Raw genomic sequence first — 57,671 nt, 5'->3', positions numbered from 1 at the left:
GGATTTGCTTGCACGATATCCGACCCCAACCAGCTCCAGAGATTTCGAGAAACCTTCAGTCACACCACTAACCATGTTGTTGACAACGGAGCGGGTTGTGCCGTGAAGTGAACGATGCAATTTGTTGTCCGACGGGCGAACAACGGTGATTTCGTTATTTTCAACTGTAACCTTCATGTCTTTATGAAGCTCACGAGTCAAAGTGCCTTTAGGACCTTTTACTGTAATAACGGTGTTGTCCAAAGTGACATCTACACCGCTAGGTACTGCGATTGGTTTGCGACCAATACGAGACATGTGTTGCACCTCCTTATCTTGTGACGTTTATTACCAAATGTAGCAGACAACTTCTCCGCCAGATTTAGATTGACGAGCTTCTTTGTCGGTCATAACTCCCTTAGATGTGGAGATAATCGCGATTCCAAGGCCGCCGAGTACACGAGGCACTTCATTGCTCTTCGTGTAAACGCGAAGGCCTGGTTTACTGATTCTTTTTAGACCGGAGATAACGCGCTCCTGGTTCGGGCCGTATTTCAAGAAGATACGGATAATCCCTTGTTTGCTGTCTTCAACGAATTCAGCGTCACGGATGAAACCTTCACGCTTCAGAATGTCCGCGATTTGTTTTTTCATTGTCGAAGCAGGCATTTCTACTGTCTCGTGACGCACAGTGTTGGCGTTACGAATACGAGTAAGCATATCTGCGATAGGATCAGACATAGTCATGTGTGTAAACCTCCTTCCCGTTTATAAACTTCTTACCAACTTGCTTTTTTCACGCCAGGAATCTGGCCTTTATAAGCTAACTCACGGAAACAAATTCTGCAAATTTTGAACTTTTGCAGTACCGAATGTGGACGACCGCAACGCTCGCAACGTGTGTATGCACGTACTTTGAACTTGGGCTCGCGTTGTTGTTTAACTTTCATTGAAGTTTTTGCCACTTAGCCTGACACCTCCTAAACATTTTCGGAGAAATGGATGAACCGTCCTTATTTTGTGAAAGGCATTCCCAGCTGAGTCAGAAGCTCACGGGATTCCTCATCCGTCTTAGCAGTCGTTACAATAACGATGTCCATACCGCGCGCTTTATCTACTTTATCATATTCGATTTCGGGGAAAATCAATTGATCCTTAAGACCAAGTGTATAGTTACCGCGACCGTCAAATGATTTAGTCGAAACCCCACGGAAGTCACGTACGCGTGGAAGTGTTACGTTAAGCAATTTGTCCAGGAAGTAATACATGCGATCTCCGCGCAATGTTACTTTAACCCCGATCGGCATGTTTTCGCGCAGTTTGAAACCGGCGATAGATTTCTTTGCTTTGGTGATTACCGGCTTTTGACCAGCGATCAGTTGCATATCGTTAACTGCAGCATCAAGTACTTTGGAGTTTTGAACAGCGTCACCCACACCCATGTTGATGACGATCTTCTCGATCTTAGGTACTTGCATAACAGTCGTATAGTTGAACTTCTGCATCAAAGCAGGTGTAATTTCATTCAGAAAACGTTCTTTCATTCTTGCCGCCATGAAGATTTACCTCCTTTCTTTAGGACTGTATTAGTCGATAATCTCTCCGGATCTTTTAGCTACCCGAACCTTCTTACCGTTATCGAGCACTTTATAACCAATACGGGTAACTTTACCGCTCTTCGGATCAATGTGCATTACGTTGGACACATGAATCGAAGCTTCTTGCTCAATGATTCCACCTTGTGGATTCAACTGGTTCGGCTTCTGGTGTTTTTTCACCATGTTCACGCCTTCTACCAGGACGCGGTTTTCACGAGGATAAGCAGCGATGACACGGCCTTTTTTACCTTTGTCTTTCCCGCTGATCACAAGTACCACATCATCTTTTTTCACGTGCAGTTTATTGTTATGGGATTCCAGAACTTTTTTCACTCTAGGCATTTATTACACCTCCTATGACACTTTTTGGGACATTTCCTTTAGATTACTTCCGGTGCCAAGGAAACGATCTTCATGTAGTCTTTATCGCGAAGTTCGCGAGCAACTGGTCCGAAGATACGTGTTCCGCGCGGGCTTCTGTCGTCTTTTACAACAACAGCTGCATTTTCGTCGAATGCGATGTAAGATCCATCTTTACGGCGAACGGAACGTTTGGTACGTACAACTACCGCTTTAACAACATCACCCTTTTTGACAACGCCGCCTGGTGTTGCTTGTTTAACGGAACAAACGATCAAATCACCGATTGCTGCTGTACGGCGTCCAGTACCACCCAGTACGCGGATACACATCAGTTCCTTCGCACCAGAGTTATCAGCCACATGCAAACGTGTAAATGGTTGAATCATTATTAATTTCCTCCTTCCGATCAAGCTTCATAGGTCGTCTTAAATGATAACCGCTGCTTCTACCACTTCAACAAGTCTCCAGCGTTTGTCCTTAGACAACGGACGAGTTTCCATGACTTTAACGATATCACCGATTTTTGCAACATTCTCTTCATCATGTGCCTTGAATTTCTTCGTGGACTTGATGCGTTTGTGATACAGATTGTGCTTTTTATAGGTTTCAACAGCAATTACGATGGTTTTATCCATTTTGTCGCTGACTACTTTACCGATCAGCACTTTACGTGCATTACGTTCTTCGCTCATAGTTAGCCTCCTTCCTGATTACGGATTAAGAATCCGCCGTCACTTAACTGATCCCAAGTACTCTTTGATGGATAACGGTTTTAGCACGAGCTATTTCCTTGCGCACATCACGAATCCGAGTCGGGTTATCCAGTTGGCCAGTTGCCAATTGAAAACGGAGATTGAAGAGTTCTTCTTTGAAACCAGCGATCTTCTGTTCAATCTCGGCAGTGGTTAAGTTGCGAAGTTCATTAGCTTTCATTTGCTTCACCACCCAATTCTTCACGTTTCACAAACTTAGTCTTTACAGGCAGCTTGTGAGCGGCAAGACGCATCGCTTCACGAGCGATTTCTTCCGACACGCCTCCGAGTTCGAACATAATCTTACCCGGTTTAACTACGGCTACCCATTTTTCAACGTTACCTTTACCACTACCCATACGAACCTCAAGAGGCTTTTGAGTAATAGGCTTATCTGGGAAAATTTTGATCCAAACCTGACCACCACGTTTGATGTAACGTGTCATTGCAATACGGGCAGCTTCGATCTGACGGTTAGTGATCCAAGATGGTTCCAGAGCTTGCAGGCCGAATTCGCCGAAGTTAAGTTCCGTACCGCCTTTTGCCATACCCTTCATGTGACCACGTTGTTGCTTGCGGTGTTTAACGCGTTTTGGTACCAACATGATTAGTTGCCTCCTTCCTGAGCAGCTTGTTTCTTAGCTGGGGGAAGAACTTCTCCACGGTAGATCCATACTTTCACGCCGATACGGCCGTAAGTAGTATGTGCTTCAGCCGTTCCGTAATCGATATCGGCACGAAGCGTATGAAGTGGAACTGTTCCTTCGCTATAACCTTCTGAACGGGCAATCTCAGCGCCGCCAAGACGTCCGCCAACTTGAGTTTTGATTCCTTTTGCGCCGGAACGCATAGTTCTTTGAATCGCTTGTTTCAGAGCACGACGGAACGATACACGACGCTCCAATTGTTGTGCAATGCTTTCAGCAACAAGAATAGCATCCAATTCAGGGTGCTTAATTTCGTTGATGTTGATGTGAACCTTTTTGCCGCCAGCAATTGCTGTAACTGCGCTGCGAAGTACTTCTACTTCTGCTCCGCCTTTACCAATTACCATACCTGGCTTAGCAGTGTGAATTGTAACGTTCACTCGGCTTGCCGCTCTTTCGATCTCGATGCGGGAAACAGAGGAATCCTTCAACTTGCCTTTAAGGTATTCCCGGATTTTGACGTCTTCCATTAAAAGAGTACCGAAATCTTTGCCTGCATACCATTTTGATTCCCAATCGCGAATAATACCGATTCGGAGTCCGACTGGATTTACCTTTTGACCCACGTGTTATCCCTCCTTATTTCTCAGATACCACCAAAGTAATGTGGCTGGTACGTTTATTGATCCGGCTTGCGCGGCCCATGGCGCGCGGACGGAAACGTTTCATAGTAGGACCCTGGTTAACGAAAACTTCGCTAACGAACAAACTGTTCACGTCCATAGAGTAGTTGTGCTCAGCATTGGCGATCGCCGAGTTAAGCAGTTTCTCAACTACCGGAGAAGCGGATTTTGGAGTGTGGCGAAGAATTGCAATTGCTTCCCCCACTTGCTTGCCGCGAATCAAGTCAATAACCAGTTTCGCTTTGCGAGCGGAAATCCGCACCGATCTAGCATGTGCTTTTGCTTCCATTGTTTTCCCTCCTCTCAAACGAAGACGTTAATTATCTTCTGGTTTTCTTATCGTCACCCGCGTGGCCTTTGTAAGTACGTGTTGGCGCGAACTCGCCCAACTTGTGACCTACCATATCTTCCGTTACGTATACAGGCACGTGTTTGCGGCCGTCATATACACCAAACGTATGTCCGATAAACTGAGGGAAAATGGTTGAGCGACGGGACCAGGTTTTAACTACTACTTTTTTATCAGCCTCGTTCAAATCCTCAACTTTTTTCAGCAGGTAGCCATCAATAAACGGCCCCTTCTTTAAACTGCGACCCATGTGTGAATCCTCCCTTCATCCGGTTCTTCAAACCGCGAATCGACGCTTCGCGTTAAGCTAACTTATCAGAAGCGTCTTATTTTGTGCGGCGGCGAACGATATATTTATCAGATGCCTTGTTTTTCTTACGCGTTTTGTAGCCGAGGGTTGGTTTACCCCAAGGAGACATAGGCGATTTCCGTCCGATAGGAGCGCGGCCTTCACCACCACCGTGTGGGTGATCGTTCGGGTTCATTACAACACCGCGTACTTCTGGACGTTGGCCAAGCCAGCGACTGCGTCCGGCTTTACCGATTTTGATCAGTTCGTGATCTTCGTTACCCACGGAACCAATCGTTGCGCGGCATACGCTGAGGATTCTGCGTACTTCACCGGAGTTCAAACGAACGGATACGTATTTTTCTTCCTTACCCAGCAACTGAGCTTCAGTACCAGCAGCACGAACCAATTGTCCGCCTTTGCCTGGTTTCAACTCAATGTTGTGGATAATTGTACCTACCGGAATGTTTTCCAGAGGAAGGCTGTTACCAACTTTGATGTCGGCTGCAGGGCCGGACTCAACTTTATCCCCAACTTTCAGACCTTTAGGAGCGATAATGTAACGTTTCTCTCCATCTGCATAGTGGATCAAAGCAATGTTGGAAGTACGGTTCGGGTCATACTCGATCGTAGCAACGCTACCTGGTATGCCGTCTTTAGTCCGTTTGAAATCGATGATACGATATTTACGTTTGTGTCCGCCGCCATGGTGACGAACCGTAATTTTACCTTGGTTGTTACGTCCCGCTTTTTTGCTCAGCGGCGCAAGCAACGATTTCTCTGGCTGGTTTGTTGTGATTTCTTCAAACGTAGACACGGACATGCCGCGTCTTGCCGGAGAGGTCGGTTTGTACTTTTTGATTGGCACTATAGTTCCCTCCTTACTTCACAGAGTTTTATTCTACCGCTTCAAAGAATTCAAGCGGTTTGCTGTCCGGGCTAAGCTTAACGATGGCTTTTTTCCACTCTGGAGTATAACCAGAATATTTGCCGTAACGTTTCAGTTTACCAGGCACACGCATTGTGTTCACACTAACAACTTTAACTTTAAAAATAGCTTCAACAGCTTTTTTGATTTCGGTCTTGTTAGAACGGATATCCACTTCAAAAGCGTATTTCAATTCGCTCATGTATTCGGATGTGCGTTCCGTAATCACCGGACGCTTGATAATATCACGCGGATCTTTCATTACGCGAACACCTCCTCTACCTTCAGAACTGCTTCTTTAGTGATGATCAGTTTGTCGTACGTCAGTACGTCAAGAACATTGATGCCGTCAGCCGCTACGAATTTCACCCCAGGGATGTTACGAGCGGAAAGTGCTACATTGTCATCATAGCTAGGAGCTACGATCAGAGCTTTGCTGCCCACTTTAAGGTTATTCAGAATCGCTGCGAATTCTTTCGTCTTTGGAGCATTCATAGTCAAGCTATCCAATACGATGATGTCGTTCTCGAGCACTTTCGAGGACAACGCGGATTTGATGGCCAAGCGACGAACCTTCTTAGGCAATTTCCAGGAATAGCTGCGTGGTGTCGGTCCGAAGACTACGCCGCCGCCTTTCCATTGTGGTGAACGAATGGAGCCTTGACGAGCACGACCTGTACCTTTTTGTTTCCAAGGCTTACGTCCGCCGCCACGCACTTCAGAACGTCCTTTTACTTTGTGTGTACCACGACGAAGGGAAGCTCTTTGCATAAGTGCAGCTTCATGCAGCACATGTACGTTCGGTTCGATACCGAAAACTGAATCACTCAGTTCAACTTCGCCAACTTCGTTACCACTAATATTAAAAAGTGTTACTTTTGGCATTTCATGTTCCTCCTTTCTTCAGAAATTATTTCTTAACGGTTTGTTTAACTTTCACGAAGCTGTTTTTAGGGCCCGGAATCGCGCCTTTAACCAGCAATACATTACGTTCTACGTCAACTCGGATGATCTCAAGCTTTTGAACCGTCACAGTCGTGTGACCCATATGTCCTGGCAGGCGTTTACCCTTAGGAACACGGTTAGCTTGAATGGAACCCATGGAGCCCGGTCTTCTGTGGTAGCGCGATCCGTGTGCCATTGGTCCGCGGCTTTGTCCCCAGCGTTTGATGTTACCCTGGAAACCCTTACCCTTCGAAGTACCTGTTACGTCAACAAATTCGCCTTCTGCGAAGATGTCAGCCTTAAGCTCTTGTCCAACCTCGAGTGACCCGAGGTCAACACCGCGAATTTCGCGAACGTAGCGCTTAGGTGTTGCATTTGCCTTTTTGGCGTGACCCTGTTCAGGCTTGTTAGAGCGACTTTCCTTCTTATCGGAAAAGCCCAACTGCACTGCTTCATATCCGTCGATATTCAGGTCTTTCTTTTGCAGTACCACACAAGGTCCAGCTTCGATTACCGAAACGGCAATTACATTACCTTCTGGAGTAAACACTTGAGTCATACCGAGTTTTTTTCCTAAGATACCTTTCAATGTTGACACCTCTTTTCTTTTCTTAATTACTCAATGATAGTATTACAATTTGATTTCGATATCTACACCGGACGGTAGATCCAAGCGCATCAAGGCATCCACAGTTTGTGGTGTTGGGTTCACAATATCGATCAAACGTTTGTGAGTCCGTTGTTCAAACTGTTCACGGGAATCCTTGTACTTGTGTACCGCACGGAGAATAGTAATGATTTGCTTCTCAGTTGGCAACGGAATCGGCCCGGATACACCAGCACCCGAACGTTTTGCTGTTTCAACGATTTTCTCTGCGGATTGATCAAGAATTCTGTGGTCGTATGCTTTCAAGCGGATACGAATTTTTTGCTTTGCCATTTTAGTCCCTCCTTCTATCGCCCAATTTATTATCGGACATACTCCGTGAAAATTTTCTGACGTCGACCTCATGGCAAAGGGGCCGGGTGTGTCAGTAACCTCTCACATCATCGCAACGTCTCAGAACAACATTTATTATTATATATAATAGACGGAAAGATTGCAAGTGAAAATCAAAAATAGTTCATGATTTTTTCATCCACTGTTTCTTTCTATAATATAGGCATTTCGATGTTCCAAATCTATATTTTAATCTCTTTTACGGTCACAATTTCCTGCATCTAACCTACCTGGATTCTGCTCTCATAAAACAGATTGATCCGATCTAAAGCTATGTAAGTGTACATGTCCTTCATTGTCATTCCCTGAGACTCTGGAGCAGACGGAACAGTACTATGGCATGGTATTGTCTACTTCATCGCTACACTCCACCAGCAGCTCTACAGCCGCATTAGTATCGATGCTCATAGCTTTGTGCCCAAAAGCTAAATTCAGTAATCTAGCAGCTTGGGTACGGTTTGAATAACTAATTGTGTTAATAATCTGGAAAAGACACTATTTCGGTTTCAATCTCTCATATATTATTCAACAATAATGAAATCCGACTCAGCTTTATTTATATCCCCCGATCCGTAAAAGTGAGTCCATATCAATGATCTCCACTCTTCTGTTTCGTAAGGTAATTATATTAACGCCTATTAATTTGCGCAGTTTTCGGCTTAATGTTTCCGCAGTTGTTCCAATCATAGCTGCGATTTCTTTTTTTGCTGAGGGTAAATGTATGACTTGACTCTGGACTGTGTTGACTTCCCCCGATTTATTTCCATGTGCAAGCTTTACTAGAAGTCTCGCAAGCCTTTTCTCCACCTCAAACATATGCATAACTCCTGCCGTCTCTTCCGCCTGCTGCAGTTGCTCGCTCATTGACATAAGAAAACTGAATGCCAGTGAAGCGTTCTGTTCTAACAGGGGCAGGAAATCCTTGCGCCGCATCCGACATATACTCCCACTCTCAACAATTTCTGCAGTGAAATTATTCTGTTTATGATGCAGTAAAGCAAACTGTCCGAAATAATCTCCCGGGAAAAGATATCGCACTACATGCTGTTTTCCTTCTGCATTACATTGAGTTAATTTGATCAGGCCGCTTTTAACCACGAACAATGCATCTGATTCCTCACCTTCTCTGAATACCTGGTACCCTTTATTGTAGTAATTGGATTCGATTATGGATTGAATTACAGATAATTCCCCATCTGAAAGAGCTTGAAATACTGGCACTCCCCGGACACAGGAAAGCGATTCACAAATATCACATTTCATTGTTCACACATCCTATTCCTTCACTTTCTCTCAACATATCAAGAATGCTAAGGGAACCGAGTGACCACCCGCACAAATTTCAAAAAACTTGATCCAGATCAAGGAATATTCTCTTCACATCCCTCAGAATAAAAGTATAGAGAGAGAACAATAAGAAGGAGATGAAATGAATGAAGCTTCAATACACCTTCGATGATATGAAAAAGATGGATCGATCACACCTGGGGAATATGGTTCCCCTGGAGCTATTTCGAACGATTCGTCTCATTGGCTTAAATCAAGGCTTACCGCTTGGCGGTAAAGGAACCACACTAATTATAGGAAGGAAGATTGGCGAGAGCCTGCCTGCTACCTCTATAGAGGAACTGATTCTGCTATTCGAAGATCTTAAGATTGGAATCCCCCGAATAGTTCATTCAGATGAACACAAAATAAACATTGCAGTCGAGGATTGTTTCTGCAAAGGTCTACCCACCCTTGCGGAGGAGAAAATGATTTGCGATTTGGAAGGAGCTATTCTGGAGGGAGCTCTCTCTAAAATACTAGGAAGAAAAATCTCAGTAAAAGAGATCAAATGTAATGCAACCGGCCATGAGCACTGTGAATATGAGGTTAAACTGTAATTACAACAAATCAAATAATTGAAAGCAGGGAATACCATGGAGAAAAAAATCATAGCAGATGCAATTCAATATCAGGAAGAACGTTTTACAAAGAGAATTCTTTTTCAAAAAGGGGATAGCTTAGTCTTCGTGCTTAATTTCATGCCAGGTCAGCAGTTACCTGTCCATAAGCACCCGGGATCCGAAGTTTATATTCTAGCAATAAAAGGAGAAGGGACCATTCAAGTGAATGACGTTGAATATCCTTTTGCTGATGGAGAGATCCTGCATATTGCAGGTGATGAATCATTTGCCTATAAAAACAATAGTGACCAGCCCGCAAGTCTGCACGTAGTATTAAGTAAAACTCCTAGTTCAATGTACTCTAAGGAGATATAACAGATCGTTCCGGCTCTACTTTCAATCAATTTGGGGGTAGAGTTTTTTTGCGCAAAAAAACAGGGACTCTTCGTTAGAAGAATCCCTGCTCTTGTAGTTCAGTTCTATCCTTACGGATAGAGCTGAATTATTTTTGGATAGAAGCTACGGAACCGGCACCAACTGTACGTCCGCCTTCGCGAATGGAGAATTTAGTACCTTCTTCAATAGCGATTGGGGAGATCAGGGAAACAGTTACAGTGATGTTGTCACCAGGCATAACCATTTCAGTACCTTCTGGCAGGTTGATAATGCCAGTTACGTCAGTTGTACGGAAGTAGAACTGTGGACGGTAACCAGTGAAGAATGGTTTGTGACGTCCGCCTTCTTCTTTTGTCAGAACGTAGATCTGAGCAGTGAACTCAGTGTGTGGGTTAACGGAGTTCGGCTTAGCCAATACTTGGCCACGCTCGATCATGTTACGGTCTACACCACGCAGCAATGCGCCGATGTTGTCGCCCGCTTGAGCGGAATCGAGCAATTTACGGAACATTTCAACGCCTGTAACAACGGATTTTTTCTTTTCTTCGTGAATACCAACGATTTCGATTTCTTCTCCGACTTTAACTGTTCCACGTTCTACGCGACCAGTTGCCACAGTACCGCGGCCAGTGATGGAGAATACATCTTCGACAGGCATCAAGAAAGGCTTGTCAGTTTGACGTTCTGGAAGCGGGATGTACGTGTCAATCGTTTCGAACATTTCAACGATCTTCTGTGCATATTCGCCTTCAGGGTTCTGCAGAGCTTCACGAGCAGATCCACGGATGATTGGAGTATCATCACCTGGGAAGTCGTATTCGCTCAGCAAGTCACGAACTTCCATTTCAACCAGTTCAAGCAACTCTTCGTCTTCAACCATGTCGCATTTGTTCAGGAACACGACGATGTAAGGAACACCTACTTGACGGGACAGAAGGATGTGTTCACGAGTCTGTGGCATAGGGCCGTCAGCTGCGGATACAACCAGGATAGCTCCGTCCATTTGCGCTGCGCCAGTGATCATGTTTTTAACATAGTCGGCGTGTCCAGGGCAGTCTACGTGAGCGTAGTGACGGTTAGGAGTTTCATATTCAACGTGAGCTGTGGAAATAGTGATACCACGTTCGCGTTCTTCAGGAGCTTTGTCGATTTGGTCGAATGCTACAGCAGCGCCACCGTATTTTTTGGACAATACAGTAGTGATTGCAGCAGTCAGAGTCGTTTTACCATGGTCGACGTGACCAATGGTACCGATGTTAACGTGTGGTTTGTTACGTTCAAACTTTGCCTTTGCCATTTGAACAGTTCCTCCTTAATGTGGGGTTCCTTATATTTGAGCCGCCCGCTAACATGTAATTCTAGATGACTGAGTGTTGATATCCGGACGGCAAGTTAAAAATGGAGATTATTCTCCGCCTTTATTCTTGGATACGATTTCTTCTGCAATGGATTTAGGAACTTCTTCATAGTGAGAAAGCTCCATTGAGAATACACCGCGTCCTTGAGTACCGGAACGGAGAGTTGTGGAGTATCCGAACATTTCGGAAAGAGGTACCTTTGCACGAATAATTTGCGCTCCACCACGGGAATCCATACCTTCGATTCTACCGCGACGGGAGTTCAGCATACCCATAACATCGCCCATGTATTCCTCAGGGACAGTTACTTCCACTTTCATGATTGGCTCGAGCAGTACAGGTTTGCACTTCTCTTTAGCCGCTTTGAGTGCCATCGAGCCGGCAATTTTAAACGCCATTTCGTTGGAGTCAACATCATGATAAGAACCATCTACGATGGTTGCCTTAACGTCTACAAGCGGGAAGCCTGCAAGAACGCCGTTTTTCATTTGCTCTTCAATACCGGCAAGTGCAGGAGCGATGTATTCTCTAGGTACAGAACCACCGACAACTTTACTTTCGAATTTGCTGCCTGTACCTGGCTCGAGGGGTTCAAACTCAACCCATACGTGACCGTACTGACCGCGACCGCCGGACTGGCGAACGAATTTACCTTCAACGCGTGCTGGTGCTTTGAATGTTTCGCGGTAAGCAACCTGTGGTTTACCCACGTTGGTTTCTACTTTGAATTCGCGGCGCATACGGTCGATGATAATATCAAGGTGAAGCTCACCCATACCTGCCAGAATGGTTTGTCCTGTTTCTTCATCAGTATGTGCACGAAGAGTTGGATCCTCTTCAGTCAACTTACCGAGAGCAACGCCCAATTTGTCCTGGTCAGCTTTGGTTTTTGGTTCAACTGCGATTTCAATAACCGGATCAGGGAAGTTCATCGACTCCAGAATTACCGGATGTTTTTCATCACAGAGGGTATCGCCTGTACTTGTGTCTTTCAGACCAACAGCAGCCGCGATATCACCGGAGTAAACGATGGAAATCTCTTGGCGGCTGTTCGCATGCATTTGCAGGATACGGCCGATACGCTCACGTTTGTTCTTAGTAGCGTTCACTACATAAGAACCAGATTCCAGTACACCAGAGTATACACGGAAGAACGTAAGTTTACCAACATAAGGGTCTGTCATAATTTTAAATGCCAGCGCTGAGAATGGTTCTTCATCCGAAGAGTGACGAACCGCTTCAGTACCGTCATCCAGATGACCTTGAATAGCAGGTACATCCAGAGGAGATGGCAAGTAATCTACAACAGCGTCCATCATCAGCTGAACACCTTTGTTGCGGTAGGAGGATCCAACAATTACAGGGAAGATCTTAACGTCACATACGCCTTTGCGCAGTGCAGCTTTGATTTCATCAACTGTGATTTCTTCGCCTTCCAGGTACTTCATAGTCAGATCTTCGTCAAGTTCTGCTACTTTCTCGATTAACTCAAGACGCAGAGTCTCAACTTGTTCCAGATAATCAGCCGGAATTTCCGTTACTTCGATGTTTTGACCAAGATCATCTTTAAAGATATGAGCTTTTTGCTCAACCAGGTCAATAATACCCACGAAGTCGTTTTCGGCGCCAATTGGCAGTTGAATTGCAACTGCATTAGCTTGCAAGCGATCACGCATGCTTTCTACAACGTTAAGGAAGTCCGCACCGATGATATCCATTTTGTTAACATATGCGATACGGGGAACGCCATACCGGTCAGCCTGTCTCCATACAGTTTCAGACTGCGGCTCAACGCCCTCTTTCGCACTGAAAACACCTACTGCTCCATCCAATACACGAAGGGAACGTTCAACTTCAACAGTGAAGTCAACGTGCCCAGGGGTATCAATGATATTGATGCGGTGACCCTTCCACGCAGCAGTTGTAGCGGCGGAAGTAATGGTGATTCCGCGCTCTTGTTCTTGTTCCATCCAGTCCATTGTAGCTGCACCCTCGTGAACTTCACCGATTTTGTGCGTACGGCCTGTGTAGAAAAGAATCCGCTCAGTGGTAGTAGTCTTACCAGCATCAATATGTGCCATGATCCCGATATTACGTGTATTTTTTAAGGAGAACTCTCTTGCCATGAAATGGGTCTCCCTTCAAAATATAAGTTATTTGAACGGCTTTAGATCCTACCAGCGGTAGTGAGCAAACGCTTTGTTCGCTTCAGCCATTTTGTGCGTGTCTTCGCGTTTCTTAACGGAAGCGCCTGTGTTGTTGGAAGCATCGATAATCTCAGCCGCCAAACGCTCTTCCATAGTCTTCTCACCGCGGTTGCGTGAGTAGTTCACGAGCCAACGTAATCCTAGAGCAGTACGTCTCTCAGGTTTAACCTCGATAGGCACTTGGTAGTTAGCACCGCCGACACGACGAGCCTTTACTTCCAATACCGGCATGATATTCTTGATGGCTGCTTCGAAAACTTCCATCGGTTCTTTGCCCGTACGTTCTTGGATCAATTTAAACGAATTGTACAAAATGCTTTGAGCGACACCTCTTTTACCACCCAGCATAATACGGTTGATCAAACGAGTAACCAACTTGCTATTATACAATGGATCTGGCAATACATCTCTCTTAGTAACTGGACCTTTGCGTGGCATGGATATCCCCCTTTCTTAAATGTTTATTATTCAGGTATTGCAATCTTATTTCTTAGCCTTAGGACGTTTCGCACCATATTTCGAGCGAGCTTGCATCCGGTTAGCTACGCCTGCAGTATCCAGAGCGCCACGTACGATGTGGTAACGAACTCCTGCAAGGTCCTTAACTTTACCTCCGCGCAGCAATACTACGCTGTGCTCTTGAAGGTTATGTCCGATCCCCGGAATGTAAGCAGTCACCTCAAGACGGTTCGTCAAACGAACACGGGCATACTTACGAAGTGCGGAGTTTGGTTTACGTGGTGTCATTGTGCCTACACGAGTACATACACCGCGTTTTTGCGGAGCGCTCAAGTTTGTAGCCTCACGCTTCAGGGCGTTGAACCCTTTTTGCAGAGCGGGAGATTTGGACTTTTCGATTTTGGCTTGACGGCCTTTACGAACCAGTTGATTAATAGTTGGCATGTTGTGCCACCCCCTTCCTGAAATGATAATCCATTTACGAACATTAAGTCCACAGACCCAGGCGGTTCATAAAAAGACAAATGAAAAGTCTTTGCCGCCGGAGTGTACCCCCGGTACAAAAACAATTTCCTTGCTATTGTTTTAAGACGGCTGCCATAGCAGCACCAACTTCTATACCGCAGGCTTTGCCCAAGTTCAGCATGGTATCCACATAAGTGATCTTCACGCCTTGTTTGTTGCAAAGCATAACAATTCTGGAAGTAAGCCGTTGATCTCCGTCCTCCGCCACATAGACTTCTGCGGCTTGGCCCAACTCTACCGCCTTGACGGTTTGTTTGGTACCGATCTTGACCTGAGCATCCTGCAATCCCATATCATCAGTCATAATATATGATTACCTCCAATGAACAAGAATAACAAGGCCACTCACGCACCTTAGACATTTTAGCATTATCATCTGATGATGTCAAGAAATTCGGCAATAATTTTATAAATATTCACAGTGGAGTAACCGCGTCACGATCAATAAAGACCATGACGCGTAAAACTGCCACTATGATTATTCAACTATTCAGCTGGAACAGTCTCCAAATCTTCCAGCTTGCTTTCCTCATTCGGATCGCTAAGTTTGACATTGCGGTAACGGTTCATACCTGTACCTGCAGGAATCAGCTTACCAATCAGAACGTTCTCTTTCAGGCCGAGAAGTTTATCCACTTTACCTTTGATCGCTGCATCTGTCAGGACACGAGTCGTTTCCTGGAAGGATGCCGCAGACAAGAAGGAGTCTGTCTCAAGCGATGCTTTGGTAATACCCAGCAGTACCGGTTTGGCGACTGCCGGTTCTTTACCGGACAGAATTGCTTCCTTATTTGCAGCTTCATACTCATGAATATCCGAGAAAGCTCCTGGCAACAGATTCGTGTCACCTGCTTCGATGATACGTATTTTGCGCAGCATTTGCTTAATCATAACTTCAATGTGCTTATCATTGATTTCAACGCCCTGGTTACGATATACACGCTGTACTTCTTGCAGAATGTAGTTTTGTACCCCGCGGATCCCTTTGATGCGCAGCATTTCTTTCGGGTCGATCGAACCGTCCGTCAGTTCATCCCCAGCTTCGATCTCCTGGCCTTCACTGACACGCAGACGGGAACCATAGGTAATGGAGTAAGTTTTGGATTCAGCTTCACCCTGAACCTCGATTTCACGACGGTCCTTGGTTTCACGGATTTCCTTGATTACACCATCAATCTCACTAATTGTCGCCTGACCTTTAGGGTTACGGGCTTCAAACAGCTCTTGAATACGTGGCAAACCTTGCGTGATGTCATCACCGGCAACACCCCCGGTATGGAACGTACGCATGGTAAGCTGGGTTCCTGGCTCACCGATGGATTGAGCGGCGATAATACCTACAGCTTCACCGATATCCACATGTTTGCCTGTTGCCAGATTGCGTCCATAGCATTTCTTGCAGACCCCGTGACGGGCACGGCAGCTCAATACAGAGCGAATCTGCAGCTTGGTTACCCCTGCGTTCACAATTTCCTCAGCCTTGTCGGAGTCAATCAGATCGTTACGGTTAACGATGACTTCCTTCGTTTCTGGATGACGAACAGTTTCAAAGGAGTAACGGCCTTCAATACGGTCATACAAATCCTCGATAACTTCCTTACCATCCTGTATACGGCTGACAGTGAAGCCTTTATCCGTACCACAGTCTTCTTCACGGACAATAACGTCCTGTGCAACGTCAACAAGACGACGGGTCAGATAACCAGAGTCCGCTGTACGCAGAGCGGTATCAGCCAGACCTTTACGAGCTCCGTGAGTGGATATAAAGTACTCGAGCACGGTTAGGCCTTCACGGAAATTCGCCTTGATTGGCAATTCAAAAATCCGTCCTGAAGGTGTAGCCATCAGACCACGCATACCACCCAGCTGTGTAATCTGCGATTTGTTACCACGCGCCTTGGAGTCAACCATGAGCATGATGGAATTGAACCGGTCCATCGATTTAAGCAGGATGTTCGTAAGATCATCCTTCGTCTTCGACCAAATTTCAATGACGCGGTCATACCGCTCATCATTGGTAATCAGACCACGACGGTATTGATTGGCAACCACATCAACCTTGGCTTCCGATTCTTTAAGAATGGTTACCTTCTCTTCAGGTACAATAACATCCGATACGGCTACAGTAACACCGGAACGAGTGGAGTACGTGAAGCCGAGTTGCTTGATTTTATCCAAAATCATAGATGTCTTGGTTGTATGGTAAATCTCAAAGCAACGGGCAATAATCAAACCTAAATATTCTTTACCTACTGCACTTGCATCCGGCAGGCTCATGATCATTTCGCGGATATCCGCGCCTTTTTCATAAATGAAATATTTCTCAGGTGTGCCTTGCAGCAGGTTTGTTTTTGTTGCTTCGTTGATGTATGGGAAACTGCTTGGATAGATTTCGTTGAAGATAATCTTACCGACAGTTGTAATAAGCATTGCATTCTGCTGAGCTTCCGTAAAGCATGTTTTGCCGAGAGCTTTGGCAGGAATAGCTACGCGAGCATGTAAGCCTGCAGTTCCGCGTTGGTAAGCCGATACAGCTTCATTCACGGTACGCAGAATCATGCCACTTCCCTTTTCTTCCTTGTTGTCCATAGTCAAATAGAATGTACCAAGGACCATATCCTGAGAAGGTGTAACTACCGGTTTACCATCTTTAGGGTTCAGAATGTTACCGGAAGCCAACATCAGGATACGTGCTTCAGCCTGAGCTTCAGCGGACAGAGGAACGTGCACAGCCATCTGGTCACCGTCAAAGTCGGCATTATAAGCCGTACATACGAGTGGGTGCAGACGGATAGCATGACCCTCAACCAGAATCGGTTCAAATGCTTGAATCCCGAGTCTGTGAAGCGTAGGTGCACGGTTCAGCAGAACCGGATGCTCCTTGATAACATCTTCAAGCACATCCCAAACTTCTGGGCTGACACGTTCAACCTTGCGTTTTGCACTCTTGATGTTATGAGCAAGGCCCTTGTTAACAAGTTCTTTCATCACGAACGGTTTGAACAATTCGAGCGCCATTTTCTTTGGCAGACCGCATTGGTACATTTTCAGATACGGGCCTACTACGATAACGGAACGTCCGGAATAGTCAACACGTTTACCGAGCAAGTTCTGGCGGAAACGTCCCTGTTTACCTTTCAGCATATGGCTGAGGGATTTGAGCGGACGGTTACCAGGACCTGTTACAGGACGGCCACGACGGCCGTTGTCAATCAAAGCATCCACTGCCTCTTGAAGCATGCGCTTCTCGTTCTGCACGATAATATCAGGCGCACCGAGGTCCAGCAGTCTTTTCAGACGGTTATTACGGTTAATAACACGACGATACAGATCATTAAGGTCAGACGTAGCAAAACGGCCACCATCGAGCTGAACCATTGGACGAAGCTCAGGAGGAATAACCGGAAGTACATCCATGATCATCCAGTCAGGCTTGTTGCCGGAGTTGCGGAAAGCCTCAATCACTTCCAGGCGTTTGATCGCCCGGTTGCGGCGTTGACCTTGAGCTGTGCGCAGCTCTTCTTTGAGGAATTCAAGTTCTTTATCGATATCGATATCCTGAAGGAGCTTTTTAACCGCTTCAGCACCCATGCCGGCTTGGAATCCGTAACCGTATTTTTCACGATAGCTACGGTATTCTTTCTCGGACAGAAGTTGTTTCTTCTCCAACGGTGTTTCACCTGGATCAGTTACAACATAAGATGCAAAGTAGATGATCTCTTCAAGCGATCTTGGGGACATATCAAGGGCCAGACCCATACGGCTAGGAATCCCTTTGAAATACCAGATATGAGAAACCGGAGCAGCCAATTCGATGTGACCCATACGTTCACGACGAACCTTGGCACGTGTAACTTCAACGCCGCAACGGTCGCACACAACGCCTTTATAACGTACGCGTTTGTATTTACCGCAATGGCATTCCCAGTCCTTTTGCGGTCCGAAAATGCGCTCGCAGAACAAGCCCTCTTTTTCCGGTTTCAACGTACGATAGTTAATGGTTTCCGGTTTTTTTACTTCTCCGCGGGACCAAGAGCGAATTTTTTCCGGAGAAGCAAGCCCGATTTTCATAAATTCAAAACTGTTAATGTCCAACAAGGAGCAACCCTCCTTAATCTATATCTTGATTTATTACCGCATAGGCCCTCTCTTGACGGTTAGGTCAACAGAGGGCACGGTTCATTTCAATGAAATTAATCTTTTCTAGAACTACTCTATCCCGACTTCCGCGCCTTCCAAGTTAAGGCTCAGCTTGTCGCCTGACGTCTCGTCCTCATCGTCCAGTTCCTTCATCTCAATCTCCTGCTCATCACCACTGAGGATCTTAACATCCATACCCAGCGACTGCAGTTCCTTGATCAATACTTTGAACGCTTCAGGTACACCAGGTTCAGGTAAGTTCTCACCCTTGACAATGGCTTCGTACGTTTTCACACGTCCAACCACGTCATCGGATTTTACTGTCAAGATTTCTTGCAGTGTATAAGCAGCGCCATAAGCTTCAAGCGCCCAAACTTCCATTTCCCCAAAACGCTGTCCACCAAACTGGGCTTTACCGCCGAGTGGCTGCTGGGTAACGAGTGAGTAAGGACCTGTGGAGCGGGCATGAATCTTATCATCAACCATGTGCGCCAGTTTGATCATGTGCATGACACCGACAGTTACTTCACGTTCGAAGCGTTCGCCTGTACGGCCATCGTATAGCACAGTTTTACCATTGCGTTGCATGCCGGCTTCTTCCATCGTATCGAAGACGTCATACTCGCGAGCACCGTCAAATACCGGAGTGGCAACGTGAATACCCAGACGAAGTGCAGCCATACCAATATGAACTTCCAGCACCTGTCCGATGTTCATACGGGAAGGAACGCCCAGCGGGTTCAGTACTACCTGTACTGGCGTACCATCTGGCAGGAAAGGCATATCTTCTTCAGGAAGAATACGGGCAACGACACCCTTGTTACCGTGACGTCCGGCCATTTTATCACCCTCAGAGATCTTACGTTTCTGAGCAATGTAGACACGAACCAATTGATTCACACCCGGTGGCAGTTCATCACCATTCTCACGGGTGAAGACTTTAACGTCAACGATAATACCATCACTACCATGAGGAACGCGCAGCGAAGTATCACGCACTTCACGTGCCTTCTCACCAAAGATTGCATGGAGCAGGCGCTCTTCAGCAGTCAGTTCAGTTACACCCTTAGGGGTTACTTTACCGACAAGGATGTCACCAGCATTGATTTCCGCACCAATACGGATAATACCGCGTTCGTCGAGATTGCGAAGCGCTTCTTCACCGACATTTGGAATATCACGGGTAATCTCTTCTGGTCCCAGCTTCGTGTCACGAGCCTCAGATTCGTATTCTTCAATATGAATCGAAGTGTATACATCTTCTTTGACCAGCTTTTCACTCAGCAGGATCGCATCCTCGTAGTTGTAACCTTCCCAAGTCATGAACGCAACGACTACGTTGCGGCCCAGGGCCAATTCACCCATTTCTGTGGAAGGACCGTCTGCAAGAATGTCACCCTTCTTCACAACGTCCCCTCTTTTAGCCAGTGGACGTTGATTTATGCAGGTACCTTGGTTCGAACGCATAAATTTGTGTAATTTATATTTAACGATATCACCTTTAACTTCTTTGCCTTCAATCATCTCAACCCGGCGCAGCCAGATTTCGTTGGCAGAAGAACGTTCAATAATACCGTCATATTTGGAGACAATACATACGCCAGAGTCCTTAGCGGATTTATGCTCCATTCCTGTACCGACAAGCGGAGCCTTCGGAATCAAAAGCGGAACGGCTTGACGCTGCATGTTGGATCCCATCAGTGCGCGGTTGGAGTCATCGTTCTCAAGGAACGGAATGAGCGCCGTAGCGACTGATACAACCTGTTTTGGTGATACGTCCATGTAGTCAACGCGGTTACTAGGCATAGTGGTAATGTTGTCTGAATCCTTGTTGTAACGAACGATAACCATGTCTTCCTTAAAGGTTCCATCTTCATCGATCTGCACATTCGCCTGAGCAACTACATAGTTATCTTCTTCATCGGCGGTCAAATAATCGATATGTTCTGTCACCTTGCCGGTCTTCGGATCCACCCAACGGTACGGAGCCTCAATAAAGCCGTACTCATTGATGCGGGCAAAGGTGGACAAGGAGTTGATCAAACCGATATTCGGACCTTCCGGTGTTTCGATTGGACACATACGGCCGTAGTGACTGTGATGTACGTCGCGGACTTCAAAGCCAGCGCGTTCACGGGTCAGACCGCCGGGTCCGAGTGCGGATAGACGACGCTTATGCGTAAGCTCAGCAAGCGGGTTCGTCTGGTCCATAAACTGCGACAGCTGGGAACTACCAAAGAACTCTTTAATGGACGCAATAACCGGGCGAATATTGATCAGGGCCTGCGGAGTAATTGCATTCGCATCCTGAATCGACATTCTCTCACGCACTACGCGTTCCATACGGGACAACCCGATACGGAATTGGTTCTGCAGCAATTCACCCACGGAACGCAGACGACGGTTACCCAAGTGGTCAATGTCATCTGTATTGCCGATACCATGCAGCAAATTAATAAAGTAGCTGATTGAGGAAATAATATCAGCCTGGGTAATATGTTTAACGGATTTATCAATATTGCCGTTGGCAATCAGCTTGATAACCCGGCCTTCTTCAATCGGCGAGAATACATCGATCGTTTGCAGCGGGATATCTTCACTGTCCAGCACTCCACCAGTTACCCGGTAAGTTTTGGCAGCAACTTCCTTCTCAAAATAAGGAATCAGCTCATCAAGAAGTCTGCGGTCAACCATTTGTCCGGATTCCGCCAAAATTTCCCCAGTAGCCTCATCAACCAAAGGCTGTGCAAGCCGCTGATTAAACAACCGGTTCTTAATGTGCAGCTTTTTATTGATTTTGTAACGACCGACATTAGCCAAATCATAGCGCTTTGGATCGAAGAAACGCGCAACCAAAAGACTCTTTGCGTTATCCAGTGTCGGCGGCTCGCCTGGACGCAGACGCTCGTAGATTTCAATAAGCGCCTTCTCAGTGGAGTCTGTGTTGTCTTTATCCAGCGTATTGCGAATATATTCATCATTTCCAAGCAGTTCCAGAATCTCGGCATCACTGCCGAAACCGAGAGCACGCAGAAGGACGGTAACCGGAATTTTACGTGTCCGGTCGATACGAACATACATGATGTCCTTAGCGTCCGTTTCCAATTCGAGCCAAGCTCCGCGGTTTGGAATTACTGTGGCGGTGTAGGTTTTTTTGCCGTTCTTATCTACTTTCGTGCTGAAATAGACGCTTGGAGAGCGAACCAACTGGCTGACAATAACCCGTTCCGCACCATTGATAATAAAAGTGCCGGTCTCCGTCATCAGCGGGAAATCTCCCATGAACACTTCCTGCTCTTTGACCTCACCGGTCTCCTTATTGATGAGCCGCACCTTCACACGCAGAGGAGCCGCATATGTCACGTCCCGCTCTTTAGCGTCGTCAACCGTATACTTCGGTTCGCCTAGGCTGTAATCAATGAACTCAAGTACCAAATTTCCTGTGAAATCCTGGATTGGCGAGATGTCCTGGAACATTTCACGCAAACCTTCCTCCAAAAACCAATCATACGATTTTTGTTGGATCTCGATCAGGTTAGGGACCTCGAGTACCTCTTTAATTCTCGCATAGCTCCGCCGAGTGCGTCGACCATACTGAACAAGATGTCCTGCCAACTTTACTCACCCCTCATGTCTACTCACTTAAAAATTGATTGCGAACCCTTGTTTGGACCCGTATAATGGAACCATAACACAAGGACTCAGCCATAAATAAAGAAAAGCCCTTATCGAAATCTTCGAAAAAAGAGCGCATCTTTCCACGGCCAAAATACTCCTTATCCGTAGATTTGCCTAAAACGTAGGTATTATACGTCACCAAGCAACAGTTTATGCGCTATTATCTATTGACCCGGCGACCCTCGCCGTGACAGGAACATAGAGAACTGAATTCGCAAAAACTTGCCGTACGGCATGCGCTTACCGGCGACAATATATCACTTGACATTTCAGCAAACTAAAGACATGGAGCCTATCTTAATACTGACATTTTATAATAATAACACTATCGACAATACATGTCAACATGATTTTTTTATTTTTGTGCTTTGATAATTCGATAGCCTTTGTCCTTCCCTACTTCTTCTACATCCTCAAACATGCTCTCAAGCTTAGCCACTGCAGATGGTGCCCCCTGTTTCTTCTGAATCACAACCCACAGCGTTCCACCCTCATTCAAATGTTCATAGGCTTGTTCGAAAATTTGATGTACCACCGTCTTACCGGCACGAATCGGAGGATTTGTCAAAATCACATCGAATTTCCGTCCCTTCACAGCAGAGAGCACATCACTCTCCAATACTGTTACATTGGTAATCCCGTTGTTCCGTGCATTCTCACGAGCTAGTTCTACCGCCCTGCTGTTAATATCAATCATCGTGATATGTCCCTTGGGAGCCAGATAAGCTGCGCTAATCCCAATCGGGCCGTAACCACAACCCACGTCAAGTACGGAGGTTCCATCCGGAATATCCATCGTTTCGATTAGTACACGGCTGCCGTAATCAATATCTCCTTTGGAAAAGACACCGGAGTCGCTGGTAAAGCGGAGGCTTTTTCCTCTTAGAACCGTATCGATGGTGCGTCTATCATGACGCGCATCCGGCTGCTGCGAGTAATAATGCTGCGACATATTATCCTCCCTTTCGTTCTGCTCTTTCTAGCAAGGCAACTTATACAGCAACCCCCTTGAACAAGTTCAAGGGGGTTGCTAGAACCGGGAACAGGCATAACACCTATTCCCGGTGCAAAACCAGAAGGCTTATATTACTTCACTTCTACAGCTGCGCCTGCTTCTTCCAATTTTGCTTTGGTAGCTTCGGCTTCTTCTTTGCTTACTTTTTCTTTGATTGCTTTTGGTGCGTTATCTACGACATCTTTAGCTTCTTTCAAGCCCAGGCCTGTGATTTCGCGAACGATCTTGATAACGTTGATTTTGGAAGCGCCAGCGCTTGTCAAAATTACGTCGAATTCGGATTGTTCTTCTTCTACTGCTGCTACTGCGCCGCCAACAGCTACTGGAGCTGCTGCAGTTACGCCGAATTCTTCTTCAATTGCTTTAACCAGATCGTTCAGTTCCAATACGCTCATGCCTTTAATTTCTTCCAAGATTGTTTCTTTGCTCATGATTGAACCTCCATTTTATATTAAAATTATTTTGTGGTAATGATTATAATGCGGGAAGCAAAGGCTTACGCGCTTTGTTCTTCCTTGTCAGCGACTGCTTTAACTGCAAGCGCGAAGTTGCGCATTGGAGCTTGAAGTACGCTAAGCAGCATAGACAGCAAACCTTCACGGGAAGGAAGCTCAGCCAGTGCTTTCAGTTGGTCCGCATCGATGACACGGCCTTCCACAACGCCACCCTTAAGTTTCAGAGCATCGTTCTTTTTAGCGAAATCGTTTAGAATCTTAGCGGCTACTACTGCGTCTGTTTCGCTGAAAGCGACCGCTGTAGGACCAGTCAGAACGGCATCGAGTTCAGTCAGTTCAGCCGCAGCTGTTGCACGACGAACCAATGTGTTCTTCAGGACTTGAAAATCAACCCCAGCTTCACGAAGCTGCTTGCGCAGTTCAGTCACTTGGGCAACGTTCAATCCGCGGTAGTCCGCAACAACAGTAGAAACACTGTTTTGCAGTTTGCCGGTAACAACATCAACCGCGTCCTGTTTAGCTTGGATTACTTTTGCATTTGCCAATTGTATACACCTCCTGAAAAATTATGTTACGGCGATTATTCCCGAGGGAACCACGCCGTCCTACGCAGGCATTAGAAAAGCCTCCGCAGATTCACGAAGGCTTGATAAAACGATAGTGGTCCGGCAAGCGCCATACACTTCTTGTTTCTATCACAACACCTCGGTAGGGAATTAAGCCTCACGGCACCTACTGTCTACGGTAAGCATATTCAAGTTGAAGAATGATCACCTTAAAGTTCACAACTGTTACAGATTATCAAAGATGACCCAGAGAGTCAACCTTTATTTATCTGAAAGCAGCTGCATTCACACGAGCGCTCGGTCCCATAGTAGACGAAATTGCGATGCCTTTAAGGTATACACCTTTAGCAGCAGCTGGTTTCGCACGGTTCAGAGCATCGATCAGGGATTTAAGGTTTTCGTTCAGTTGTTCAGCATTAAAAGACACTTTGCCGATAGGCGCGTGAATTTGGCCTGCTTTATCGAGGCGGTATTCGATTTTACCGGCTTTAATTTCTTGAACAGCCTTAGTAACATCGAAAGTAACTGTGCCGGCTTTAGGGTTAGGCATGAGACCTTTACCACCAAGCAAACGACCAAGTTTACCAACTTCACTCATCATATCAGGTGTAGCTACGCAGACGTCGAATTCAAACCAGCCCTGTTGGATCTTGTTGATCATATCCTGATCACCTACAAAATCCGCGCCAGCAGCTTCCGCTTCTTTCGCTTTTTCACCTTTTGCAAATACAAGCACGCGTTGTGTTTTGCCTGTGCCGTGTGGCAGGACAACAACACCACGTACTGCTTGGTCTTGTTTACGCGGGTCTACACCCAGACGAACTGCTGCTTCAACGGTTTCGTCGAATTTCGCAGTGGCTGCCTTTTTCACAAGCTCTACAGCTTCTGAAGGCTCGTAAGTCGCTTCGCTATTGATCAGCTTAGCAGATTCCTGGTATTTCTTACCATGTTTAGCCATGAAAATGTTCCTCCTTTGTGGTATTAGCGGAAATTCCTCCCACATATTGCGGTCATGTAAGACCGGTTCACCGAAGACATATTAGTCTTCGATTGTAATCCCCATACTGCGGGCAGTACCTTCAACCATACGCATTGCAGCTTCGATAGATGCAGCGTTCAGGTCGGGCATTTTTGTTTCAGCGATTTCACGAACCGCTGCGCGGCCCAGCTTCGCTACTTTTTTCTTGTTTGGTTCACCGGATCCTTTTTCTACTTTCGCAGCAATGCGAAGCAGAACGGCAGCCGGAGGAGTTTTGGTGATGAAGGTAAAGGAACGGTCTTCAAACACTGTAATTTCAACCGGAATGATCAGGCCAGCCTGGTCGGCAGTACGAGCGTTGAATTCCTTACAGAATGCCATGATGTTGACACCTGCTTGACCTAACGCCGGACCTACTGGAGGCGCTGGATTCGCTTTCCCTGCAGGAATCTGCAGTTTCACCATTTTAATAACTTTTTTAGCCATGAGTGACACCTCCTTGCAAAAATAGTGGTATTCGAACACTAAATAGTGTTCTCCCACAAGAAACCCTTGCGACTGTTATATTTTCTCCACTTGAGTAAAATCCAACTCCAGCGGGGTTTCCCGTCCAAACATGTTGACATGCACTTTGATCTTGCTCTTATCAGCCAAAATTTCTTCCACAGAGCCCACAAAATTCGCAAAGGGACCAACCATAATACGTACGGATTCCTTAATTTCGAAATCAATCTTCGTTTTAGGTTCAACCATGCCCATATGCTTCAGAATTTGTTCAACTTCTTCCGGAAGCAGAGCGGTAGGTTTGGACCCGGAACCTGTCGAACCAACAAATCCGGTAACGCCCGGCGTATTGCGGACTACATACCATGAATCATCAGTTTGAACCATTTCGACCAAAACATAACCAGGGTAAACTTTACGCATAACGGTTTTTTTCTTACCGTCCTTGTTTACCAGTTCTTCTTCCATAGGAACAAGAACACGGAATATTTTGTCTTCCATGCCCATGGACTCAACGCGTTTTTCCAAATTGGCCTTTACCTTATTCTCATACCCGGAATAGGTATGAACAACATACCATCTTTTTTCCATACCAAGCCACCTGGGACCTCTCTAAATAATCCTTTCGATCACAGCGGAAATACCGATGTCCAGAACCCAGAAGTAAAGAGCGATTACTACAATTGTACCGAGAACGATCAATGTATAGTTTTTCAATTCCTTACGGCTAGGCCAGCGAACTTTTTTGAGTTCACTCCAGCTCTCAGTGAAAAAGGAAAACAAAGACTTGAAACTACGTTTCACGCCGACTACACCTCCAAAGACTATCTGGTTTCGCGATGAGGAGTTTGCTCGTTACAGAACTTGCAAAATTTCTTCATCTCCAAGCGGTCGGGGTGATTTCGCTTGTTTTTGGTTGTCGCATAGTTTCTTTGTTTGCAACTTGTACAAGCCAAAGTGATAATTACCCGCATGATGTGCACCTCCCGAAGACGTCCCTCTAACTTTGAAATTAGAAGACGCAAATATTGATCCTAAAAAAAGCCGCGAATTTAGGCCTACCTAAAACACTTTAGCATAACGTCAACCTCTGTGTCAACGAAAGTTTTCCCCATCGCATTGGGTAATTTCGGGTGCTTAAGCCTTATTACGTACGTAGTCTCTGGCCTTACCTTTTTACGCCAATCACTGTCCATCCTGTAAGATCAGAATCCATAATTGCATGAACCCTCTTCAGATCCTCCAGGAGAATCTGCCGTTATAGCCCGCCGATAAAACGAAGGTCTTCTTTTTTCGGAATGACTTATCCATTACTACTTATCATTATGGAGCATTTGCACTGTCTATAAACCTGCTGTCAACGGCAACGGACTACAATCTCGTGTCAATTCAATAGAACACTCTCAAAACACTAAAAAAAGACTCGATGTCCGAGCCTTTCCCGTACAGTATATCATCAATTGTCACGCACTTCCAGATATCTTTCCAATTTACGTTTCACTCGCTGTAAGGCATTGTCAATTGACTTTACATGACGCTTCAAATCCTCAGCAATCTCCTGATAGGACCGTCCGTCTAGATAGAGCATTAGAACCTTACGTTCCAGATCACTCAGAATCTCGGCCATCTTATCTTCCAGACCAATGAACTCTTCCTGGTTAATAATCAATTCTTCCGGATCAAGCACCTGTGTTCCACAAATGACATCCATCAGCGTCCGGTCAGAATCCTCATCGTAAATTGGCTTGTCCAATGAGACATAGGAATTGAGCGGAATATGCTTCTGGCGGGTAGCCGTCTTAATTGCGGTAATAATCTGACGGGTTATGCAGAGCTCGGCAAACGCCTTGAATGAAGAAAGCTTGTCGCCCTTGAAATCACGAATCGCCTTGTATAGGCCTATCATGCCTTCCTGTACGATATCTTCACGGTCTGCCCCAATCAGAAAATATGAACGGGCCTTGGCACGGACAAAATTGCGGTACTTGTTAATTAAATGCTCCAATGCGCCACTGTCGCCACCACGGAAGATCTCGACAATTTCTTCATCGCTTATGAAATCATACTCGGACAGCATTATTTCCTTGAGGTCGACACTCACCAAGAATCCCCCCGGCTGCAACGCAAGACACATCGTTACTTCGCGAAATATAGGATCAGTATATATTATGTTACCTTACACCGTCAACCGCAGATTGTCCAAAATCAATCTTCAATAACATATTATGGTACTTTTAACGAAAACGCTTCAATTTCCGTCTCTTTACTGACGGCGCCAGTCCTCCAGCCGTTTGCGAACTTCAGGCGGCAGTTTTTCTTCCAGTGAATGCCTAGTAGAGCTAATGCTCCCGGGCTCGATTGCCTTCTTGACCTGCCTCTGGTTCTCTTCGATCTCCAGCCGCAGCTCCCGGGCGGATATCCGTAGCGCTCCCTGCGCAAAGATGACATGCTGCTCCACAAAATCGCTGGTTGCCACGTAAATCTGCCGTCTGCGGTGATTGAACTCACCGACCAGCCGCTCAATGCATTCATCTGCCGTTTCTTTTTCCTTGGTGAAGAACACCTGCACTTTCCCCTGCACAAAGGATCTGCCAAGTCCCGGCACACGGTACGCATCAAAAACGGCTATGACACGCAGCCCGGAAAACGCCTGATAATCAGCCAGCATATCCAGCAGCCGGTCGCGCGCTCCCTGCATTCCTGTAAGTGACAATGCGGCAAGATCAGGCCAGCCGCCAATCATATTGTAGCCATCCACAAGAAGAATATCGCGCCAGTCGGCCATAGCTATCCTTGCTGATGCCGGCGGCGCAGCACCTCATACATAATAACGCCTGCGGCAACTGAAGCATTTAGTGAATTGATCTTCCCGGCCATCGGCAGCTTCAGCAGCACATCGCACTTTTCCCGGATCAGACGGCCCATTCCTTTATTCTCATTCCCGATTACCACAGCTACCGGACCTGTAAATATATCAGAGGCATACAGATTCTGATCCGTATCCACATCGGTTCCGACTACCCAGACCCCAAGCTCCTTGAGGCGGTCAATGGTCTGTCCGAGGTTGGTTACGCGTGCGACTGGTACATATTCAACAGCTCCTGCAGAGGTTTTGGACACCGTCGCCGTGATTTGCGCAGACCGCCGTTTCGGCACAATAACTCCGTGCACACCGGTGCAGTCAGCTGTTCGAAGGATGGAGCCTAGATTATGCGGATCCTCGATTTCATCGAGTAAAATCAGAAACGGCGGCTCTCCTTTAGCTTCTGCCGCTGCCAAAATGTCTGCAACCTCTGCATAGGCAAAGGGTGCCGCTTGTGCTACTACCCCTTGGTGCTGTACTCCAGGCGCAAGCTGGTCCAGCTTTCTTTTATCCACATGCTGGATCACAATCCCCGCTTTACGCGCTTCAGCAATAATGGGTGCTGTTAAGTGCTTTTGCGCTGTTTCGGCGATCCATATCTTATTGAGTGTACGACCGGCACGAAGCGCTTCAAGCACTGAATGCTTGCCCGCCAATATTTCCTCTTCTGTCCTTAATTCTTCCATGTTCATGCCTCCTGTTCTAATATCTATACCCTTATAGCCTTACTTAGGCCGGTTCATCATATACTGTATACTGCTGTCAACGAGTTCCTGGATTCGGGCTTGCTGGCCCGTGTAATACAAATGACCGATTAGGCACTCAAAGGCAGTAGCATGGCGGTATTCCAGCACATCTGCATTTTTGGGAATGGTCCCGGATTTGGCATTCCGTCCTTGCCGGGCGACATCCTTCTCTTCATCCGTAAGCATCGGCTCCAGATAAGAAAGGATTGTGCTCTGCGCTTTGGCCGAAACCAGCCCAGTCGCTGTACGGTGCAAATGATTCGGACGCAGATTCGGCAGCGAGATCAAATACTGGCGAACCGCCACTTCATAGATAGCATCTCCTGCGTACGCCAGAACCAAAGGAGAGAGGAGTCGGGCTGGCTTGGAGGGCTCATAGGGAAACCAGGCACTCTCCAGATTAAATGGCCCGCTCATTTGCGTCGCCACCGCATTCCTTGCGGAGTATCCTCTAGCAGGATGCCCATTGCATTCAGCTCATCACGGATCTCATCGGAGCGTCCCCAGTTCTTGTTCTTGCGTGCTTCTGCACGTTCAGCGATTAGTCTTTCTACTTCTTCTCCAGCAACCTCTTCCTCAATCTCCGGTGTCAGGCGCAGCACAGCATTCATTTCGGCAAAAGCTTGCAGCAGCGCCGCGAAGTCCGCAGACAGCGCTTCTGAATTCGCAAGCGTATTGTTCGCAAGACTTACCCAGTCAAACATAGCAGTAATGGCATCAGGAGTGTTAAAGTCATCCTGCATTTTGGCATGGAAATTGGCTACAATGGCTGCCAAACGCTCTGTGATCTGCTCGCTTGCCTGACCTTTGGACCCTTCTGGATCAAGCTCAAGCCGGTGCTTCACATTGCTCTCCGCAAGTGCGATACGCTCAGCGCTTTTTTCTGCGGACAGCATAGATTCTTCAGTAAAATTCAGCGGATTGCGGTAATGGGTGGAAAGCATAAAATAACGGATCGTCCCTGCTTTGAAGCGCTGGCGGATATCCTTCACCAGCAGACCGTTGCCGAGCGATTTCGACATCTTTTCATCGCCGATGTTAATGAACCCGTTGTGCATCCAATAGTTAGAGAGCGGCTTGCCGCTCAACGCTTCAGTCTGAGCGCATTCGCACTCATGGTGCGGGAACTGCAGATCCTGTCCGCCGCCATGAATATCAATCGTGTCACCAAGAAACTCACGGGCCATGGCCGAGCACTCGATGTGCCAACCGGGACGTCCATCTCCCCATGGGCTGTGCCAGTAGATTTCTCCTGGCTTGGCTGCTTTCCAGAGGACAAAATCCTCGGGCTTTTCTTTGCGTGAGTCTACTTCCACCCGAATACCGAAGTGCAGTTCCTCCAGATTCTGGCGGGACAGCTTGCCGTAATTAGAAAATTTGGATGTACGGTAATAGACGTCACCACCATTTTCATAGGCATAGCCCTTTTCCTCGAGCTCCTTAATGAACTCGATAATCAACTCCATGCTCTGCGTAACCCGGGGATTCATCGTCGCTGGTTTTACACTAAGCCCTGCTAGATCTTCCCAATAGGCATTGATAAAGATTTCCGCAACCTCAGCTACTGTAGTGTTCATCTCCTCGGCCTTGCGGATCAGCTTGTCGTCGACATCCGTGAAGTTGGTCACATAATTGACTTCATATCCTATTTTCTCCAAATAGTTCCGGACCGTATCAAAAACAATTACGGGTCTGGCGTTTCCGATGTGCATATAGCCATAGACGGTTGGACCGCATACGTACATTTTCACCCTGCCTGATTCCTGTGGGACAAATTGTTCCTTACTGCGCGTCATTGTGTTGTAGATTTGCAATGCCATGTTTGTTCCCAATCCTTTCTGCTTGACCCCGGCTTCTGCCGAATTCCGGTATGCTTAAATTTCATAATCACCGATATACTGCTGGCTTTCCAGGCGGCGCTGCTCTTGTTTTTGTTTGTCCTCTGTACCTAGCTTTTCTCTGATTTCTTCGATCTCTTTCTGTAAAAAACGCAGGGAATCGATCAGCGGATCCGGCATTTGGGTGTGATCGAGCCTGTCAGATACCCGTTCGCCATTTCGTTTAACCACCCGCCCAGGATTACCCACAACAGTACTGTTGCTTGGCACTTCACGAAGAACAACCGAATTGGAGCCGATATTGCAATTATCACCGATCCGGAACGATCCCAGTACTTTCGCACCGGAGCCAATCACAACATTGTTGCCTACGGTTGGGTGACGTTTCCCTTTTTCTTTACCCGTTCCCCCGAGAGTGACTCCCTGATAGATAATCACATCATCCCCGATTTCGCAGGTTTCTCCGATTACGATACCCATTCCATGGTCAATGAACAGCCGATTGCCAATCGTTGCCCCCGGATGGATTTCAACACCGGTCATAAATCTGCTGATCTGGGAAACGACGCGTGCAAGTGTAAACCAGCGCCGTTTATATAAAGAGTGGGCTATCCGGTGTGCCCAAATGGCATGAAGTCCGGCGTAGGTGAAGACAACCTCAAACCAGCTGCGGGCTGCGGGATCGTTGTCGAATACTGCCCGAATGTCCGACTTGATATACTTAAACATCACGGTTCCCCTCTTCTTTGACTTCCCCGCCTCCTGTTTACAGGTACGCATAAGGAAGGTATTGTCTACAACCCACGTTCTCTCTCTATTCATAAATTTCAACAAAAAACGCCCCTGCAGCATAAAGCTGCAGAGACGTTTAACCGTGGTCCCACTCTGCTTGGACTTCGCATGATTCACCGGATTCACATTTCACAGCCAGTAAGTGCTATTGTCCCTCTTGGCGTCTGTAACGGCAACGTTCCCGGCGCGGTCTAACATCCCATTGCAGGAACGCTCAACCGAGCAGCTCACAGGCGCATATTCAGCGGCAGACAAATGAATAACTCCCAGCCTGCAAAGGGAAAATCCCTTAGCGGTTATTCTCTCTGGTAATTGTCCTTGTACGCATACTTTTCCTGATCCCAGCTATTATCATATACTTCTATCTTAGCTAAAAGACAACGGACTGACAAGGGGTTCATCTTCCGGTTACTTCCTTTTAAGCCCCTTTGATCTGCGATTTCAGACGTTCGATGACCCGGCTACGGCCCAGCAGAACTATCGTCATATTCAAATCACGTCCATGTGTTTGTCCGGTTAAAGCGACACGGATCGGCATAAACAGCGCCTTGCCTTTATGTCCCGTCTCTTTCTGTACTTCTTTAATCAGGACGGCCATGTTGCTGGCAGTAAAGTCGTCAGTAGCTTCCACCTTATTCAGGAAAGCGGACAGGACTTCAGGTACCTGGCTTTCGGCCAGAATCTGGGCAGCTTCTGTTTCAAGCTCCACATGACTGCGGAAAAACAGCTCGGACAGCTCCACGATGTTCGATGCAGAAGTCATCTGCTCCTGATACAGAGCAACCAGACTTTCCGCCCAGGCCTGCTGTTCCTCACCAAGCGTTTCCGGCAATCTTCCGGCTTTTTGCAAATGTGGAATAGCCAGAGCCGCGATACGCTTTGGATCCGCGTGCTTGATGTAGTGGTTATTCAAATGCGACAGTTTGTTGGTATCGAATACGGCCGGACTCTTGGATAGACGGTTTGCCGTGAAGATGGAGATCAGCTCATCTTTGCTGAAAATCTCCTCTTCGCCCTCCGGTGACCAGCCCAGCATTGCGATAAAGTTGAACAGTGCCTCAGGCAAATAGCCCAGCTGATCGTACTGCTCAATGAACTGAATAATGGATTCGTTGCGTTTGCTCAGCTTCTTGTGGTCATCACCGACAATCAGGGTCATGTGTCCAAACAGCGGCGCTTCCCAGTCCAGGGCTTCATAAATCATCAATTGGCGCGGTGTATTCGAGATATGGTCTTCCCCGCGTAATACATGAGTGATTTCCATCAGATGATCATCCACAGCCACAGCGAAGTTATAGGTTGGTATTCCATCCTTCTTCACAATGACAAAGTCGCCCATTTCCTTGGTATTAAAAGAAATGCTGCCCTTAACGATATCATCAAAGGTATAAGTGCGGTCTTCAGGCACACGGAAGCGGATACTTGCTATACGTCCTTCTGCTTCATAGGCCTGGCGCTGCTCTACAGTCAAATTCCGGTGTTTGCCGGAATAACGTGGAGTCTCACCTCTAGCGGTCTGTTCTTCACGTTCCGCTTCCAGCTCTTCTTCTGTGCAGTAACAGCGGTATGCAAGACCACGGTCCAGCAGGTCCTGCCAGTATATGCGGTACAGATCCAAACGTTCTGTCTGGCGATATGGCCCGTATTCACCACCGATATCGACACTCTCATCCCAATCCATTCCCAGCCATTTCAAATATTTGAGCTGGCTTTCTTCCCCTTCAGCAATATTACGCTTTACGTCCGTATCTTCGATCCGGATAATGAATTTGCCGCCCAGATTACGGGCGAACAAATAATTGAATAACGCCGTTCTGGCATTTCCGATATGTAAATGTCCCGTAGGGCTTGGTGCGTAACGCACCCGGACTTGACCCGTCATGTCATTCCCTCCGCTTCATAATGGTTAAAATTAGGCTGCAAACAGCCATCTCAAGATGATATCACATCTTGGAGCAGACAGACAATAGATTGTGCTGCTATCCCTTCTCCACGTCCGGTAAAGCCAAGCTGTTCGGTAGTGGTTGCTTTGACATTCACCTTCGATGTCTCGGCTCCCAGTGCCTTAGCGATAACCTCAGTCATTTGCGGAATATAAGGTGCCATCTTAGGCTTTTGGGCAATAATTGTAGAATCAATATTCCCTAGCTTATAACCGCGTTCACGGGCAAGCGCCCATACATGCTCCAGCAGTTTCAGACTATCAGCATCCTTAAAGGCCGGGTCCGTATCGGGAAAATGTCTGCCGATATCGCCAAGTCCCAAGGCTCCCAGAATAGCGTCGCTAACTGCATGCAGCAGCACATCGGCGTCAGAGTGCCCAAGCAGTCCTTTTTCATAAGGAATAGTGACACCGCCAATAATGCACGGCCTGCCTTTCACCAGCTGATGTACATCAAAACCTTGTCCTACAGCAATCATGTTTGTACCTCTCCCCTGTTTCTTTGTGTAAATTCAGCGAAATCCAGATCCTCCGGTGTAGTGATCTTAATGTTTGCGTAACTTCCCTCCACGACAGCAACCGGAATACTGCTGCGCTCCGCGAGACTCGAATCATCGGTGCCGAGAAATCCGTCCCGCTCTGCCGACTCATACGCCATAATCAGTTCGGACAGACGAAAAGTCTGCGGGGTCTGAATCGCCCACAGACTTCGCCGATCGGGTGTGGATAACACTTTGCCATCTCTGTCCACCTGCTTGATCGTATCTTTTACCGGTACAGCAAGCACTGAGGCACCGATCTCTTTGGCATGCTCGTAACAGGCAGTAATTTCTTGCTCCTGCACAAATGGACGGACACCGTCATGAACCATTACCCAGGTGGTCCCCAGTTTTCTCAGACCTAGATGAACAGAATGCTGACGTTCGGATCCTCCAGTTACTACAGACGACACTTTGTCGAGCTTGTAGGCCTTTATCCACGCCCGGCAGCGATCCACATCCTCTTGGCCCGTAACCAGTACGATTTCAGAGATGAGCGGATGCCGTTGAAACACCTCCAGGGTATGAACGATAATCGGTTTCCCCTGCAGCAGCAAATATTGCTTGCTCTCTACAGTCCCCATTCTTGTTCCTCTGCCCGCCGCGACAATCACGGCGCCTACACTGTTTGACATTCTGCCCTTCTCCTGCCCTTCACGTATACCCCCATCATAACGTGTTTGGCGGCTATTTCCAACCCATTGGAGAAGCTTTCACTGCTTTGAAACCGTTTATTGCGCTTTTTCCATCAGCTTCGGCTTGGCAAATATCATGCGTCCCGCCGAAGTCTGGAGCACACTGGTTACCAGAACCTCCATAGTTGTACCGATGTATTCGCGGCCGCCTTCGACCACAATCATAGTTCCGTCATCAAGATAGGCAACCCCTTGCCCATGCTCCTTCCCATCTTTAATAACCTGGACAATGATCTCTTCACCTGGCAGCACCACCGGTTTCACCGCATTGGCCAGATCATTGATATTGAGAACCGACACTCCTTGCAGTTCACACACCTTGTTAAGGTTAAAGTCATTGGTTACTACCTTGCCCCGCAGCACTTTAGCCAGCTTAACCAGTTTGCTGTCCACTTCGGAGATCTCTTCAAAATCACCTTCGTAAATCAGCACCTTCACATCCAGCTCTTTTTGGATTTTGTTGAGGATATCCAGTCCGCGACGCCCGCGGTTGCGTTTCAGCAGATCCGATGAATCGGCGATATGCTGCAGCTCCTCCAGTACGAATTCCGGAATTACGATGGTTCCCTCAATGAAACCCGTCTTGCAGATATCGGCGATCCGTCCGTCTATTATGACGCTTGTATCCAGAATCTTATGCTCTTCCAAGCCGCGCCCTTCCGGTTCTGGAGCCTGTCCCCAGCGCCCGGTTGTCCATAAAGAAGCCAGCTCTTCTTTCTTTTCCAGCCCGATCCGGAGCCCCATGTACCCAAACGTAAGCGTAGCAGCGACCTGCAGCAGCTCTCCTGCCTTTCCAAGCCAAACCATGGCAGGATATAGCAGCAGGGACAAGAGAAGGCCTCCCGTAAGCCCAGCAGCGCCTGCAGCCAATTCATTCATGGGGATGCGCGAACAATACAATACCGCCTCCCGCAGTTTAGAACCTCCCCATTCCGCGCATAAAGTCCCCGCAAACAAAAAAATAATGGCTCCCAGCACCGCAAACAAAATGCTTCCCTGCACAGGCAAGCTATCACCCAGTTTTCCCATTCCCTCCGGGAATCCTCTTTCTGCCGCATGGTATAGCGTATAACCTGACCAGGCTCCGCAAAGTGCTGCAAGCATCAAAATCAATTTTTTCCACATTACCTCAGGCACCTCCTTATTATTCATCCTAAAATGATCTATACATCACCAGTATGTTCCAATTTTTAGGACGGTAATCCGGAGGAGCGTTATTTTTTCTGACACTGAACATTATCGTTGCTGCAAAGGCAACCGGAAACTTCTAATACTGGTTGAAAACAGGGGAAGGACTGACATATAATGAACTCAATTACGAACCCAGGGGTGAATGGAAAATGAGCGCACCAAGTTTACAGGCCTTCCAGGATCAAGTCTCCGAACTGCTGCTCCGTCACCGTAGTCTTCTGGATGTAATGTCCAAGAACGGGCAGAGCAGCGCTTCCGTCAATCGTGCAGTCGTCAAAGCCATTACCGAATGCGGCTGTATTCAGCTGCACGCCAAGAAACAGATATTCGAGCCTGGTTTAGGGCTTGAACAAGCTAAGGAGCTTGCAGGAACCCATCTTGAAGGCGAACTGTGCGAGAACTGCCGTGAGGTGGTTGCGTCGGAGCTGGGCCGTGAGCTGTTCTACATGTCTGCTCTCTGCAATTTGCTTAACATTAATATGGACGAGGTTGTAGAAAAGGAGTCACAGAAATGTGCTACTCTGGGATTATTCAACTTCTCCTGAATGGCCTGAAGCGCTCTTTCCATCCGACAGATCGGCAAAAAGGCTTCGCCATCCACTGATTCCAGGGAATGGCAAAGCCTCTTTTTTCTTTACATATATATTTATTAGAATCCTATAGTTCTCTTGAGCATGTTAGTCCCGCAGCTACTTATTATCCATTCTTGGAGTGATATATTTTATCTTCTGTACGGCGTCTGCGACGGTGGCGGCGGCGAGCCGTCAGCCGGTCGATATTTTGCTTAAAACCATACAGTGCATACAATGCAAGAAGTACAAAGATCAGCTTGGCGATTTGCTCGGGAAAAATCACGGCAACCGCAACAGCTATAACAATCACAACAGGGGCGCCTACAACCGCTTTTTTGGGCAGGCCCACTTTTTTGAAATTCGGATATTTAACCGTGCTGACCATAAGATAAGACAACAGCAGCGTAGCTACAATCATAAATGGGGCCGATACATCTTTATGAAAAAGCGCTAATGTAGCCAGCACCCCGCCCGCAGCCGGAATCGGCAACCCTACAAAATATCCAGGGATACCCGGACGGACATTAAAACGGGCCAAACGTAGCGCACCGAATACCGGGAAAATCGCCGTTACGGTCCAGCCTAATGCAGAATTCAAATCCTGCAGGCTAGTAATGTACATGATCAGTGCCGGCGCAACTCCAAAGGAAACGACATCGGATAATGAGTCCAGCTCCTTGCCAAATTCACTTTCGCATTTCAGCGCCCGTGCAACACGACCATCCAGCCCGTCTAACAGCATAGCGATAATCACCATGATAGCGGCCATGCTCAGTTTACCGTCAAACGCCATCATGATACCAAACATTCCAAGCATTAAGTTACCGATGGTAAACAAACTCGGAATTGATTTTTGTATCATTTCTTCACCTCTATTTTCTAACTATTGAGCAACAACGTCTCCAATATTACGTGATTGTATGTTATTTACATTTGCCTGTCAATAAGAACTTGCTTCTGCAGCCGCTTGAGTCCGTCCTGAATATTACGTGCACGCACTTCGCCGATACCGTCCACCTCATCTAATTCTGCAATGCTCGCCGTCATCAGGTTAGGCAGCATTTCAAACCTTTCCACCAGATTGTGTATGATCACATTAGGCAGTCTTGGGATTTTGTTCAGCAAGCGGTAGCCACGCGGCGTTACCACTTCCTCCGAAGCAATTGCCGTAGACGAATATCCCAGCAATCGTGCAATATGGTTGTCGTCCATCAGATCATCGTCGCTGGTTCGCTTGAGTCCGGCGATGATTTCGCGGATTTTGTCCTCCTGTTCCTCTCTTGCATAGTCTCTGTACAGAAGCCACGCTTCTTCCTCTGTATTTCCAACCAGTTCTTCCATTTGCATGCTGATCAGGCGTCCTTCATTGCCGAGCTCGTTGATATAGCGTTTGATTTCCATCTTGATCCGAAGCACCATTTCCACACGTTGGATAACACCAACCACCTCTGCGACAGTGACAATCCCTTCATACTCGGAAGCCGACAGATTGGTCAAACTCTGTGTTAGCACTGCTCTGTACTTCTCCAGAGTTTGGATCGCCTGATTGGCCTTGGCCAAGATTGACCCGATTTCTTTGAGCGCATACCGGATAGAGCCTTGATACAGTGTGATAATATTGCGGCGTTGGGAAATGGAAACCACCAGCTTGCCAGTTTGCTTCGCAACACGCTCTGCTGTACGGTGCCGGATACCTGTCTCGATAGAGGAGATGGATGAATCCGGAATCAGTTGCGTATTTGCGTACAGAATCCGTTTCAAATCCTCACTTAAAATAATCGCACCGTCCATTTTGGCCAGCTCATACAAGTAATTGGGTGAAAAATCACAGTTGATAGAAAAGCCACCATCTACAACTTCCATCACTTCAGGGCTATATCCAACAACAATGAGCGCTCCTGTCTTTGCCCGTAGCACATTTTCCAGACCTTCCCGGAAAGGTGTTCCCGGTGCCGCCATTCTGAGCAGATCATTCATATTCTCTAATTCCTTTGTCATTCTGTGCCCCCTAATCTAACGCGACCGCTAGTGCATCTGCTACGGTGCTGACGCCAATAATCTGGATATCCTGCGGATGCTTCCAGCCTTTCATGCTTTTCTCGGGCATAATGACTCTCCGGAACCCAAGCTTGGCTGCCTCTTTCACACGCGTTTCCGCACGTGAGACCCCTCTTACTTCTCCTGTAAGTCCAACTTCACCAAAAAAAACATCATAAGGTTTAGTTGAAATATCCCGGAAGCTGGAGGCGATACTAATGGCAACTGCCAAATCAATAGCCGGCTCATCCAACTTTACCCCACCAGCCACATTCAAGTAAGCATCCTGGTTCTGCAAAAACATCCCCATCCGCTTCTCCAGCACTGCAATGATCAGAGCCATCCGTTGATGGTCCATACCCGTGCACATCCGCCGTGGTGAAGGGAAGTGGGTAGCTGCTACGAGCGCCTGAAGCTCAACGAGCACAGGCCGGGTCCCCTCCATACTGGCTACAACCGCCGAGCCAGCGACTCCGAGCGGACGTTCCGACAAGAAAAGTTCAGAAGGATTCTCCACTTCAGTAAGCCCGATTTCTCCCATTTCAAAAATCCCGATCTCATTAGTGGATCCAAACCGGTTCTTTTCCGATAACCCGAAGTGCCGATTTTTGCTAAACTATGTTAATTAGACGATTGCAGTATCCCAATATTATTAAAGTATTGAATAGACGATTCGTACAGATTGATACATATCCATACTTAAATATTATAACATTTTCCAAGTGGCTTCCCAACATCAAATTTATGCCTCAAAGTCACATATCATACCGACATTCATTTCCCATTTATTAGAAAATAAAGCGATTATTTTGCGTGTTAATATTAGCTTCCCCATTTCGAGGAGGTTGAACCAAAACGAAATGACTTGGCTCAACGTCTTACATTGGACTGCCTTTATTGATTTTAATGTAGTTGTTGCCTTTAATACATTTTGTGCAATATAGACTTATTTATATCCTATTCGTTCAAGCTCTCTAATAAAGGTCTATAATGAAAGAACTTTTTCACTTATCTGTATTAATCCTATATCCACAATAAATACGGAGACGTTTTTAATGCCAGTATGATACCACGCTATCAGGCTCTAGCCGGGTTAAGAAAACTCGGAAGGAATATCTAAAATGCAAAAAAGACCCACTTTTTCAGGGTCTTTTGCATATCCATTATTGAGGACTACCGTTATGGAAAAATCCATTATAAAAAAAGCAGTTATTGAGCAATCTAATTATCGGCAAATCAATTATGTGATTATTATATACCGAATTTGATTTTTGTGCAACTGTCACTTAGTCCATTTTTTTTATTAGATTATGCCTTGTAACAATCTCGAATTCTTGACTCTTTAATGTATTCAGTTTCTGGTGCATATGTTACCCCAAAATGCCTCGAAAGATTCGGCAACTGAGCAGTTGTACTAATTCCAATATATGTTTTTGCAATTCCAGCATGAGTTGAATGAGTGTATTTATAAAAACAAATGCGTCCGTCCTGCTCTAACTTTCTTAATTCAGATAAGAGTACTGATTTTAACAACTGTAGCCTTTTTAAAAATTGTTCCAAGTAGAACGTTTCAAATGCAACATTTGAAGGTGTAGTTTGCTTTGCAATAAAGGTGTGTAACATATTGTATATTTTATCTGCCGTAGATTCTTCAACGTAATCAATTTGTTTTCCATTGTCCCTAATATCAAGAAGATGTTCTAAGAATGTGTGGGATGTTGGGAAAACTGAAACACCATAATCGAAATCCTTAACTGTCGTAATCAAATGAGCTTCCTTATTCTTTCTTCGTACTGCTTTAATAAGTGGAACCATATCCTTATCACTTGAAATTATCACAAAGCCATCAATGAATTTATTATCATAAAGTTGCTCCATAATATCAACAGTGATTTGCAAATCGGCAAAATTCTTACCTCTATTAGAGGTATGCTTTATTTCCACATTATTTTGTAATAACCAAGTTTGGTGGTATGACTCATGCAAATCATTTAAATCAAAGTTACAATACACAAATATATCTAAAATACGCAAGTTGTTTTTGTCGCAATACTTTTTTATTACTTTAAAGAAGTCCTTCTCCTGCGTATTGGTTTGATACTTTCCTAAAATGTTATGGATATTCTCATAATCAATATAAACCAAAACATTCTGTTGCTCTTGAACTGGTGTAATAAAATGGCGTCTGTCTCGATACATTGAATGCTACCTCCCTCTATTTGCTAATAAGATTCGACAAATAGAGGTCTATTCCTGCTTTTTCCAACATCTAATTATATGACCACAATTGCCACAGCCAAAAAAGAAGAACGAACGAAAAAGTCAATCTGCTTCTAGTTCGTTTTTATTCTTCATTATCCCAAGGAGCTGTCTGTTTTTCTTTTTTAGCAGTAGCAGAGCCAAAAACGGAATGTATAACTTGACTCAATGTTTTACATGGAATAACTTTTATAGTCGAAAATGATGTAGTTGTCTTTAAAGCGTTATGAGCAACATACACCCTTTTAAACCCCATTCTTTCAACTTCTCTGATACGCATTTCTAACGTAGGTACTTTCTTTAGTTCGCCTGTTAAACCTATATCTGCAATAAATACAGTATCATTAGCAATACCCATATTTTTGAAGGAAGACACGATGCTCATAATTGCAGCTAAGTTCGATGCTTGTTCTTTTAGCCTGATTCCACCAGTAGTTTTTACGACTACATTCTTATCGTGAAGGAGCATTCCTGCTCTTTGTTCCAAAATGCTTATTAATGTATTTACGTGGTCCTTCTTTATACATTCTGCAATTCGGCTAGGATACGGCATAAACGTTTGTGAAACGAGGCTTTCAATTTCTAATATAATTGCCCTTGTGCCTTCTTTAACTACTGTTAATGCACTTCCACTTACAATGTCGTTATCTTCTCGCTGTGTCATAAAAAATTCGGATGGGTTATCAACAGGAATCAGACCTGTTTCTTCCATTATAAAGAACCCTAGCTCACCTGTGCCACCAAAGCGATTTTTGGACGAAAATAATTGCTTCAATTCTTCCCCTTCTTCTCCCTCAAGGACGAGAACAGTATCAACCAAATGTTCCAGTGCTCTCAACCCAGCCAATTCATTATCTTTGGTCATTTGCCCGACCATTATCACTGCACGTGGCTTTTTACCATTTTTCGCAACTTTCAATAAGGCTGTGGCACACTCCATTGTTTGGGTTGGTGAGCCAGGTCTTGATGGATACTCCTCTAAAACAAATGTCTGGATACTATCAATAATAATTAAATCGGGGTCTATTTGCTCGATACTCCCTAAAACATTGTTTAAGCTGTTGTCGCTTACCACCCATAGTTTATCGTCTATGCTTGGCAAAATCCGTTCGGCTCTTCTCCTTATTTGTGAATCACTTTCCTCTCCTGAGGCGTAAAGTACATTAAGTCCTTGTTTAGCAACATCATCACTGATTTGCATTAGGAGTGTTGATTTTCCAGCACCCGGGACTGCAGTAATGATTGTTAAAGAATCTTTAACGATTCCTCCACCCATTACTCGATTAAATTCATTGTATTTTGTAATTATTCTATCACTGTTTTGTGACACAGTATCGGTAAGCCGTTTAACAGATACATTCTTCTTAGTTGTGATTGTCTTTTGGGCGCTAACAGTTTCTGGTTCTTCTTCTATAAGAGTATTCCACTCTCGGCAGTTAGTACAAGCTCCATTCCATTTAGGGTGTTCGTGACCGCAATTACTACATCTATATATTAATTTCTTTTTCATTTAATATCCTCTTTCCTTTATTCTTCATACAAATCATTAAATTGCTCTATCAGGCTATCTATATTAGCTCCATTATCACGATTCAGTGTTTTAATGTTCATTTTATCAGGTTCGTTAAGCTTATCTAACTGCTCGCTTTCGACTGTATAGAGTTCAGTTGTATTAAGTGCATATATTAATTGATTTTCTTCCTTTATTTGAAGCGCTGCTTTATATGCTTTTACGTCTTCTTTTAATCTGTTATTTTCTTTTGTAAGTTCCTTTACCTTTACCTTGTACTTCTCATTTTGCACATTTACATTAATAAGCGTTTTTTCCATTTCCCTTGCTTTTAATTCAGCTTCAAGAGTCCTATCATAAAGTTGTTTTTGCATATCTTGAATGTTTTGAAGATACATTTTTAGTCTTAAAGGATTATTACCGTGACTCTTTAAGAAGTCACTTATATTCAAAGTTGCGAAAAAGCTGTTATCTATAGGACCATCTACAATTTGCTCATTAAGGATTGAATTGAATTCTTTGACCTTGCTGCTCACTTCTTTGTTTCTGGAAAAATGATAATATTCAATCCCAATGTGATGAAGTTCGTCACGGGCATAACTTGCAAGGGTACTGAAATTCATTTTAATTCCTGTATTCTTATTAGCTTGGAAGAATTGCTGAATAATATCCAACAACACTTCCTTATCGAATTTCTTTTCTCTTGACATATTGCCACCACCTACAAAAAATATTTACTTAGCATTGTTGCATTCTGATTTGCTATCATTTTTATTTTGTTAATTTTCACACCATATACCTCTGGTAAATTCTTTATCTTTTCGGATTGAAGTATCATATCCTTTAATGCTATCACTTCTGAATTGATTACTTTTTCATTCTCACGTAAATGTTGCTCTATCTCATTTTGAGCTTTAGTTTGTATAGGGTGGAAGAAGTCGCATACATCGCAATCGTTGCCAACTTTATTACAATCCTCGAACAAACTTTGTTTTGAAGAACACTTTCCACCCTTAATATCTTTGCTTCTACTTAAATCAAAGTCTGGGTCAAATACTTTTTGAAAAGCTAATTCTTTTAAATTCGAATAATTTATTTTAAAGGGTTTGCTCTCTACGTTGTTGTTTCGAATAGAGTCCGTCTTGGCTTCATTTGCTTTATTCTGACGAGCAATCCTTTTTGCCATACTATAGGTGTAACATTGAACAAACTTACTTACGTGGTTAAAATAGTGGTAGCTACTCCTAATGCTTGAATGTCCAGCTATTTTCATCATTGGAATTGGTTCAACTTCGCTTAAAGCCATATTGATAAAGGCATAATGACGGGTATCCATAAGATTTATAGTTTGAATTTGAAAGGGAAGAAGTTCAAGTTTCTTGCTTTTTTCTCCACTCATTTTCTTTTTCTCTTTCTTAATTATTTGGTAATTAAACCTTCCACATATGATTTTTTCAAAGAATCTATCAAGTAAGTAACTTAAATTGCCTACATTCAAAAACTCCATAATGCCCGAAGTTTTAGTTGTTCCCTTAAATTGGAGATTTTTAAAGTAGGCTCTTTGGGAGAATAAAAAACTTCTGCGCCCTGTATGTGTATAGTCTTGAGAAAAATAGTTAGGTTCAAAATCATATTTATCAACAATATCTCTATATTCTTCCAGAAGGCGATATAGCTTCTCGCTGATTTGGATATCCTGCATATAATAGTCCTCTTCAATTTTGTGGGTGACGGGCATTGCTGCGTAGCCCTTTAGCCTTGTTCTGCGGACCGTAAGGTAGAATGCCTCCCCCTCTTGCTTTAAACAGCCGTATGGGGTTAATACAAGCTCTGTAACACGTAAAGGAATGGTTGTTGTAACTTCCCACCATATTCGAATAGGATAGAACTCCTCACGCTCTTCTGGCGTACAATTTTCCCAAAACAAATCCATAATGTACCCAAATTCAAAAACACTCTCAAACATTCCAATATCACGCTGATTAAGTCCTTCACGTTCGGTTCGGTAAGAAGATAAGATTTCTGATTGATAGTGAAGTAATTCTATTAATCCTTCCGGGTCTGGAATAGGGAAGAATTCTAAAAAGAGTATTAGTATATAACTTCGAGAATAGTAATTACGGTCAGTAGAAAGCTTCTTAGTAGATAGGATTTTTCTAGCACCTGGTTGAAAAAAGTTTATTTCATTAATGACTTTTTTCAAGTAAGAAATATCAGAAGATACAGTCTCAACAGGAGATTCTTTTAACCGATATAAAGCGAATCCCTTTAACCCGTTTATGATATCTCGGTATGAGAACATCTCTATTGTTTTTATGCGATTAAATTTTACTTCGTCCAATGTAAAGTGCGTATTTCTTTTAATTTTTCCATTGAAGAGTTGCCAAGTATCGTCTTCATAAGTGTTTGCTTGAATTATATTATTTTGCTTAAATCCATCGAACAACCCTTTTAATTCCTCTATATCTATAGAATAAAAGTCTTTATACTCTAAAATAGAAACATTTGAATCCTTTAACTTCCGCTCAATAAGCATAACATTCACCCCTTACCTATCGCTAAATTGTCTTTTAAATTCAAGATATCTTTTTTTGATATTTTCACGAAAGTATTTACTCTATCGCGTCCAAAGAAATGAGTTGCTTCTTGTAAAATGGGCATATAGTGATAGAAAAGACTATAGGTATAACGTTCTTTATCGAAAGAATATTCCGCATTTCTGATATCGTTTAATAGGCTCTGGAGACGTTTATTAAATTCAATCAAAAAATACATTTCATTCATTGCAAATTCACAACCTATGCAGTTCTCTCGCCTAGGATACGCACACGAACTCCTATATACAGACTTGAATAGGCACTGGGAATGTTCCATTTTTGAAGGGGTTTCACCCAAAGATACTTTTTTCAAAATCTCCTTCACTTCACCTTTATGGCTCACCATTAAATCTCTGAATACTTTGGTAACTCGCCCTTTGTAATCTGCGATTCCCTTTGACATCATTTCAATTTGATATGGTTTTAAGGACCCTATATCTAAAATCGCTTTGGTTTGCTCTTCCCATTCTTGTAAAGCATATGGCGTTTCTTCATTATCTTCTTGCATAGTTTTTAATAGTAGGTGTGACATAAAGGAAAAGCCCCCACGTTCTGTTAGAGCAGTTGTAATTCTATTGATGTCATTGTTTTTTTTACCATAGTGCTGATAATAAACTTGTGTCGTCATTGGAATTCCGCTTTTCTTATTAACAATGTGTCCTCTTAAAATGGCTGCTATGTCGTATGCTTGCCCCCAATTTTCCTCTGAACTAACGGTTTGCGTAAAGTTAAAGAATGTCTTTACAGCACTATTGTTTTGAAACGTATCTTCATTGAATATATCAATATATGCTTGTCCAAAAAAATCAAGGTGATGTTGCCTTTTTGAAGAAATTTCTGTAACAATACTTTCACTCTTGTTATTCCTATTATTCTGAAGGCGGTGAGCCTCACATAAAGCAATTAACATTCCAATAATGAAGACATAAGTATCGTCTATAACAAACTTCAAGCGTTGGATATTCTTCTTTTTGGTTTTATTCGGTTTTTTGTGGAAGGCATTGATTTGAAACATTACATTATTTACAATCTCTTGTGCCATTTCGAAAGTGAATGCCCCCGTCTTGATATGTTCAATAACTTCTTCTTCGTTTAAATCCAAGACGAGTTTCAGACTAGGCGAAGGAATCGTATACATATCAGAAGCCCTCCAACCACAAACATAATGCAAAGCGCAATATAGCCACGTCATAGCGTGGAGTCTTTTTTCAATTGCCTTCTCTATAAGTTTTTCCGGCTCTGTAAAGAGCAGTATGGCAAATAGAATCCATTGTTCTTGCGTATAAGCCATTGTCTCATTCAATTCTTTTGGTTTAAATTTCAAGGAATCTTTAAATTTCATTAGATAATGTTTTTGACAATATTCGATAAAGAAGGAGAATTCCTCTTTTGCAACAACTTGCCAAATAGTATTAACGAGTAACTCAACCTCATTAACGGAATATTTTGTAATTTCTTTGTCCATAATTGGAATGATTGTTTTATAAACATTTACAAGATTTGTATAAACGTACTTAGTTTTATTACTCTTAAACCTTTCCAAAATGAAATTATCAAAAGCTTCAAGCGTTACAGGAATATCAACTTTAGGGATAATATTCTTCGTTTCAATTTTAAATTTTTCGAACTTAGTTGGAGCATTTTCAATAGCTCTAAGGTGGAGTATATGTTCTTCTAATATTTTAAAATCATTTTTCCATATAATAATAGTTGTGCTAAGTGGATTTTCCGCATATTCAATTCCTAATTTCCTCATATGAACTGTCACGCTACTTACATCAATACCCAATATCTCCACTGCTTTTGTCCGTTCAATGGTATTATCTTTCAGGCTCTTAACCTCATCTACTTTACTCTTCTCAAAATAAAGCTTGTTTTTAAACTTAAAAGCATTAGCATACTTTGCAATTCTATCTGTATTCACAAGTTGGAACATTTCCTTTATTTCTTCATTCGTATAATACGATTCCAAATTAATCGAACGTAGAAAGCTATGATACTCCTCAAATTTAGAAAACTCGTTCTTTGCAATGTAAATGTCGTTTTTCAGACTATTGCAATAATAAGATATGTTTTGCTCTTTACATACCATTCTTATGTAGTTCAAAACACGTTCGCTCGAATCCAAAGGCATGAGCGCATTAGCTTGGCAGTATTCCTTAATATATTGGTAGTTATGATACCCACGACTGGATTCTATTACAGTAAATTCATTTTTGTATTCTCCTACAAATGTTGATATAACTTCATATAAGGAATTTTTAGGTTTATAATTTACAAGAAAAAGAGAAAGAAAGTTATGGATATCTTTCTTATAAAATCGAAAGTCTTTTCCATTTAAAGGATTAGGTATAAATTTGAAGTTGTTATTCAAAGCATATGATTTTACTGTTGTTTGACTTAGAAAGTGATTTTTGGTTTCCTTCTGAATAATATTCACAAGCTCTTTATAGCTAAATGTTTCACTCAATAATATTTTCAGGTCGTCTATCTCTTGTTTATAGAAAAGAACTTTTTGTGCTTCTTTCTGGGATTTCAACCTATTAGTTCTTGAACAAGTCAAGAGGTGTGGAACAGATACATCCAGTATCTCACTAGCCTCCTCTGATGTATAAAACTCACTTATCATTTCACTCATTTTCATTCTCCTCCAAACCTTAATTCTTTGAATACTGACCGTTGAATATGTTTAATTTTTTCGTCTATAACGGGGTGTTGAGAGTAGTAGGTTATAGCTGAATCAAGAGAAGAATCCCCACGCCAATATGCGACTTCAATAGGGCTTTTTGTACTTTCAAGTTCAGCAAGAAACTGTGTAAAAAAATGACGAAGAATATGTGTATTAAAGGAACCGGACATTAAAATATTAGCCTCACTAACACTTCGAAAGTCGCCTTTTTTACTAATTTTTTCAAGTGTTAGCTTCCGTATCTCATTGAAGTAATAATCTTCATAAGTGCCTACAGTCATTGCTTCATTTTCACGATTCATAAATATTGCTCCGAAAGGGTTATCTATACCTTTTATTAGTTGCATATGCTGATTCCATAATTGTTCGAATAGTCCAAGGAATACAGGATGTATTGGTTGTATTCTTGCTTTTTTAATTCCTCCAACATCTTTTCCGTCAGTTCGCATTTGAACCTTTTCCCTTAAATCCACTGAAAACCAAGCTAAATCTTTACTGTGCATTTGAAGACTCGTATTAAATCTGGATACATTACATACTTCTCCTGCTCTTAATCCCCCAAACGCCTGCAAACATAGTGCAAGTTTTATATGAGGGTAATGAATATCACATATCTCCAGCATTGTCTGAAACACATAGGAAGGCATATGTTTAATTTTTTGAGGTGGGATATAAGAAGGTGACGAATATGAGAAAAGAGATTCTACTATTTCTTTGCTTTTATCTTTACGATAAGCGTTCTTCTTCTTGACAGTCTTTATGTAAAAATTATGGTATGTTATATATTTCATTTTCTCTTTCAATTGGTCATAGATAAATTTATAAAATCGCGTTAAGACTCTTTCAACTTTTTGTACAGATTCTTCCGTTTTGAATTTTTTCCCAATATTCCCCTGGGCATAATCTCTAATAAATTTGTTTCCGTGTTCGATTTGCAAGTCAGTTATATCATTCATTTTAAACTTGTTATGATTGTCAAAAAACAAATAATTCAAAAAGCGAACGATTATTTTGGCGTGGAACTCTAATGTCTGTAATTTTGTGGATTGCAGTGTGCTAAAAAAATAGGTGCTATATCCTGTAACTTTCATTGTCTTAATTGTTTCATTTCTTAAGACAATGAACATAAAGTATCTTAACGTTCCTCCATACTCAATGATTGTTAAGGGTTCGTATGAGAATCTTATATTTTGATTCTTTATCATTTCCGTATTCTCAATTAAGGTTAATACTTCACCACTACTTGTTTTTTTATGTTGTTTATCATTTTTCACTAAATGCATTGGCTATTCCTCACTTCTAATCTTATATTCACTCTTTCCTTCTAACCCCTCCATTAGTGTCTCTCTACCACTATCCACGATTTTTATGACAGAGATTACGTCAGGGAATATCCTTCTCCCTTAACCGACTTCCTACTGCTTCTCATTCGTCTTATGATGTCTCTCTACAGCTTCACGCTTTTCTATCACAAAGAATATATTAGGGGCTGTCCTTATCCTTAGCTGCCCTCACACTGTTCCTCATTCGGTCTAATGATATTTCCTAACGCTTCTACGCTTTCTATGTACAAGGCTACGTTGGGGTTATCCCTACCCTTAACTGCCCTCACACTGCTCCTCATTCGTCTAATGATATTTCCCTAACGCTTCTACGCTTTCTATGTACAAGGCTACGTTGGGGTTATCCCCACCATTAACTGCCCTCACCCTGTTCCTCATTCGTTTAATGATATATTTCCCTAACGCTTCTACGCTTTCTATGTACAAGGCTACGTTGGGGTTATCCCCACCATTAACTACCTTCTACTGTTCCTCATTCGTCTAATATATATCGACATTTATATCAAAAAACATTAACCTATAACGTCTAATTGTCGAATAATAAGAATAATGTTAGACGATTGGATTATATGACAAAAAGCCCTATGCGTCAAACACATAAGGGTATATTTATGAATCATAGAATCGTCTATTCAATAGTTTAATAGTATTGGGTTACTGACCGCACGCAGCAAACGGTACGTATGATGCCGCTCCCCTTCAAAATAGAGGACACAATCGACCATATGCTCCAGCATGCGTGGCCCTGCAATTGCCCCTTCTTTCGTTACATGTCCTACAAGGACCGTAGCAATTCCGCGAATTTTGGCGATCCGCATGAATCTTGTCGTACATTCCCGAACCTGTGTCACACTGCCGGGTGCGCTTGTTACCTCCGGCATAAATACAGTCTGAATAGAGTCAATGACTAGGAACTGGGGCTGAATCTGCTCAATCGCTTCTTCAATGCTCTCCATATTAGTCTCACACAGCACATAAAGCTCTGCCGAAAGCGCCCCAAGGCGATCCGCACGAAGCTTTGTTTGCCGGACCGATTCTTCACCTGAAATGTACAGCACCCGTAATCCCTGGGTTGTCAGCGCATGCGAGGTCTGCAGCAGGAGCGTCGATTTACCAATCCCGGGATCTCCTCCTACCAGTACCAGTGAGCCGGGAACAATCCCTCCCCCCAGCACTCGGTTAAGCTCTCCAATGCCTGTCAGGATACGCGGCTCTTTGTCACTTTCTATATTTATGATCGATTGCGCCTTTTCTTTACTCTGAAAAATCGGTGCATTCATGCCTTGTGTTTTGACTACGATTTCGGTCTCTTCCACCATGGAGTTCCATGCCTGGCAGCCGGGACATTTACCGAACCATTTTGGCGATTCGTAGCCGCATTCGGTGCAAAAAAATTTGGTTTTTGGTTTTGCCATGTGCGCTCCTATCCGTCCGAACTTGCTAAAATTGCGGATAATTTTCTCTTACTCAAAGTTTACCATTTCTGCACACTGAACGGAAGGTCACTTAAGATCTACTTTTGGATCCCACCCTCATTAACCTGCCTGAATGATTGCTTAATTAAACATCGAGGTACCTTTACGCAAAAAAGCCCCCACTTCTCCATACGGAGAAGCGGAAGCTTTGTTTCAACCAAGTAAAGGTTATTCTGTTCCAACCTCATTTTCCTGTGTAACAGCAATCGGAATTTCCACTTTTGTTACTACAAGTTCACCATTAACTTCATCAATGTTAAGGGAATCCCCTTTTTGGATGTTGCCCTTCAGCAGTTCCTCGGAGAGACGGTCTTCGATGTGCTTCTGAATCGCCCGGCGCAGCGGACGCGCACCGAAGGCTGGATCATATCCCTCTTTGGCCAGGAATGCTTTAGCTCCATCTGTGAGCACAAAGTCCACATCATACTCACGCAGCCGTTTGCGCAATTCCTCGGACATAAGCGTAACAATTTCGGCAATGTGTTTTTCATCCAGGGAGTGGAAGACGATGATTTCGTCAATACGGTTCAGGAACTCAGGGCGGAAGCTCTTCTTCAGCTCTTCCATGACTTTACCCTTCATGTTGCTGTAATCCGCTCCGGCATCCTGTACAGCTGTGAAGCCAAGTGTAGAGTTCTTCTTGATCGCCTGCGCTCCGACATTGGAGGTGAGAATGATCAGAGTGTTGCGGAAGTCGACGACACGGCCTTTGGAATCGGTCAGACGGCCGTCTTCCAGCACCTGCAGCAGAATGTTGAATACTTCCGGATGAGCTTTTTCGATTTCGTCCAAAAGCACAACAGAATATGGTTTGCGGCGAACCTTCTCGGTCAATTGCCCGCCTTCTTCGTAGCCCACATACCCTGGAGGCGCTCCGACCAAACGGGAAGTGGAATGCTTCTCCATATACTCTGACATATCGATACGGATTACCGCATTCTCGTCACCGAACATGGCTTCAGCAAGTGCACGCGCCAGCTCGGTTTTACCAACCCCTGTTGGTCCCAGGAAGATAAACGAACCCATTGGACGTTTTGGATCTTTGAGGCCTGCACGCGCCCGGCGGAGTGCCCGGCTGACTGCCTTCACGGCTTCATCCTGACCAATGACACGTTCATGGAGCAGAGCTTCCATGTTAAGCAGACGGTCAGTCTCTTCTTCCTTGAGCTTGCTGACAGGTATCCCTGTCCAGCTGGCTACCACCTGTGCAATATCCTCTGGTGTAACCTGAGAATCAGTCCGGCCTTGTTTTTCTTTCCACTGGTTCTTGGTGGTATCCAATTCCTCACGGATTTTTTGCTCGGTATCACGCAGTGCAGCTGCCTTTTCGAACTCTTGGCTCTGTACAGCAGAATCCTTCTCCTTGCGGATATCATCCAGACGCATTTCAAGTTCCTTGAGATTTGGCGGGATTGTGTAGGAGTTGAGTCTTACCTTGGAGCCTGCTTCATCAATCAAGTCAATCGCCTTATCCGGCAGGAAACGGTCTGGAATATAACGGTCTGACAGCTTCACAGCTTCCACGATAGCTTCATCTGTGATCTTCACCCGGTGATGGGCCTCATAGCGGTCACGAAGACCGTATAGAATTTGGACAGCTTCTTCCGGAGAAGGCTGGTCCACTGTAATAGGCTGGAACCGGCGCTCAAGAGCTGCGTCTTTCTCGATATATTTGCGGTATTCGTCCAGTGTGGTGGCACCAATGCACTGCAGTTCTCCACGGGCTAGAGCAGGCTTCAGGATGTTGGAAGCATCGATCGCACCTTCCGCACCACCAGCACCAATCAGGGTATGCAGCTCATCGATAAAGAGTACAATGTTACCTGCTTGACGAATCTCATCCATAATTTTTTTGAGGCGGTCTTCGAACTCACCGCGGTATTTCGTACCGGCAACTACTGAACCCATATCCAGAGTCATTACGCGCTTGTCACGCAGAGTTTCCGGAATTTCATTGTTGATGATTTTTTGCGCCAATCCTTCGGCAATCGCTGTTTTACCTACCCCAGGTTCACCGATCAGGACCGGATTATTTTTGGTGCGGCGGCTAAGCACTTGAATAACGCGCTCAATTTCCTTGCTGCGGCCAATGACAGGATCCAGATTGCCATCTTTGGCATACGCGGTCAGGTCGCGGGCCAGGCCATCCAACGTGGGCGTGCTGACATTGGCTGGAGCGCCGCTGTGGCTCGAAGTAGCTTCACTGCTGCCCAGAAGCTGCAGAACCTGCTGACGAGCCTTATTAAGGCTGATTCCAAGGTTATTGAGGACACGGGCGGCTACGCCTTCGCCTTCGCGGATCAGTCCGAGCAGGATATGTTCTGTTCCCACATAAGTGTGGCCCAGTTTACGAGCTTCATCCATCGACAGCTCGATAACCTTTTTGGCACGAGGAGTATAAGCAATGTTTGTAGGCTGTTCTTGTCCCCGGCCGATCAGTGTTTCCACTTCGTCCTGAATTTTCTCAAGACCCAGACCCAAACCGATCAAAGCCTTAGCGGCAATGCCGTCTCCTTCACGAATCAGTCCGAGCAAAATATGTTCTGTCCCAATGTTGTTGTGTCCCAAACGAACGGCTTCTTCCTGCGCCAGCGCAAGCACCTTTTGTGCGCGTTCCGTAAATCTTCCAAACATCATATCCCCTGCACCTCCACGGATAATAAGTATCTATAATTAATGTTGTGATCCCAGTGTCTCCCGGAGCAGCTTCGCCCGGTACATATCGAGTTCGGTGGCTGTAAGCTCGTCGCCGAACATTTTTTGCAGAAAACCCGGCTGTGTCTTTACATTCAGCTCGTTGAGGACTGAAATCGATGGTCCTTCCAAAATACCAAGATCAACTCCAAGCCTTAGATCGGAGAGCCGTTGTGCAGACTCCTTTAGCTCCATCACCGCCGCGTAGGACAAAATCCCGTAAGAGCGTTTGATTCTGTCTGTAATCCGCAAAGCGGAATCTACCAACAGACGTTCCCGCGCGTTGCGTTCATGCTCAATAATCTGGGTAACTACGCCATGGAGATTCTCGATAATTTCACTCTCTGTCTGGCCAAGCGTGATCTGGTTGGAGATTTGAAAGATATTTCCTACTGCTTCGCTGCCTTCACCATAAATCCCTCTTACCGTGAGCCCTACTTGATTCACAGCGGATAAAATCCGGTTGATTTGGTGGGTCATTACAAGTGCGGGCAAGTGGACCATGACCGAAGCGCGAAGCCCTGTGCCCACATTCGTAGGACAACTGGTCAAATACCCTCTTCGATCATCAAAGGCGTAATTGACCGAGCCTTCAAAAATATCATCAATGGCTGTCGCCCTTACCCAAGCCTCTCTGACCTGCAAACCGGGGAACAGACACTGAATGCGCAAATGGTCTTCTTCGTTGATCATAATACTGACCGACTCGTCCTCATTAAGGATGACTGCGCCACCCCGCGACTCGTTAGCGAGGTTAGGGCTAATGAGATGCTTTTCCACAAGCACCTTTTTGTCCAGCTCATCCAGCTCATCCAGTTTCAAGAGTTGAAAGTTGCCGAAATCCGCAGCTGCTTCTCCTTGGAAAACAGGAGCGAGCTGGTCCAGCACCTCTTCCGACTGCTCTGCCGAAGCCAGCAAAGGGAAGGGTAGATGCTCCAGGTTGCGGGCGATCCGCATCCGGCTGCTGATGACGATCTCGGAATGGCTGCCACCGCAGCGCATCCAGTCACTAAGGGCTTGTTCGGTAAACCGGAGACTTGACATGTCGTATCCCCCCTTTATATCAAAGACTTTACTCTTGTGGCATTTCTTTTTCAAGCTGGCGGATTTGATCCCTCAGCTCAGCTGCGGTTTCAAACTCTTCCTGTGCGATACTATGTTGCAGTTCCTGCTTCAGTTCATCAATCTGGCGTTTACACATGATCTTTGCTCCGGCACGTTTCGGCAGCTTACCCACATGAGCGGTGCTGCCATGAACCCGTCTGAAGAGCGGGTCCAGCGTACTGTCAAAATATTTATAACAGGAGCTGCAGCCAAAACGCCCAAGCTTGCTGAACTGGGAGTAAGTCATTCCGCAATTCTCACATTGAAGGCTCTGAGCGGTCTGGGAGGCTGCGTTTTTTTCCTTGCCTGCTCCTTCCAGATCCAGAAGACCAGACAGCAAACTGTGAATAGAGAATCCTCCCGCTGTTCCAGGAATGAGCTCCCCTTTCTCCCGCGCACAGCTTTCGCAAATATGAAACTCCGTCTTCTCTCCATTCACAATCTTCGTGAAATGGAGTGTCGCCGGTTTGACCCCGCATTCCTGGCAAAGCATAAGCGGTGTCCCTCCTTAAGATTTGACCATTATTTGCCCAATAAAGAGATTAGCATAGCCTTCATTAGCTTGGCACGAATCTCATCCCGGTACGGCAGATTAACCGTCAGGCATTCCCGGGAAACAGCAGCGCGCAATAGGCACGCTTCACGCTTGGTTAGAAACCGGGCTTCCTCCAGCTGATAAATCAGCCCTTCGGCGCAATTTTGATCGATATCTTTTCCGATTGTAGAATTGAGATGTGCGTATAGTGCGACATTCTGGGGCAGCTCAAAACGCTGAATCCGGATGTAACCACCACCGCCACGTTTGCTCTCAACTACATAGCCCTTTTCCAAAGTAAAGCGTGTACTAATGACATAGTTGATCTGAGACGGAACGCATGAGAACTGGTCCGCCAGGTCATTGCGCTGAATTTCCACCGTACCTTCGGGACTTTCATGCAAAATATTCTTCAGATATTGTTCGATAATATCAGAGATATTACGCATCACTCATCCTCCAGTGTTCAAAGCTTATAGTGCAACTGACTGTGCTTCCGTCCGGCAATGATCTCTATAGAACTTAACCCATGAGCAGAGGCCCGAATCGAAACTACATTCATACCTCAGCACTCAGAGTGCAATACAGTATCATTCCGGAGATATACTAAAAAAGCCATTAATGAAGAGCCTGCCACCATTGTCTCTACTTCCTTCAATAAATTGAATTCGAGCTGCGTTGACTTTGACTTTCTTTGACTTTTTTCATATTATAACACATTCTCACTGAATTCCAAGTGGTTGCTTTTATTTTTTACGTTTTAGGGTGATTGTATTCTGACCATTGCAAGGTTTTTGCATATTGATTCCCACTGAACTTTCATTTGGCAAAAAACTCCCCCAGCTTCATTATGAAGACGGAAGAGTCTTAAATTACAGGATTAGAAAAAATCAAACAATGCCGTTTTCGCCTGCGGTATGACCTTTTCCAGCCATTCCAATTCCGCTGGGTATGCTTTTAACTGCCCGTATCTGGCCAGTTCCACTGGCCGTTTGTACCCTAGCAGCAGAACAGTAAGCGTACCAATGGTGCAACTCAGATCAGCAGAGGCTTTTTCCCCTTCCACGCAGCTTAACGTTGCTGCCCCATCCTCGGATACAGTCCATATCCACAATCCATTGTTCCAAGGAGCATGTTCATCCTCAATATACAGAGTTTTACTCTCAAGGCTAGTAACGGGTCGGAAGGTGAAGTTCTCCACAAACCTTTGTGCATTCACAATCCGCCCCATAAAGTATGGATAATTTTCCTGTGGAATGCGCGGGTCCGGAAGCAAATACGGGAGAATATCATCAGAAGGTACTTGCTTGAGAGAAGCTCCAGTTATCATTGAATCGTGGTTGGCAAGAAATGTCCACAAGCCCTGACGCGCCACTTCGTTCAAGTAAATGAATTCATCAATGATCAGTTCATTATTGATTATTTTATACAGCACATATCCTTCTGGCTCACGAAGTTTCGAGTAAAAAACACAGTGGTGTATCTGTTCATCCAATACACTCCGCTTCCACCAGTCCGCATCACGCTGCAGAGTTCCGTTATATTCAGCGGCAAATCTACTGTAGAGTTCCTCCAATGTATCAAGACCTGCGGAATCACGCTTTACAGTCCCCTGAATTTCAGTTTTTCTTGGAAACTTATCCACTGGTATAGAGTATTTTTTATATTCACAATAGATCTCCCAGCCGAACTTTCGGTAAAAAGGAATCAAAAACGGATGCAAAAAGGACAATGTCTGACCTGCCTCATTCATTGTTTGCAGCGTATGGGATAAAAGCTTGGCTACAAGCCCCTGTCTGCGGTTTTCCGGCCATGTAGAAACCCCGCCTATTCCGCCCATAGGAACGGCCCTGCCTTGTATGTAGACCTGAAGCGGAAGCAATGTCAATTGTGCTCCAAGCACTTCATTTTCGAAGACCCCCCATACTCTTTCCGGCTTAAATTTCAGCTTCTCTTCAGCCCGCTCTTCACCCGTAACCTTATATTTAAAAGCATATTCGGACAAGCTTAGACTTGCTTCAAACTCCTCGGATTTCAATTGCCTGATTTCCACTTCCGCTCACCTCATCATTGTTAGTAATGCACTCTATGAGAGTATACCAAGCAAAAGGCTCTGTTGCTAATCATCTCGAGAAAAAGAACACCACTAAAAGTTATCCACAGAAAAAAAATTGAACTAATTCATATTTTTTCGGATTAATTATCCCGCAAATTAGTTATCCACTATTTCCATATACTTGTCCACATAATCCACTTTTTATCCACAAAAACCGCGGATTATTAGGCTTTTCGCTTGACTCATCCACATAATTATGTATTTGCGCATCAGAAATTATGGATACAATGCTCTCTGCAATTGTATCCACATGTGTGTAAGTTTTCTGGACTTACTGAAAATTATCCACAGCTTTTCCACAACCGTGCACAACGCAAAAAAGCCACTGTTAATAACTCAACAGTGGTCTTGTCTGCTTGGCGGCGTCCTACTCTCCCAGGACCCTTCGGTCCAAGTACCATCGGCGCTGGAGGGCTTAACGGTCGTGTTC

General features: G+C 44.8%; 59 protein-coding genes, 1 rRNA gene, 2 pseudogenes and 1 other annotated feature (1 of these 63 running past the window's edge). Of the genes and pseudogenes, 3 read left to right on the top strand and 59 right to left on the bottom strand.

Translation table 11 applies throughout. From position 1 onward, the window contains the following. The 18 genes from rplF to ACTJKB_RS29365 all read right to left on the bottom strand — a co-directional run. Positions 1–297, bottom strand: the 5' portion of a protein-coding gene (rplF, locus tag ACTJKB_RS29450; RefSeq protein WP_025706584.1) for a 50S ribosomal protein L6. It extends 246 nt beyond the left edge of the window; only the first 297 of its 543 coding nucleotides appear in the window; the start codon lies at positions 295–297; its stop codon lies off the left edge, out of view. Between the two features lie 30 nt (positions 298–327). Further along, positions 328–726: a 30S ribosomal protein S8 gene (gene rpsH, locus ACTJKB_RS29445; RefSeq protein WP_019908239.1), complete on the bottom strand. Its 399-nt coding sequence runs from the start codon at positions 724–726 to the stop codon at positions 328–330. 32 nt (positions 727–758) lie between these two features. Then, entirely contained in the window at positions 759–944 is a 186-nt protein-coding gene (locus ACTJKB_RS29440; protein ID WP_036589425.1) for a type Z 30S ribosomal protein S14, read from the bottom strand. 48 nt (positions 945–992) lie between these two features. Continuing rightward, positions 993–1,535, bottom strand: a complete 543-nt coding sequence (gene rplE / locus ACTJKB_RS29435; protein WP_074086530.1) for a 50S ribosomal protein L5 — start codon at positions 1,533–1,535, stop codon at positions 993–995. A gap of 30 nt (positions 1,536–1,565) precedes the next feature. Next, on the bottom strand, positions 1,566–1,919 hold the full coding sequence (gene rplX, locus ACTJKB_RS29430; RefSeq protein ID WP_019908235.1) for a 50S ribosomal protein L24: 354 nt from the start codon (positions 1,917–1,919) through the stop codon (positions 1,566–1,568). A 38-nt stretch (positions 1,920–1,957) separates the two neighbouring features. Continuing rightward, positions 1,958–2,326 (bottom strand): 50S ribosomal protein L14, encoded by a 369-nt coding sequence (gene rplN / locus ACTJKB_RS29425; protein ID WP_019908234.1) that lies wholly within the window; start codon positions 2,324–2,326, stop codon positions 1,958–1,960. Positions 2,327–2,365: 39 nt separating this feature from the next. Then, a complete protein-coding gene (gene rpsQ / locus ACTJKB_RS29420; protein ID WP_020427063.1) occupies positions 2,366–2,632 on the bottom strand; it encodes a 30S ribosomal protein S17 in 267 nt (88 codons plus the stop codon). A 43-nt stretch (positions 2,633–2,675) separates the two neighbouring features. Next, on the bottom strand, positions 2,676–2,873 hold the full coding sequence (gene rpmC / locus ACTJKB_RS29415) for a 50S ribosomal protein L29 (RefSeq protein ID WP_019908232.1): 198 nt from the start codon (positions 2,871–2,873) through the stop codon (positions 2,676–2,678). Then, positions 2,863–3,297 (bottom strand): 50S ribosomal protein L16, encoded by a 435-nt coding sequence (gene rplP, locus ACTJKB_RS29410; protein WP_020427064.1) that lies wholly within the window; start codon positions 3,295–3,297, stop codon positions 2,863–2,865. The genes rpmC and rplP overlap by 11 nt, the downstream gene beginning before the upstream one ends. 2 nt (positions 3,298–3,299) lie before the next feature. Beyond that, positions 3,300–3,965 (bottom strand): 30S ribosomal protein S3, encoded by a 666-nt coding sequence (rpsC, locus tag ACTJKB_RS29405; protein WP_074086529.1) that lies wholly within the window; start codon positions 3,963–3,965, stop codon positions 3,300–3,302. A gap of 13 nt (positions 3,966–3,978) precedes the next feature. Beyond that, positions 3,979–4,311: a 50S ribosomal protein L22 gene (gene rplV, locus ACTJKB_RS29400; protein WP_154970576.1), complete on the bottom strand. Its 333-nt coding sequence runs from the start codon at positions 4,309–4,311 to the stop codon at positions 3,979–3,981. A gap of 31 nt (positions 4,312–4,342) precedes the next feature. After that, the gene (gene rpsS / locus ACTJKB_RS29395; protein ID WP_039298640.1) at positions 4,343–4,621 is read right to left on the bottom strand and encodes a 30S ribosomal protein S19; all 279 of its coding nucleotides are present in this window, start codon (positions 4,619–4,621) and stop codon (positions 4,343–4,345) included. A 76-nt stretch (positions 4,622–4,697) separates the two neighbouring features. Then, positions 4,698–5,528, bottom strand: coding sequence for a 50S ribosomal protein L2 (rplB, locus tag ACTJKB_RS29390; protein WP_074086528.1), 831 nt, complete (start codon positions 5,526–5,528; stop codon positions 4,698–4,700). A 28-nt stretch (positions 5,529–5,556) separates the two neighbouring features. Further along, the gene (gene rplW / locus ACTJKB_RS29385) at positions 5,557–5,850 is read right to left on the bottom strand and encodes a 50S ribosomal protein L23 (RefSeq protein ID WP_039298634.1); all 294 of its coding nucleotides are present in this window, start codon (positions 5,848–5,850) and stop codon (positions 5,557–5,559) included. After that, on the bottom strand, positions 5,850–6,473 hold the full coding sequence (gene rplD / locus ACTJKB_RS29380; protein ID WP_440837817.1) for a 50S ribosomal protein L4: 624 nt from the start codon (positions 6,471–6,473) through the stop codon (positions 5,850–5,852). The genes rplW and rplD overlap by 1 nt, the downstream gene beginning before the upstream one ends. A 25-nt stretch (positions 6,474–6,498) precedes the next feature. Further along, positions 6,499–7,122, bottom strand: coding sequence for a 50S ribosomal protein L3 (gene rplC, locus ACTJKB_RS29375; RefSeq protein WP_036721840.1), 624 nt, complete (start codon positions 7,120–7,122; stop codon positions 6,499–6,501). Between the two features lie 42 nt (positions 7,123–7,164). Beyond that, entirely contained in the window at positions 7,165–7,473 is a 309-nt protein-coding gene (gene rpsJ / locus ACTJKB_RS29370; RefSeq protein ID WP_017692074.1) for a 30S ribosomal protein S10, read from the bottom strand. 612 nt (positions 7,474–8,085) lie between these two features. After that, positions 8,086–8,796 (bottom strand): Crp/Fnr family transcriptional regulator, encoded by a 711-nt coding sequence (locus ACTJKB_RS29365; RefSeq protein WP_074113290.1) that lies wholly within the window; start codon positions 8,794–8,796, stop codon positions 8,086–8,088. A 170-nt stretch (positions 8,797–8,966) separates the two neighbouring features. Between ACTJKB_RS29365 and ACTJKB_RS29360 the strand changes: the two genes are divergently transcribed. Together ACTJKB_RS29360 and ACTJKB_RS29355 are read left to right on the top strand one after the other, a co-directional pair. Continuing rightward, complete coding sequence (locus ACTJKB_RS29360; protein ID WP_440837816.1) at positions 8,967–9,419, top strand: V4R domain-containing protein; 453 nt, start codon at positions 8,967–8,969, stop codon at positions 9,417–9,419. Between the two features lie 36 nt (positions 9,420–9,455). Beyond that, positions 9,456–9,797: a cupin domain-containing protein gene (locus tag ACTJKB_RS29355; protein WP_440837815.1), complete on the top strand. Its 342-nt coding sequence runs from the start codon at positions 9,456–9,458 to the stop codon at positions 9,795–9,797. A 127-nt stretch (positions 9,798–9,924) separates the two neighbouring features. Here ACTJKB_RS29355 and tuf read toward each other — a convergent pair whose 3' ends face one another. The 25 genes from tuf to ACTJKB_RS29230 form a co-directional block, all read right to left on the bottom strand. Beyond that, complete coding sequence (gene tuf, locus ACTJKB_RS29350; protein ID WP_039298612.1) at positions 9,925–11,115, bottom strand: elongation factor Tu; 1,191 nt, start codon at positions 11,113–11,115, stop codon at positions 9,925–9,927. Positions 11,116–11,223: 108 nt separating this feature from the next. Continuing rightward, positions 11,224–13,302 (bottom strand): elongation factor G, encoded by a 2,079-nt coding sequence (gene fusA, locus ACTJKB_RS29345; RefSeq protein ID WP_440837814.1) that lies wholly within the window; start codon positions 13,300–13,302, stop codon positions 11,224–11,226. A 48-nt stretch (positions 13,303–13,350) separates the two neighbouring features. Continuing rightward, the gene (gene rpsG, locus ACTJKB_RS29340) at positions 13,351–13,821 is read right to left on the bottom strand and encodes a 30S ribosomal protein S7 (RefSeq protein ID WP_020427074.1); all 471 of its coding nucleotides are present in this window, start codon (positions 13,819–13,821) and stop codon (positions 13,351–13,353) included. A 45-nt stretch (positions 13,822–13,866) separates the two neighbouring features. Next, a complete protein-coding gene (gene rpsL / locus ACTJKB_RS29335) occupies positions 13,867–14,286 on the bottom strand; it encodes a 30S ribosomal protein S12 (protein ID WP_020427075.1) in 420 nt (139 codons plus the stop codon). Positions 14,287–14,419: 133 nt separating this feature from the next. After that, positions 14,420–14,671 carry a ribosomal L7Ae/L30e/S12e/Gadd45 family protein gene (locus ACTJKB_RS29330; protein WP_020427076.1) on the bottom strand — a complete coding sequence of 84 codons (252 nt, stop codon included), beginning with the start codon at positions 14,669–14,671 and terminating at the stop codon, positions 14,420–14,422. A gap of 182 nt (positions 14,672–14,853) precedes the next feature. Then, positions 14,854–18,465: a DNA-directed RNA polymerase subunit beta' gene (rpoC, locus tag ACTJKB_RS29325; protein WP_440837813.1), complete on the bottom strand. Its 3,612-nt coding sequence runs from the start codon at positions 18,463–18,465 to the stop codon at positions 14,854–14,856. Between the two features lie 111 nt (positions 18,466–18,576). After that, the gene (rpoB, locus tag ACTJKB_RS29320; protein ID WP_074086520.1) at positions 18,577–22,122 is read right to left on the bottom strand and encodes a DNA-directed RNA polymerase subunit beta; all 3,546 of its coding nucleotides are present in this window, start codon (positions 22,120–22,122) and stop codon (positions 18,577–18,579) included. A gap of 418 nt (positions 22,123–22,540) precedes the next feature. After that, a complete protein-coding gene (locus ACTJKB_RS29315) occupies positions 22,541–23,137 on the bottom strand; it encodes a class I SAM-dependent methyltransferase (protein WP_440837812.1) in 597 nt (198 codons plus the stop codon). A 134-nt stretch (positions 23,138–23,271) separates the two neighbouring features. Beyond that, positions 23,272–23,631, bottom strand: a complete 360-nt coding sequence (rplL, locus tag ACTJKB_RS29310) for a 50S ribosomal protein L7/L12 (RefSeq protein ID WP_440837811.1) — start codon at positions 23,629–23,631, stop codon at positions 23,272–23,274. 65 nt (positions 23,632–23,696) lie between these two features. Beyond that, the gene (gene rplJ / locus ACTJKB_RS29305) at positions 23,697–24,200 is read right to left on the bottom strand and encodes a 50S ribosomal protein L10 (protein WP_440837809.1); all 504 of its coding nucleotides are present in this window, start codon (positions 24,198–24,200) and stop codon (positions 23,697–23,699) included. 64 nt (positions 24,201–24,264) lie between these two features. Beyond that, positions 24,265–24,418 (bottom strand) — a sequence feature (ribosomal protein L10 leader region). A gap of 68 nt (positions 24,419–24,486) precedes the next feature. Beyond that, entirely contained in the window at positions 24,487–25,179 is a 693-nt protein-coding gene (gene rplA, locus ACTJKB_RS29300; protein ID WP_074086516.1) for a 50S ribosomal protein L1, read from the bottom strand. Between the two features lie 81 nt (positions 25,180–25,260). Beyond that, positions 25,261–25,686 (bottom strand): 50S ribosomal protein L11, encoded by a 426-nt coding sequence (rplK, locus tag ACTJKB_RS29295; protein ID WP_020427083.1) that lies wholly within the window; start codon positions 25,684–25,686, stop codon positions 25,261–25,263. Between the two features lie 75 nt (positions 25,687–25,761). Further along, on the bottom strand, positions 25,762–26,295 hold the full coding sequence (nusG, locus tag ACTJKB_RS29290; protein WP_440837808.1) for a transcription termination/antitermination protein NusG: 534 nt from the start codon (positions 26,293–26,295) through the stop codon (positions 25,762–25,764). Between the two features lie 21 nt (positions 26,296–26,316). Further along, on the bottom strand, positions 26,317–26,508 hold the full coding sequence (gene secE, locus ACTJKB_RS29285) for a preprotein translocase subunit SecE (protein ID WP_019908206.1): 192 nt from the start codon (positions 26,506–26,508) through the stop codon (positions 26,317–26,319). A 20-nt stretch (positions 26,509–26,528) separates the two neighbouring features. Beyond that, positions 26,529–26,678, bottom strand: a complete 150-nt coding sequence (rpmG, locus tag ACTJKB_RS29280) for a 50S ribosomal protein L33 (protein WP_074086515.1) — start codon at positions 26,676–26,678, stop codon at positions 26,529–26,531. Between the two features lie 482 nt (positions 26,679–27,160). Next, positions 27,161–27,805: an RNA polymerase sporulation sigma factor SigH gene (gene sigH, locus ACTJKB_RS29275; RefSeq protein WP_019908203.1), complete on the bottom strand. Its 645-nt coding sequence runs from the start codon at positions 27,803–27,805 to the stop codon at positions 27,161–27,163. Between the two features lie 162 nt (positions 27,806–27,967). Beyond that, on the bottom strand, positions 27,968–28,489 hold the full coding sequence (locus ACTJKB_RS29270) for an NYN domain-containing protein (RefSeq protein WP_440837807.1): 522 nt from the start codon (positions 28,487–28,489) through the stop codon (positions 27,968–27,970). Positions 28,490–28,491: 2 nt separating this feature from the next. After that, entirely contained in the window at positions 28,492–29,253 is a 762-nt protein-coding gene (rlmB, locus tag ACTJKB_RS29265; RefSeq protein WP_074086513.1) for a 23S rRNA (guanosine(2251)-2'-O)-methyltransferase RlmB, read from the bottom strand. Between the two features lie 39 nt (positions 29,254–29,292). Continuing rightward, positions 29,293–29,730: a Mini-ribonuclease 3 gene (locus tag ACTJKB_RS29260; protein WP_440837806.1), complete on the bottom strand. Its 438-nt coding sequence runs from the start codon at positions 29,728–29,730 to the stop codon at positions 29,293–29,295. Further along, positions 29,727–31,133, bottom strand: coding sequence for a cysteine--tRNA ligase (gene cysS, locus ACTJKB_RS29255; RefSeq protein ID WP_440837805.1), 1,407 nt, complete (start codon positions 31,131–31,133; stop codon positions 29,727–29,729). The genes ACTJKB_RS29260 and cysS overlap by 4 nt, the downstream gene beginning before the upstream one ends. Before the next feature lie 54 nt (positions 31,134–31,187). Continuing rightward, a complete protein-coding gene (gene cysE / locus ACTJKB_RS29250) occupies positions 31,188–31,880 on the bottom strand; it encodes a serine O-acetyltransferase (protein ID WP_074113302.1) in 693 nt (230 codons plus the stop codon). Between the two features lie 481 nt (positions 31,881–32,361). Next, positions 32,362–33,825, bottom strand: coding sequence for a glutamate--tRNA ligase (gltX, locus tag ACTJKB_RS29245; RefSeq protein WP_440837804.1), 1,464 nt, complete (start codon positions 33,823–33,825; stop codon positions 32,362–32,364). Positions 33,826–33,875: 50 nt separating this feature from the next. Then, a complete protein-coding gene (gene ispF / locus ACTJKB_RS29240) occupies positions 33,876–34,364 on the bottom strand; it encodes a 2-C-methyl-D-erythritol 2,4-cyclodiphosphate synthase (protein ID WP_440837803.1) in 489 nt (162 codons plus the stop codon). Beyond that, positions 34,361–35,059 carry a 2-C-methyl-D-erythritol 4-phosphate cytidylyltransferase gene (gene ispD / locus ACTJKB_RS29235; RefSeq protein WP_440837802.1) on the bottom strand — a complete coding sequence of 233 codons (699 nt, stop codon included), beginning with the start codon at positions 35,057–35,059 and terminating at the stop codon, positions 34,361–34,363. The genes ispF and ispD overlap by 4 nt, the downstream gene beginning before the upstream one ends. Positions 35,060–35,155: 96 nt before the next feature. Next, the gene (locus ACTJKB_RS29230; protein WP_440837801.1) at positions 35,156–36,244 is read right to left on the bottom strand and encodes a PIN/TRAM domain-containing protein; all 1,089 of its coding nucleotides are present in this window, start codon (positions 36,242–36,244) and stop codon (positions 35,156–35,158) included. A gap of 215 nt (positions 36,245–36,459) precedes the next feature. Between ACTJKB_RS29230 and ACTJKB_RS29225 the strand changes: the two genes are divergently transcribed. Further along, on the top strand, positions 36,460–36,855 hold the full coding sequence (locus tag ACTJKB_RS29225) for a DUF1573 domain-containing protein (RefSeq protein ID WP_074086506.1): 396 nt from the start codon (positions 36,460–36,462) through the stop codon (positions 36,853–36,855). A 151-nt stretch (positions 36,856–37,006) separates the two neighbouring features. Here the strand turns inward: ACTJKB_RS29225 and pssA are convergent, their stop codons facing one another. From pssA to rrf, 16 genes and pseudogenes are all read right to left on the bottom strand, one after another. Then, positions 37,007–37,744, bottom strand: coding sequence for a CDP-diacylglycerol--serine O-phosphatidyltransferase (gene pssA, locus ACTJKB_RS29220; protein WP_074113308.1), 738 nt, complete (start codon positions 37,742–37,744; stop codon positions 37,007–37,009). A gap of 65 nt (positions 37,745–37,809) precedes the next feature. After that, positions 37,810–38,880: a DNA integrity scanning diadenylate cyclase DisA gene (gene disA, locus ACTJKB_RS29215; protein WP_440837800.1), complete on the bottom strand. Its 1,071-nt coding sequence runs from the start codon at positions 38,878–38,880 to the stop codon at positions 37,810–37,812. Positions 38,881–38,890: 10 nt separating this feature from the next. After that, a pseudogene (locus ACTJKB_RS29210) lies at positions 38,891–39,502 on the bottom strand (magnesium chelatase domain-containing protein); the annotation flags it as partial. 725 nt (positions 39,503–40,227) lie between these two features. Then, the gene (locus tag ACTJKB_RS29205; RefSeq protein WP_440837799.1) at positions 40,228–41,118 is read right to left on the bottom strand and encodes an NYN domain-containing protein; all 891 of its coding nucleotides are present in this window, start codon (positions 41,116–41,118) and stop codon (positions 40,228–40,230) included. Between the two features lie 145 nt (positions 41,119–41,263). After that, entirely contained in the window at positions 41,264–42,688 is a 1,425-nt protein-coding gene (gene radA / locus ACTJKB_RS29200; protein ID WP_440837798.1) for a DNA repair protein RadA, read from the bottom strand. Positions 42,689–42,705: 17 nt separating this feature from the next. Continuing rightward, positions 42,706–43,398, bottom strand: a complete 693-nt coding sequence (locus tag ACTJKB_RS29195) for a hypothetical protein (protein WP_440837797.1) — start codon at positions 43,396–43,398, stop codon at positions 42,706–42,708. Positions 43,399–43,409: 11 nt separating this feature from the next. Next, positions 43,410–45,224 (bottom strand): hypothetical protein, encoded by a 1,815-nt coding sequence (locus tag ACTJKB_RS29190; RefSeq protein WP_440837796.1) that lies wholly within the window; start codon positions 45,222–45,224, stop codon positions 43,410–43,412. 5 nt (positions 45,225–45,229) lie between these two features. Next, on the bottom strand, positions 45,230–47,923 hold the full coding sequence (locus ACTJKB_RS29185) for a helix-turn-helix domain-containing protein (protein WP_440837795.1): 2,694 nt from the start codon (positions 47,921–47,923) through the stop codon (positions 45,230–45,232). Positions 47,924–47,925: 2 nt separating this feature from the next. Next, positions 47,926–49,257, bottom strand: a complete 1,332-nt coding sequence (locus ACTJKB_RS29180; protein WP_440837794.1) for a hypothetical protein — start codon at positions 49,255–49,257, stop codon at positions 47,926–47,928. Between the two features lie 713 nt (positions 49,258–49,970). Next, positions 49,971–50,732: pseudogene (locus tag ACTJKB_RS29175) on the bottom strand (AAA family ATPase); the annotation flags it as partial. 228 nt (positions 50,733–50,960) lie between these two features. After that, entirely contained in the window at positions 50,961–53,429 is a 2,469-nt protein-coding gene (gene clpC / locus ACTJKB_RS29170; protein ID WP_440837793.1) for an ATP-dependent protease ATP-binding subunit ClpC, read from the bottom strand. A gap of 36 nt (positions 53,430–53,465) precedes the next feature. Then, a complete protein-coding gene (locus ACTJKB_RS29165) occupies positions 53,466–54,530 on the bottom strand; it encodes a protein arginine kinase (RefSeq protein WP_074086501.1) in 1,065 nt (354 codons plus the stop codon). Between the two features lie 28 nt (positions 54,531–54,558). Then, complete coding sequence (locus ACTJKB_RS29160) at positions 54,559–55,083, bottom strand: UvrB/UvrC motif-containing protein (protein WP_074113312.1); 525 nt, start codon at positions 55,081–55,083, stop codon at positions 54,559–54,561. Positions 55,084–55,112: 29 nt separating this feature from the next. After that, positions 55,113–55,574 carry a CtsR family transcriptional regulator gene (locus ACTJKB_RS29155; protein WP_440837792.1) on the bottom strand — a complete coding sequence of 154 codons (462 nt, stop codon included), beginning with the start codon at positions 55,572–55,574 and terminating at the stop codon, positions 55,113–55,115. A gap of 431 nt (positions 55,575–56,005) precedes the next feature. Next, on the bottom strand, positions 56,006–57,178 hold the full coding sequence (locus ACTJKB_RS29150; RefSeq protein ID WP_440837791.1) for a GNAT family N-acetyltransferase: 1,173 nt from the start codon (positions 57,176–57,178) through the stop codon (positions 56,006–56,008). A 417-nt stretch (positions 57,179–57,595) separates the two neighbouring features. Further along, a 5S ribosomal RNA gene (rrf, locus tag ACTJKB_RS29145) occupies positions 57,596–57,671 on the bottom strand; the annotation flags it as partial.

Origin of the sequence: Paenibacillus sp. 22594 (assembly GCF_052044425.1) — a bacterium.
GTDB lineage: Bacteria > Bacillota > Bacilli > Paenibacillales > Paenibacillaceae > Paenibacillus_AQ.
Note: the sequence above shows the minus strand (reverse complement) of the source record. Positions and strands in the feature narration are given on the sequence as shown.

Coding starts and splice junctions, on each gene's coding strand:
- rpsH (WP_019908239.1), bottom strand. CDS start 726: ATGACTATGTCTGATCCTATCGCAGATATGCTTACTCGTATTCGTAAC.
- rplE (WP_074086530.1), bottom strand. CDS start 1,535: ATGGCGGCAAGAATGAAAGAACGTTTTCTGAATGAAATTACACCTGCT.
- rplX (WP_019908235.1), bottom strand. CDS start 1,919: ATGCCTAGAGTGAAAAAAGTTCTGGAATCCCATAACAATAAACTGCAC.
- rplN (WP_019908234.1), bottom strand. CDS start 2,326: ATGATTCAACCATTTACACGTTTGCATGTGGCTGATAACTCTGGTGCG.
- rpsQ (WP_020427063.1), bottom strand. CDS start 2,632: ATGAGCGAAGAACGTAATGCACGTAAAGTGCTGATCGGTAAAGTAGTC.
- rpmC (WP_019908232.1), bottom strand. CDS start 2,873: ATGAAAGCTAATGAACTTCGCAACTTAACCACTGCCGAGATTGAACAG.
- rplP (WP_020427064.1), bottom strand. CDS start 3,297: ATGTTGGTACCAAAACGCGTTAAACACCGCAAGCAACAACGTGGTCAC.
- rplV (WP_154970576.1), bottom strand. CDS start 4,311: ATGGAAGCAAAAGCACATGCTAGATCGGTGCGGATTTCCGCTCGCAAA.
- rpsS (WP_039298640.1), bottom strand. CDS start 4,621: ATGGGTCGCAGTTTAAAGAAGGGGCCGTTTATTGATGGCTACCTGCTG.
- rplW (WP_039298634.1), bottom strand. CDS start 5,850: ATGAAAGATCCGCGTGATATTATCAAGCGTCCGGTGATTACGGAACGC.
- rplD (WP_440837817.1), bottom strand. CDS start 6,473: ATGCCAAAAGTAACACTTTTTAATATTAGTGGTAACGAAGTTGGCGAA.
- rpsJ (WP_017692074.1), bottom strand. CDS start 7,473: ATGGCAAAGCAAAAAATTCGTATCCGCTTGAAAGCATACGACCACAGA.
- ACTJKB_RS29365 (WP_074113290.1), bottom strand. CDS start 8,796: ATGAAATGTGATATTTGTGAATCGCTTTCCTGTGTCCGGGGAGTGCCA.
- ACTJKB_RS29360 (WP_440837816.1), top strand. CDS start 8,967: ATGAAGCTTCAATACACCTTCGATGATATGAAAAAGATGGATCGATCA.
- ACTJKB_RS29355 (WP_440837815.1), top strand. CDS start 9,456: ATGGAGAAAAAAATCATAGCAGATGCAATTCAATATCAGGAAGAACGT.
- tuf (WP_039298612.1), bottom strand. CDS start 11,115: ATGGCAAAGGCAAAGTTTGAACGTAACAAACCACACGTTAACATCGGT.
- fusA (WP_440837814.1), bottom strand. CDS start 13,302: ATGGCAAGAGAGTTCTCCTTAAAAAATACACGTAATATCGGGATCATG.
- rpsG (WP_020427074.1), bottom strand. CDS start 13,821: ATGCCACGCAAAGGTCCAGTTACTAAGAGAGATGTATTGCCAGATCCA.
- rpsL (WP_020427075.1), bottom strand. CDS start 14,286: ATGCCAACTATTAATCAACTGGTTCGTAAAGGCCGTCAAGCCAAAATC.
- ACTJKB_RS29330 (WP_020427076.1), bottom strand. CDS start 14,671: ATGACTGATGATATGGGATTGCAGGATGCTCAGGTCAAGATCGGTACC.
- ACTJKB_RS29315 (WP_440837812.1), bottom strand. CDS start 23,137: ATGTCGCAGCATTATTACTCGCAGCAGCCGGATGCGCGTCATGATAGA.
- rplL (WP_440837811.1), bottom strand. CDS start 23,631: ATGAGCAAAGAAACAATCTTGGAAGAAATTAAAGGCATGAGCGTATTG.
- rplA (WP_074086516.1), bottom strand. CDS start 25,179: ATGGCTAAACATGGTAAGAAATACCAGGAATCTGCTAAGCTGATCAAT.
- rplK (WP_020427083.1), bottom strand. CDS start 25,686: ATGGCTAAAAAAGTTATTAAAATGGTGAAACTGCAGATTCCTGCAGGG.
- nusG (WP_440837808.1), bottom strand. CDS start 26,295: ATGGAAAAAAGATGGTATGTTGTTCATACCTATTCCGGGTATGAGAAT.
- rpmG (WP_074086515.1), bottom strand. CDS start 26,678: ATGCGGGTAATTATCACTTTGGCTTGTACAAGTTGCAAACAAAGAAAC.
- ACTJKB_RS29270 (WP_440837807.1), bottom strand. CDS start 28,489: ATGGCCGACTGGCGCGATATTCTTCTTGTGGATGGCTACAATATGATT.
- rlmB (WP_074086513.1), bottom strand. CDS start 29,253: ATGGAAGAATTAAGGACAGAAGAGGAAATATTGGCGGGCAAGCATTCA.
- ACTJKB_RS29260 (WP_440837806.1), bottom strand. CDS start 29,730: ATGAGCGGGCCATTTAATCTGGAGAGTGCCTGGTTTCCCTATGAGCCC.
- cysS (WP_440837805.1), bottom strand. CDS start 31,133: ATGGCATTGCAAATCTACAACACAATGACGCGCAGTAAGGAACAATTT.
- cysE (WP_074113302.1), bottom strand. CDS start 31,880: ATGTTTAAGTATATCAAGTCGGACATTCGGGCAGTATTCGACAACGAT.
- gltX (WP_440837804.1), bottom strand. CDS start 33,825: ATGACGGGTCAAGTCCGGGTGCGTTACGCACCAAGCCCTACGGGACAT.
- ispF (WP_440837803.1), bottom strand. CDS start 34,364: ATGATTGCTGTAGGACAAGGTTTTGATGTACATCAGCTGGTGAAAGGC.
- ispD (WP_440837802.1), bottom strand. CDS start 35,059: ATGTCAAACAGTGTAGGCGCCGTGATTGTCGCGGCGGGCAGAGGAACA.
- ACTJKB_RS29230 (WP_440837801.1), bottom strand. CDS start 36,244: ATGTGGAAAAAATTGATTTTGATGCTTGCAGCACTTTGCGGAGCCTGG.
- ACTJKB_RS29225 (WP_074086506.1), top strand. CDS start 36,460: ATGAGCGCACCAAGTTTACAGGCCTTCCAGGATCAAGTCTCCGAACTG.
- pssA (WP_074113308.1), bottom strand. CDS start 37,744: ATGATACAAAAATCAATTCCGAGTTTGTTTACCATCGGTAACTTAATG.
- disA (WP_440837800.1), bottom strand. CDS start 38,880: ATGACAAAGGAATTAGAGAATATGAATGATCTGCTCAGAATGGCGGCA.
- ACTJKB_RS29205 (WP_440837799.1), bottom strand. CDS start 41,118: ATGTATCGAGACAGACGCCATTTTATTACACCAGTTCAAGAGCAACAG.
- radA (WP_440837798.1), bottom strand. CDS start 42,688: ATGAAAAAGAAATTAATATATAGATGTAGTAATTGCGGTCACGAACAC.
- ACTJKB_RS29195 (WP_440837797.1), bottom strand. CDS start 43,398: ATGTCAAGAGAAAAGAAATTCGATAAGGAAGTGTTGTTGGATATTATT.
- ACTJKB_RS29190 (WP_440837796.1), bottom strand. CDS start 45,224: ATGCTTATTGAGCGGAAGTTAAAGGATTCAAATGTTTCTATTTTAGAG.
- ACTJKB_RS29185 (WP_440837795.1), bottom strand. CDS start 47,923: ATGAGTGAAATGATAAGTGAGTTTTATACATCAGAGGAGGCTAGTGAG.
- ACTJKB_RS29180 (WP_440837794.1), bottom strand. CDS start 49,257: ATGCATTTAGTGAAAAATGATAAACAACATAAAAAAACAAGTAGTGGT.
- clpC (WP_440837793.1), bottom strand. CDS start 53,429: ATGATGTTTGGAAGATTTACGGAACGCGCACAAAAGGTGCTTGCGCTG.
- ACTJKB_RS29165 (WP_074086501.1), bottom strand. CDS start 54,530: ATGTCAAGTCTCCGGTTTACCGAACAAGCCCTTAGTGACTGGATGCGC.
- ACTJKB_RS29160 (WP_074113312.1), bottom strand. CDS start 55,083: ATGCTTTGCCAGGAATGCGGGGTCAAACCGGCGACACTCCATTTCACG.
- ACTJKB_RS29155 (WP_440837792.1), bottom strand. CDS start 55,574: ATGCGTAATATCTCTGATATTATCGAACAATATCTGAAGAATATTTTG.